This window comes from Candidatus Magnetominusculus dajiuhuensis (assembly GCF_046044395.1).
In the GTDB taxonomy this organism is placed as follows: domain Bacteria; phylum Nitrospirota; class Thermodesulfovibrionia; order Thermodesulfovibrionales; family Magnetobacteriaceae; genus Magnetominusculus; species Magnetominusculus dajiuhuensis.
Map to the genome: position 1 here is coordinate 1 of NZ_JBJUSG010000005.1, position 57671 is coordinate 57671.

51 protein-coding genes (1 of these 51 running past the window's edge) are annotated in these 57671 nt (G+C 46.8%); 27 read left to right on the top strand and 24 right to left on the bottom strand.

The window, feature by feature from the left end:
* Window positions 1-292 precede the first annotated feature (292 nt).
* Window positions 293-523: a DUF433 domain-containing protein gene (locus AB7D94_RS01310; protein ID WP_420263848.1), complete on the top strand. Its 231-nt coding sequence runs from the start codon at window positions 293-295 to the stop codon at window positions 521-523.
* Between the two features lie 275 nt (window positions 524-798).
* Here the strand turns inward: AB7D94_RS01310 and AB7D94_RS01315 are convergent, their stop codons facing one another.
* Genes AB7D94_RS01315 through AB7D94_RS01335 form a run of 5 tightly spaced genes read right to left on the bottom strand, consistent with a single transcriptional unit; the run spans window position 799 to window position 8372 of the window.
* A complete protein-coding gene (locus AB7D94_RS01315) occupies window positions 799-2463 on the bottom strand; it encodes a tetratricopeptide repeat protein (protein WP_420263849.1) in 1665 nt (554 codons plus the stop codon).
* Window positions 2460-4109, bottom strand: a complete 1650-nt coding sequence (locus AB7D94_RS01320; RefSeq protein WP_420263850.1) for a hypothetical protein — start codon at window positions 4107-4109, stop codon at window positions 2460-2462. The genes AB7D94_RS01315 and AB7D94_RS01320 overlap by 4 nt, the downstream gene beginning before the upstream one ends.
* Window positions 4106-4894, bottom strand: a complete 789-nt coding sequence (locus tag AB7D94_RS01325) for a protein phosphatase 2C domain-containing protein (protein ID WP_420263915.1) — start codon at window positions 4892-4894, stop codon at window positions 4106-4108. The genes AB7D94_RS01320 and AB7D94_RS01325 overlap by 4 nt, the downstream gene beginning before the upstream one ends.
* Window positions 4891-5727: a vWA domain-containing protein gene (locus tag AB7D94_RS01330; protein WP_420263851.1), complete on the bottom strand. Its 837-nt coding sequence runs from the start codon at window positions 5725-5727 to the stop codon at window positions 4891-4893. Before AB7D94_RS01330 ends, AB7D94_RS01325 begins: the two co-directional genes overlap by 4 nt.
* A gap of 29 nt (window positions 5728-5756) precedes the next feature.
* Window positions 5757-8372, bottom strand: a complete 2616-nt coding sequence (locus tag AB7D94_RS01335) for a VWA domain-containing protein (protein WP_420263852.1) — start codon at window positions 8370-8372, stop codon at window positions 5757-5759.
* Window positions 8373-8790: 418 nt separating this feature from the next.
* On the opposite strand from AB7D94_RS01335, the gene AB7D94_RS01340 reads away from it, so the two are divergent.
* From AB7D94_RS01340 to AB7D94_RS01375, 8 genes are all read left to right on the top strand, one after another.
* Window positions 8791-9561 (top strand): transcriptional repressor, encoded by a 771-nt coding sequence (locus AB7D94_RS01340; RefSeq protein WP_420263853.1) that lies wholly within the window; start codon window positions 8791-8793, stop codon window positions 9559-9561.
* A 4-nt stretch (window positions 9562-9565) separates the two neighbouring features.
* The gene (gene feoB, locus AB7D94_RS01345; RefSeq protein WP_420263855.1) at window positions 9566-11755 is read left to right on the top strand and encodes a ferrous iron transport protein B; all 2190 of its coding nucleotides are present in this window, start codon (window positions 9566-9568) and stop codon (window positions 11753-11755) included.
* Between the two features lie 384 nt (window positions 11756-12139).
* Window positions 12140-12826: a cobalt transporter CbiM gene (gene cbiM, locus AB7D94_RS01350; protein WP_420263856.1), complete on the top strand. Its 687-nt coding sequence runs from the start codon at window positions 12140-12142 to the stop codon at window positions 12824-12826.
* Between the two features lie 51 nt (window positions 12827-12877).
* A complete protein-coding gene (locus AB7D94_RS01355; protein ID WP_420263857.1) occupies window positions 12878-13813 on the top strand; it encodes a hypothetical protein in 936 nt (311 codons plus the stop codon).
* A gap of 54 nt (window positions 13814-13867) precedes the next feature.
* On the top strand, window positions 13868-14206 hold the full coding sequence (locus tag AB7D94_RS01360) for a cobalamin biosynthesis protein (protein ID WP_420263858.1): 339 nt from the start codon (window positions 13868-13870) through the stop codon (window positions 14204-14206).
* On the top strand, window positions 14196-15107 hold the full coding sequence (gene cbiQ / locus AB7D94_RS01365; RefSeq protein WP_420263859.1) for a cobalt ECF transporter T component CbiQ: 912 nt from the start codon (window positions 14196-14198) through the stop codon (window positions 15105-15107). Before AB7D94_RS01360 ends, cbiQ begins: the two co-directional genes overlap by 11 nt.
* A gap of 8 nt (window positions 15108-15115) precedes the next feature.
* On the top strand, window positions 15116-15925 hold the full coding sequence (locus AB7D94_RS01370) for an energy-coupling factor ABC transporter ATP-binding protein (protein ID WP_420263860.1): 810 nt from the start codon (window positions 15116-15118) through the stop codon (window positions 15923-15925).
* Window positions 15852-17327 (top strand): DUF2142 domain-containing protein, encoded by a 1476-nt coding sequence (locus AB7D94_RS01375; RefSeq protein ID WP_420263861.1) that lies wholly within the window; start codon window positions 15852-15854, stop codon window positions 17325-17327. Before AB7D94_RS01370 ends, AB7D94_RS01375 begins: the two co-directional genes overlap by 74 nt.
* Window positions 17328-17348: 21 nt before the next feature.
* Here the strand turns inward: AB7D94_RS01375 and AB7D94_RS01380 are convergent, their stop codons facing one another.
* From AB7D94_RS01380 to AB7D94_RS01395, 4 genes are all read right to left on the bottom strand, one after another.
* Window positions 17349-17525 (bottom strand): hypothetical protein, encoded by a 177-nt coding sequence (locus tag AB7D94_RS01380; protein WP_420263862.1) that lies wholly within the window; start codon window positions 17523-17525, stop codon window positions 17349-17351.
* Entirely contained in the window at window positions 17518-18000 is a 483-nt protein-coding gene (locus tag AB7D94_RS01385; RefSeq protein WP_420263864.1) for a PIN domain-containing protein, read from the bottom strand. The genes AB7D94_RS01380 and AB7D94_RS01385 overlap by 8 nt, the downstream gene beginning before the upstream one ends.
* Before the next feature lie 545 nt (window positions 18001-18545).
* Window positions 18546-19277, bottom strand: coding sequence for a hypothetical protein (locus tag AB7D94_RS01390; RefSeq protein ID WP_420263865.1), 732 nt, complete (start codon window positions 19275-19277; stop codon window positions 18546-18548).
* Window positions 19270-21306, bottom strand: coding sequence for a hypothetical protein (locus AB7D94_RS01395; RefSeq protein ID WP_420263866.1), 2037 nt, complete (start codon window positions 21304-21306; stop codon window positions 19270-19272). Before AB7D94_RS01395 ends, AB7D94_RS01390 begins: the two co-directional genes overlap by 8 nt.
* A gap of 385 nt (window positions 21307-21691) precedes the next feature.
* Here AB7D94_RS01395 and AB7D94_RS01400 point away from each other — a divergent pair, with 385 nt between their 5' ends.
* The 8 genes from AB7D94_RS01400 to gatC all read left to right on the top strand — a co-directional run bounded on the left by AB7D94_RS01400 (window position 21692) and on the right by gatC (window position 30030).
* Window positions 21692-21892, top strand: a complete 201-nt coding sequence (locus AB7D94_RS01400) for a type II toxin-antitoxin system HicB family antitoxin (protein WP_420263867.1) — start codon at window positions 21692-21694, stop codon at window positions 21890-21892.
* Complete coding sequence (locus AB7D94_RS01405; RefSeq protein WP_420263869.1) at window positions 21889-22107, top strand: type II toxin-antitoxin system HicA family toxin; 219 nt, start codon at window positions 21889-21891, stop codon at window positions 22105-22107. Before AB7D94_RS01400 ends, AB7D94_RS01405 begins: the two co-directional genes overlap by 4 nt.
* A gap of 156 nt (window positions 22108-22263) precedes the next feature.
* Window positions 22264-23007, top strand: coding sequence for a YebC/PmpR family DNA-binding transcriptional regulator (locus AB7D94_RS01410; protein WP_420263870.1), 744 nt, complete (start codon window positions 22264-22266; stop codon window positions 23005-23007).
* 173 nt (window positions 23008-23180) lie between these two features.
* Complete coding sequence (locus tag AB7D94_RS01415; protein ID WP_420263871.1) at window positions 23181-24170, top strand: S1C family serine protease; 990 nt, start codon at window positions 23181-23183, stop codon at window positions 24168-24170.
* A gap of 19 nt (window positions 24171-24189) precedes the next feature.
* On the top strand, window positions 24190-25584 hold the full coding sequence (gene glmU / locus AB7D94_RS01420) for a bifunctional UDP-N-acetylglucosamine diphosphorylase/glucosamine-1-phosphate N-acetyltransferase GlmU (RefSeq protein WP_420263873.1): 1395 nt from the start codon (window positions 24190-24192) through the stop codon (window positions 25582-25584).
* A gap of 16 nt (window positions 25585-25600) precedes the next feature.
* On the top strand, window positions 25601-27460 hold the full coding sequence (gene glmS / locus AB7D94_RS01425) for a glutamine--fructose-6-phosphate transaminase (isomerizing) (RefSeq protein WP_420263874.1): 1860 nt from the start codon (window positions 25601-25603) through the stop codon (window positions 27458-27460).
* A 170-nt stretch (window positions 27461-27630) separates the two neighbouring features.
* Window positions 27631-29736, top strand: coding sequence for a UvrD-helicase domain-containing protein (locus AB7D94_RS01430; RefSeq protein ID WP_420263875.1), 2106 nt, complete (start codon window positions 27631-27633; stop codon window positions 29734-29736).
* Window positions 29737-30030 carry an Asp-tRNA(Asn)/Glu-tRNA(Gln) amidotransferase subunit GatC gene (gatC, locus tag AB7D94_RS01435; protein ID WP_420263876.1) on the top strand — a complete coding sequence of 98 codons (294 nt, stop codon included), beginning with the start codon at window positions 29737-29739 and terminating at the stop codon, window positions 30028-30030.
* A gap of 76 nt (window positions 30031-30106) precedes the next feature.
* Here the strand turns inward: gatC and AB7D94_RS01440 are convergent, their stop codons facing one another.
* On the bottom strand, window positions 30107-30874 hold the full coding sequence (locus AB7D94_RS01440; RefSeq protein WP_420263877.1) for a hypothetical protein: 768 nt from the start codon (window positions 30872-30874) through the stop codon (window positions 30107-30109).
* A 448-nt stretch (window positions 30875-31322) separates the two neighbouring features.
* Here AB7D94_RS01440 and AB7D94_RS01445 point away from each other — a divergent pair, with 448 nt between their 5' ends.
* Together AB7D94_RS01445 and AB7D94_RS01450 are read left to right on the top strand one after the other, a co-directional pair.
* On the top strand, window positions 31323-31904 hold the full coding sequence (locus AB7D94_RS01445) for a hypothetical protein (RefSeq protein WP_420263878.1): 582 nt from the start codon (window positions 31323-31325) through the stop codon (window positions 31902-31904).
* Window positions 31901-32446, top strand: coding sequence for a hypothetical protein (locus AB7D94_RS01450; RefSeq protein WP_420263879.1), 546 nt, complete (start codon window positions 31901-31903; stop codon window positions 32444-32446). Before AB7D94_RS01445 ends, AB7D94_RS01450 begins: the two co-directional genes overlap by 4 nt.
* Before the next feature lie 15 nt (window positions 32447-32461).
* Here AB7D94_RS01450 and AB7D94_RS01455 read toward each other — a convergent pair whose 3' ends face one another.
* The 9 genes from AB7D94_RS01455 to AB7D94_RS01495 form a co-directional block, all read right to left on the bottom strand.
* Window positions 32462-33298, bottom strand: coding sequence for a TIGR02757 family protein (locus tag AB7D94_RS01455; RefSeq protein ID WP_420263880.1), 837 nt, complete (start codon window positions 33296-33298; stop codon window positions 32462-32464).
* Window positions 33279-33776, bottom strand: a complete 498-nt coding sequence (gene ruvC / locus AB7D94_RS01460) for a crossover junction endodeoxyribonuclease RuvC (RefSeq protein ID WP_420263881.1) — start codon at window positions 33774-33776, stop codon at window positions 33279-33281. The genes AB7D94_RS01455 and ruvC overlap by 20 nt, the downstream gene beginning before the upstream one ends.
* Window positions 33777-33785: 9 nt before the next feature.
* The gene (locus tag AB7D94_RS01465) at window positions 33786-34400 is read right to left on the bottom strand and encodes a D-sedoheptulose-7-phosphate isomerase (RefSeq protein ID WP_420263882.1); all 615 of its coding nucleotides are present in this window, start codon (window positions 34398-34400) and stop codon (window positions 33786-33788) included.
* 32 nt (window positions 34401-34432) lie between these two features.
* Entirely contained in the window at window positions 34433-34618 is a 186-nt protein-coding gene (locus AB7D94_RS01470; RefSeq protein WP_420263883.1) for a hypothetical protein, read from the bottom strand.
* Window positions 34619-34636: 18 nt separating this feature from the next.
* Window positions 34637-36022, bottom strand: a complete 1386-nt coding sequence (gene argH, locus AB7D94_RS01475) for an argininosuccinate lyase (RefSeq protein ID WP_420263884.1) — start codon at window positions 36020-36022, stop codon at window positions 34637-34639.
* 81 nt (window positions 36023-36103) lie between these two features.
* Window positions 36104-36487, bottom strand: coding sequence for a response regulator (locus AB7D94_RS01480; protein WP_420263885.1), 384 nt, complete (start codon window positions 36485-36487; stop codon window positions 36104-36106).
* 104 nt (window positions 36488-36591) lie between these two features.
* The gene (nadA, locus tag AB7D94_RS01485) at window positions 36592-37575 is read right to left on the bottom strand and encodes a quinolinate synthase (RefSeq protein WP_420263886.1); all 984 of its coding nucleotides are present in this window, start codon (window positions 37573-37575) and stop codon (window positions 36592-36594) included.
* Window positions 37576-37581: 6 nt separating this feature from the next.
* Window positions 37582-38478 (bottom strand): transglycosylase SLT domain-containing protein, encoded by an 897-nt coding sequence (locus AB7D94_RS01490; RefSeq protein WP_420263888.1) that lies wholly within the window; start codon window positions 38476-38478, stop codon window positions 37582-37584.
* Window positions 38479-38691: 213 nt separating this feature from the next.
* Entirely contained in the window at window positions 38692-38928 is a 237-nt protein-coding gene (locus AB7D94_RS01495) for a sulfurtransferase TusA family protein (protein ID WP_420263889.1), read from the bottom strand.
* Window positions 38929-39144: 216 nt separating this feature from the next.
* On the opposite strand from AB7D94_RS01495, the gene AB7D94_RS01500 reads away from it, so the two are divergent.
* Window positions 39145-40287 (top strand): tetratricopeptide repeat protein, encoded by a 1143-nt coding sequence (locus tag AB7D94_RS01500; RefSeq protein ID WP_420263890.1) that lies wholly within the window; start codon window positions 39145-39147, stop codon window positions 40285-40287.
* A gap of 54 nt (window positions 40288-40341) precedes the next feature.
* Here AB7D94_RS01500 and glgP read toward each other — a convergent pair whose 3' ends face one another.
* The gene (glgP, locus tag AB7D94_RS01505) at window positions 40342-42054 is read right to left on the bottom strand and encodes an alpha-glucan family phosphorylase (protein WP_420263891.1); all 1713 of its coding nucleotides are present in this window, start codon (window positions 42052-42054) and stop codon (window positions 40342-40344) included.
* Window positions 42055-42342: 288 nt separating this feature from the next.
* Here glgP and waaF point away from each other — a divergent pair, with 288 nt between their 5' ends.
* Both waaF and AB7D94_RS01515 read left to right on the top strand, forming a co-directional pair.
* A complete protein-coding gene (gene waaF / locus AB7D94_RS01510) occupies window positions 42343-43857 on the top strand; it encodes a lipopolysaccharide heptosyltransferase II (RefSeq protein WP_420263893.1) in 1515 nt (504 codons plus the stop codon).
* Between the two features lie 79 nt (window positions 43858-43936).
* The gene (locus tag AB7D94_RS01515; RefSeq protein ID WP_420263894.1) at window positions 43937-44185 is read left to right on the top strand and encodes a heavy-metal-associated domain-containing protein; all 249 of its coding nucleotides are present in this window, start codon (window positions 43937-43939) and stop codon (window positions 44183-44185) included.
* A gap of 116 nt (window positions 44186-44301) precedes the next feature.
* Here AB7D94_RS01515 and AB7D94_RS01520 read toward each other — a convergent pair whose 3' ends face one another.
* Window positions 44302-44640, bottom strand: coding sequence for an STAS domain-containing protein (locus AB7D94_RS01520; RefSeq protein WP_420263895.1), 339 nt, complete (start codon window positions 44638-44640; stop codon window positions 44302-44304).
* Between the two features lie 109 nt (window positions 44641-44749).
* On the opposite strand from AB7D94_RS01520, the gene AB7D94_RS01525 reads away from it, so the two are divergent.
* The 5 genes from AB7D94_RS01525 to AB7D94_RS01545 all read left to right on the top strand — a co-directional run bounded on the left by AB7D94_RS01525 (window position 44750) and on the right by AB7D94_RS01545 (window position 55499).
* The gene (locus tag AB7D94_RS01525) at window positions 44750-46198 is read left to right on the top strand and encodes a cyclic nucleotide-binding domain-containing protein (RefSeq protein ID WP_420263897.1); all 1449 of its coding nucleotides are present in this window, start codon (window positions 44750-44752) and stop codon (window positions 46196-46198) included.
* Between the two features lie 81 nt (window positions 46199-46279).
* Window positions 46280-50461, top strand: coding sequence for an acyl-CoA dehydratase activase (locus tag AB7D94_RS01530; RefSeq protein ID WP_420263898.1), 4182 nt, complete (start codon window positions 46280-46282; stop codon window positions 50459-50461).
* Window positions 50454-50549, top strand: a complete 96-nt coding sequence (locus AB7D94_RS01535; RefSeq protein WP_085052192.1) for an AURKAIP1/COX24 domain-containing protein — start codon at window positions 50454-50456, stop codon at window positions 50547-50549. The genes AB7D94_RS01530 and AB7D94_RS01535 overlap by 8 nt, the downstream gene beginning before the upstream one ends.
* A gap of 295 nt (window positions 50550-50844) precedes the next feature.
* Complete coding sequence (locus tag AB7D94_RS01540) at window positions 50845-54555, top strand: response regulator (protein WP_420263899.1); 3711 nt, start codon at window positions 50845-50847, stop codon at window positions 54553-54555.
* A 20-nt stretch (window positions 54556-54575) separates the two neighbouring features.
* Window positions 54576-55499 carry a GGDEF domain-containing response regulator gene (locus tag AB7D94_RS01545; RefSeq protein WP_420263900.1) on the top strand — a complete coding sequence of 308 codons (924 nt, stop codon included), beginning with the start codon at window positions 54576-54578 and terminating at the stop codon, window positions 55497-55499.
* 183 nt (window positions 55500-55682) lie between these two features.
* Here the strand turns inward: AB7D94_RS01545 and phoU are convergent, their stop codons facing one another.
* The 3 genes in view from phoU to pstC are tightly spaced (at most 34 nt apart) and all read right to left on the bottom strand, a layout consistent with a single transcriptional unit that may run on beyond the window.
* Entirely contained in the window at window positions 55683-56345 is a 663-nt protein-coding gene (gene phoU, locus AB7D94_RS01550) for a phosphate signaling complex protein PhoU (protein ID WP_420263902.1), read from the bottom strand.
* Window positions 56346-56379: 34 nt separating this feature from the next.
* Complete coding sequence (pstA, locus tag AB7D94_RS01555; RefSeq protein ID WP_420263903.1) at window positions 56380-57282, bottom strand: phosphate ABC transporter permease PstA; 903 nt, start codon at window positions 57280-57282, stop codon at window positions 56380-56382.
* Window positions 57279-57671, bottom strand: partial view of a phosphate ABC transporter permease subunit PstC gene (pstC, locus tag AB7D94_RS01560; protein ID WP_420263916.1) — the 3' portion only. The gene runs 594 nt beyond the window's last position; 393 of the gene's 987 nt are visible here — the last part of the coding sequence; its start codon lies off the right edge, out of view; its stop codon occupies window positions 57279-57281. Before pstC ends, pstA begins: the two co-directional genes overlap by 4 nt.

The window sequence follows — 57671 nt, forward strand, 5'->3', positions numbered from 1 at the left end:
GGAATGACAGAAAGGGACAAGGATGGCAACAAACTAAGCAACTACCGCTTACTTATGATGGAGAACAAAATTACCGTGCTTTTTAGTTTATGTAACTTGTTAAAAGGGCTGTCAAAATGCTATTAATACTATAAGAGGAGAGATTTCAAGTTGAAAATAAAATCTACATAGCTACTGACGGCACAATTTATGGTATTGAATTATTAAATATTAACGAACAAATTAGAAATAATGCTACATGGGTTGCAGGACAGTATAGATAATCGGCATGTCAACATGGAGGTGTTTAGAGATGTTAGGATTTGACCGTATAACCTTTGACCCCGTGATTATGGGCGGCAGGGCGTGTATTCGTGGGATGCGAATTCCCGTTTCTGTCCTCGTCGGGCAGATCGCTTACGGCGCAACGTCAGACGAAGTGCTCGCCGACTATCCAGATATTGAACCTGAAGACCTACGCCAAGCTCTTCTGTATGCCGCATGGCTGACACAGGAAGAAATACATACAGTATGCGATTTTTAGCGGACATGGGTGTTTCATGGAGGGTCGCCCAGTGGCTCAGGCATCCGCCTTTTAATTAAGAAACAGCGGCCATTTTAAAACCGCGAGGGCGCTGACCTCAAACTCCCGCTTGTCTGGAATCCTCTTTGCTTTGACAATGTGTAGAGACGGATTCCGGACAAGCCGGAATGACGGCAAGAGAAGTCGGGTGGAGACGCTTTTTTGTCGATGATTATGTTGCTGGCATCCTGAGCTTGTCGAAGGATACTCCGGTATATCAGGGTTGTCCTTATTTCTCAATTAGTCTTAGGCGGGTTGACCGTGGAACCTCCGGCAGCGCCGCCCAAAGCTACCTGCGCCTTTGCGGCATTCAGATACGAAACCGCCGCCGTGAGGTTTGGCTCAAGAACCAATGCCTTCTCGAAATAGGGGATAGCCTCGCGGGGCTCATTCAGCATTAGGAGCGCCACACCCGCGCCGATATAGGCGCTGGAGATGTCCGGGTCAAGCGCTATCGCCGTCTTGAAGTGCATAAGGGCGTCGTCTTTCCTGTTCGTCCACAACATCAGATTAGCCGCGTTTACATGTATGACGGCGCTGTTGGGATAGATGGAAATAGCCCTTTTGAAGGCGGCAAGGGCCTCAAGGTCTCTTCCTTTTTGCGTCAGCGCGCAGGCAAGATTATTATACGCCAGGCCATTATCTTTGGTTATGCTGACCACACGTGTAAACAGCGTAATAGAGTCCTTCCAGTAAGTTAACTGCTTCACTGACAAAAACGCGCATATTAAAACTACCGCAAGGCAGAGGACACCAGAGAGCCTCCTGTAATTTTTCAATATCCGCGGCACACCCATAGCCGCTATGATAAACAGCCCTATATACGGGATATATGTATACCTGTCCGCCATTGACTGAAACATCATCGCACCAAATTTCACTATACCCACAGACGGCGCCATCACCACCAAAAACCAAAACCACCCCGTGAATATATAAGGATACCGCTTCATATTCCAAACAGCGGCAACCGACACGATTCCTATCGCGCACACTGCGAATATCACATTCCAGCCGCCCATCGAGCCAATCGGGTAGATGACCGAAAGCCTCACAGGGTAAAACATCTTTATCACATACATGGCATATGAAACGGCGGCATTAGCAACACGCCCCTTAAGCGGCATCACCTCAATAGTCCTGCCCGCCATCTCAGTAAAAAAAGTAATCACGCCAGAGGCAACGGCCAACCCGATCATCGGCAATTTCTCAATGGCCAGGGAACGAGCTTTTTCCTGAATCCCCCCCCCTGCAAAACGCCCAAGCGGCCAATAGTCTAACAGCAGCAGCACAACCGGCAGCGTGACCATCACCGGCTTTGACATCAACCCCAGTACAAAACAACCCAACACGGCCATATATCGCCCCAGCCCCGGCCTCTTTGCGTAATACACATATGCCAATATTGCCAGTGTCCAGAAAAAACCGCTCAACATATCCTTTCGCTCGGCTATCCACGCCACAGACTCCACATGCATCGGGTGTACCGCAAACAGCGCCGCCACAAAGGCACTACGCCATATCGGTACCGTTAAGGCAGTAAGGGCAAAAAATAATATGACGGTACTAAAAACGTGAAACAAGAGATTAACCATGTGATGCCCGCCCGCGTTAAGGCCGAACATCCCGACATCAGCCATGTGTGAAAGCCACGAAAGCGGCTGCCAAAACCCTATCTCTGTCGTCTTAAATGCCCACAGGACGCCGTCTGCCGTTAACCCTTTGAGAACATGAGGATTTTCTGTAACATATTTGTCGTCGTCATAGTCAATAAACCCGAAATGCCCTACCGGCAAAAAGACCATAAGCGTGAGGACGACTAATAATAATACGGCCACATATGCGGGGTCGCACCTGAGAGATAACTTACTGTGAGAAGTGCTTTCTGTGCTAACTGTCATCTCTGGTTACCGCCTTTTAAATTGGAACTGCTGGCGTTATCGCCAACTGTCGGCGGTGGTTTAACCGCCTTTGCCGCCGCGGTGTTAATGGCAAGCCTTGCCGCGGCCTTATAGTCATCAGCGGCCTCAGTCACACGCCCTGCCTTCATATACGCATCGCCTCGCTTTATGTATGCGGCGGCATCATCCGGGTCAGCGGTGATAACTTTTGTATACCCGGCTATCTCTCCACTGTTGTTTATTATCTTACCTAATAACCTGTCTTTCCCCGCCTTTATAAATGCCAACACCTTGTATGGGATAGCGCGGTTGTTATCGGTCTGGTCGTAGGCGGCAAGTGCGAGGAAAAAAAGGATAAAATAGAGCAGACTCCATCTTAACTTTGCGGCAATGGATATTTTTTTGGCCGCATGGAGAGTCGGAGGCCGCTGCTGCCGCCGCTCCGGTGTCTGCTTAGCCGCTGGAATACTAAGGATACAACCGCAGTAGATACACAGCGCGGTTGACTGGTCATTTATGGCGTCACAGCGCGGGCAGACGACCTTGACCTGCAACGGCTGCACATAAGGTTGTACCTGTGTAGGCTCTGAATCTGTCATTCCCTCGGCTTGTTCTTTTAAGCCTGTCATTCCTGCGAAAGCAGGAATCCAGTCCTTGGGCTTCGGTTGCTCAACCTTCGGCTGGTCTTGCCGCTCACTCTGCCCTGAATGCGTCGAAGGCTGAGGTGGTAAATCCCCTGCCCCTTCGTTTATCTCATCAAGCAGCCCCATGAAGTCCGGCATTTTTTTGTATGGAGCCAGGCATGACGAGGCGATTGTAGCGCCCAGCGCCCTTATTTGGGTGTTGCCAGTGGCGGCAAGGCCCCTGAATAGCGGCGATTGATTTGTGTTCAGAAAATCCCTCACACAAAACAGTAAGTTATCGCCATTATAGTATTTTTGCCAGAATGTTAAATCGTACACCAACACCGTTAAGGCCGTAAAAATGACAAGGGCAGAGAATGTGTCTGTGTACTCATCATAATGGCGGGCGTTTCTTTTCGGGTGCTGATAGTTTGGATGGCCGGATTCGTGGCTGTAATTAAGCCGCGTTTCGGGGCAATAGAGGCCGTCGTAGTCAATGAGACGCAGCCCCCCCTGCGGGGTAATTAGTATATTTCCATGCTGGAGGTCTCCGTGTGCTACGCGATAAGACCGGAGCGTCTTGTACATATCAAGAAATTTGTCGGCAATGTCCACAATGCCTTGTCTGTCTTGTCTTTTCACACAGCCCCCGACGTATGTGTCGAGGGGTATGCCGTCTTGCCACGGCATTCTGACAACAGGATACACCTGTCCGTTGACGCTTATCCCTCTGGCAACGTACCGGACTTTCAGAAAATACTCGCAGTCAATCCTCATCAGGCAGTCCGCAATTTGTTCGCAGCGCTCTTGTATGTCATCAGGGGCGTTTAGAAAGCATTTAACCGCATACCGCCCACCCGGCGTGATTATCTTATAAACGGAGGCAAAATTCCCTGACCTGACACGCGGCAGTCCCATCTTGTCAGACTCCACGGTGCCGCCCCTTAGCTCATCATCAAAAAGAGACAAGCGCGGGTTTTGCAACGCCTGTTGGTATTGCTGTGGCAGAGGGTATTTCCTCACGGCAGTTTCCCCGTTGGTATGGCCATCAGTGTGGCATCGTCGTTTTTCATCTGCCTGGTCTCCCTGAGTCCTTTGATGAAAAGCCCAAACGCCGCCTCGCTTTTTATCTTACTAAGGGTCTTCCACGGAGATAAACCACTCTCGCAGCTTCTCAAAAACCACTCCGCAAGGGCGTCAGACAATAGAAACACCGTGTCGCCCTGCCTCAATTCCCCGCTTTTTGTTACGATTTGAGCATCATCACCGCCGTGCAGGCTTGATATTAAACTGGGGGTGTTGTCAAACTCAGCAGCGTGGCCAATTGGAAAGACGTCAATCAGGCCATCGTCGCCAACGATAAATACGCACACATCCCCTACGGCGGCTGCCTCCCATTTATAGGCCGTTTTTTGAAAAAACAATCGTCTCTTCGACGGCTGCACGGCAAGGGGGACAAGCCTTACACATGTGAAGGCGGCATGAGAGCCTTGGGCTGCCTTTTCCTGTGCATACCACGGCAACGTCCTCGTCAACAGAAGTTCTCTCCACCTTGCCCCTGCCTCTTCAATAGCCGCCTGCATGGCCTGTTTTAACCCTGAATTTCCAGAATTCACGCCAGAGATAAACGAATCCACCAGCATGTTGGCAAATTCCTTTGAGAATATGGATTCGGTTGCCCCGTCGGCAACGCACAGGGTATCCTTATTAAAGCCGTACGCGTCCTCATAATCGCCGGGCTGATTGCCATTTTTTTGAATGCCATAGGCCCTAAGTCCGCTGATAGGTTTATTATCGGTAGCGTTTATCTTAGATTCCCAACCCTCGTGCCAATATCTATGAACTTAATCAGAGAAACAAGGTCGGCGTTAAACCCAAAGCCCCGCGACTGTGAAAGGACGTTATAACCCTCCTTTTGCGCCGCCTGCATCATCGGCTCAGGTAACATGCTTGACATCTCAAACAGAGACCTCCCAAGCTGGTCTGGCAGTTGTGCGTCCGTGTCGGGATAGAGTATCGGGATTGCCTTTTGAGAGGATATGTGGATGTTAAAAAACAGGACATTGCCATTATTCGTGCCAAGCCTGTACAGGTCCAACGCGTAGGGAATGGGATTCCCGTCTGTTGAGTCGCCGTCTGTGATGTTTATGGCAATTGGCGGGTAACTGTCAGCGTGCTCAGCGCTCCAACGCTCAAGGATAGTCTTCGCATACGAGATAGCCTTGCACATCGGCGTGGCGTTATTGGCCACAGGCTCAAACCAGATAGGGAATTTAACAGGCCTCTCCACCGTGCCGCCCCCTTCGGCTGGAAACTGCTGCATTCGCTCCTCAATTCTCAGGGGATTGTTGCCAAGCGCCTCTACTTTGATAAGCTCCTGGCCGGCAAAAACTCCGGAGAAGGCAGGGGACACTTGGGGATTGCCATATCCTATCACGCCAACCTCAAAATAGTCGCGTATGCCGTCGTCTTTTGTGCATTTCAACACCAGATTCGCAATTAGTTTGTTTATCGTGTCCGCAACTCCGTGGCTCTTTGAAATGGAGTCACTGCCTCCAAACGGGTCGCTCATTGAACCAGATTGATCAATCAGAAATAGAAAACAACCCGGATTGCTTCGGCTTATCTCTGCGTCATACATATGTAATATCTCCTCATTTTGTCCACGGTTTACTCGCTCATTATCAACAGAAACCTCATCACCTCGCCCAGGGCGTCCCTGACAGAGGCCACCTCCTTTCTCATGCCAGAAATCTCCCTGGCATACATGGCCGCGGAGGCCTCCATTATGCCGGTTTCCATGCCGGTTATGCTGTCTTTGACGGCATAAACCGCGTCTTCCATTTGCCGCGATATGTCTGATATCCTCTGTTGCATTGTCTTTATCTCATCAACCACGGCCTTGCTCTCATCCGTTGGCTCAGTTGGCCCCTTTTTGATTTCGGCGGCCAACATCGTTATTGACGTCTCGATTTCTATTATTCTGCCTTCAATCTTTTCAAATGTCTGCCCGGGTGTAAGCCCGTGTGTCTTTTCGATGTCCATGATGGTGTTTACGAGATCAACTATGCCGTATTTCATAGCGTCGAGGGAAGCGTCCATATGGAGCGGCATGTCAGATATTTTCCCCTCTATTTTTTCCTCTATTATTTCCTCCAGGGCATTGAGTTTATTTGTGAGCGCGGTGCCGGTGTCCAACCCGGCAGAGGCATATTTTTTGACTTCCACATCCAGTTTTGTTATCAATGAGTCTATCTCATTGAGCCGGAGTTGTACTTTTTCGATAGCCGCGATGTTGTCCTTATAAATAGTCTCACTCATAGAGATGGCGGCTGTGAGGCTGTTCGCTGATTCTAACGACACGCGCTCAGAGTGCTCTATCTGCCTGGCCATAATCGCCGACAGCACCTCCTCAATGGCCGAGATTTCTGCCCTCAGACCGGCGAACTCCTGTTCAAATTTCTGTTGAGAAGCGTCGTTGAGATTACGCCGCAGTTCAACTACGCCGTGTTTCATAGCCGTAACAGCGTCATCTATCTGCCGCGATACCGTTGATATTTGTTCGCCGACGGCCTTTATCCCTGATGACAATGCGGCGGTCAGCTCCGCAGTGTTGTCCGCTATGCCGCCTTTGATAGCCGACATCTCCTCCTTAATGGCATGTAGTTCAGCAACCCCCTCTTCGTGTCGGGCATTGGCGGCCTCAGTCAGGGCCAGCCGCGTGTCTGTTATCTTGTTTTTAATTGAATTAGCGGCGTCATCTATATGCACCGAGACAGATGATATTTGTCCGCCAACGGCATTTATCTCTGATGAGAGGGCAGCGGTGAATTCCTCGTTTTTCTCTGCTATGACGCCTTTGATGGCCGACATCTCCTCCTTAATGGCATGTAGGCCAGCAACCCCCTTTTCGTGTCGGGCGGCAGCGGCCTCAGTCAGTGCCTGCCGCGTGTCTGCTATGCTGGTTTTAATTGAATTAGCGGCGTCATCTATATGTGCCGAGACCGTTGATATTTGTTCGCCAACGGCATTTATCTCTGATGAGAGGGCGGCTGAGGATTCCATGTTTTTCTCTGAGACTGTTTTTATCTCTGCGTCTATCTTTGTAAGCATGTCTGCCGTGGCGGCTATCCCGCCGTGGAGTTTTGTAATCTCCGCCGATTGACGCTCATCGAGATGGGGTGGTTTTTTGCCTTTTAAGGCCAGATAGACAAGCAAGGCCACACTGATTGCCGACAGCCCTATGAGCAAATAAATAAGCACTCGGTTAACGGGGCGCTCCACGCCAGTGCTGGCATTGCCTATGGCATAAGCGGGCGAAGAGCCAATAGGCGGCTTGCTGTCTTTAGGGACATTGTTAGTGAACTCTTTTGTTGCGTTAACATCAACACCATTATAGTTTAGCTTAACAATGGCCGTATATTTGCCGTTTGCGGCGGTGAAAGGAAACTCAAACAGGTACACTGCCTTAAGCCCCGACGCGGCGGCCTTTGCCAAATGCGCGACATCTTCGTATTTCGGAAACAGGAAGAACTCCCCGCCGCTTATCTCCGAAATTCTCTTGAGGAAGCCGATATATTCATACTTGCCAAGTGCCACTGTATATATAGGGATATGTGCCTGCCTGACGGCGGCGATAACGTCGGCCTCTTTGATGCTGCTGTGTTCGTCCTTGCTGTCGGTGATTAATAAAATAGCAGTCTTAGGCGTCGCAGATGATGCGGACAGTTTAACGCACTCAGAAACGGCCTTAAAAAGTACGGTTCTGTTTTCATTTGCCGACAGCTCATCCACTTTGTTATATATAATATTCTTGTCTTTGGTAAACCCGATAACCTTGCTGACTCCAACTCCGAAGGTTACTAGGGCGGCGTAGTCGCTTTCTTTGAGATAACCCATGAATTGGGTAATAATTTTTTTTGCTTCGACAATTGGAACGCCTTTCATGCTTCCGCTTACGTCCACAGCAATAATTACTGAGAGCGGGGCATCGGATGTCTGTTTAAATGAGAAATCGGGGATTCTTTTGTCGTCAATGTGAAGAGAAAAACTGTCTTTTTTCAATCCCCCGATGGGATTGCCATCTTTGTCAACAATGGCCACTGACGCGGAGACCTTGCCGTCGCCTGTGGTGGAGATATCAGAAATCTCTATGGAGGGCGCGTCTTGTGAGGGAGCTTGTTGGCCGAAGGCAAAGGAATAACAAAGCATGAGCGCGAAAAACACATAAAATGCGGTTTTGAATCTCTGGCTATAAACATATCTTAGCACTGATTTTACCGGCATAACAAGTGCCCCGCCCGCAGCTCAGGCATTGCCGCCAACCGTGCAAACAGCTGAAGGCCAGCCGCAACAAAGTCCAACCACGCAATCATACACACCGCCTGCCACAATAATACTTTATAGTTTTAGGTGTTTTCTTGTCAATAATTTTATACCACCCTGTATCCGATATAGAGAAGTGAAAAGAGGAGAAATCCCTCAAAATTTAAGGGTTTCGGATGATATGCCATAACACCCGAAAGGTGAAATAAAAAACCCATCCTTCGACATGCTCAGGATGATTCTTTTATAGGGTTAAGCCGCGGGGGATTCAAAAAAAAATTATTTAGGGGAATTGACAAACTAAATTTTTTTCCTTTACAATGATTGATGATGATAATCATTATCATTTATAAAGGCTTCACAAGATTGAGGATTAAATATGACTGATGATGTAAAGTCGGCATTTGCGGCGTACCTTCACAGTGAGAATCTTAAGATGACGCCTCAGCGAGAGTTGATCCTTGATATCTTTCTTTCTAATTCAAACCATATCTCATCGGAGGAGCTGTACAACATAGTCAACACTAAGGACAACTCCATTGGACAGGCAACCGTTTACAGAATGATGAAACTTTTATCTGATTCGGCAATAGCCCGTGAGTGTGAGTTTGGCGATGGAAGACTCTATTACGAACTCAACTTCGGCAAGGGGCACCATGATCATTTAGTTTGTGTAAAATGCGGCAGGAAGATAGAAGTCTATGACGAGATAATAGAGAAACAACAGGATTTATTAGCTAAAAAACATGGCTTTAAATTGATAAGCCACCGGCTGGATTTTTTCGGAATCTGCGGGGATTGTGCCATGAGTGAAAAAACAACAAGGCCTCAAGAGGAAGTTAACAGCAATAGCGGCGCAGTTGAAACAGTTTATGAGACGCTGCCGCTTTCCAAGCTGGAAAGCGGAGGAAGGGCTGTAGTCATGGAATTTATTTTAGATGGAAAACATGGATTAAGCGGCGCGATATCGAATAGAAAATTATTAACGTCGCACCGTAGCAGAATTCAGGAGTTAGGCATAAGGGCTGGCAAAATGGTAGAGATGCTTAACAACAAGGGCCGCGGGCCAGTGATGTTTAAGGTCGATGATTCACGCATAGCCTTGGGCAGGGGGCTTGCCATGAAAATAATCGTAAGGAAAGAGGGGTAGGACTTTGGAAAGCAATGAGACATCACATCTGAAAAAGCATATAACCGTGGCGGTTGCTGGAAACCCCAACGCGGGCAAATCCACCCTTATTAACGCTATATGCGGCAGCAGGCTTCATGTGGGCAATTGGTCAGGGGTAACGGTGGAGAAGAAAGAGGCCGTGTTTCAACACGGAGACATTGAAATTAAGCTCGTCGATTTGCCAGGGATATACAGCCTTACACCTTTTTCACAGGATGAGGTAATAGCCAGGGGCTTTCTCCTGCATGATAAGCCGGACTGTATCATCAATGTTGTCGATGCGACAAACCTCGAGAGGAATCTGAATCTTACCATTCAGCTGATGGAGCTTGAAATTCCCATCGTAATGGCGCTTAATATCTTTGATGAGGCAGAGAAAAAAGGATATAAAATAGATTTCAAAAAAATCGGTGAAATGCTCGGCATCATTGTCGTGCCCACGGTGGCTAAAAAGAAAACAGGCGTTGCAGAACTTTTAGACGCCGCAGTGAAGGCTTCTTTTAATGGCGGCAGCAGAATGCCCAGGCAGATCGTTTATGACGAGGACATTGAATCGGCAGTGAGCGTTATCCACAATGAAATACAGCAGAGTTGTCCACAGGTTCAATATCCACTCAGATGGCTTTCGTATAAAGTGTTGGAGGAAGACCCTGTAATAAGCAAGGAGTTTGGGGCTGTTATAAACGCCGGCATAATTGGCAGGGCAACCAGCCACCTCAGAAAAGCGCATGACGACGATATAGGGACAATCATAGCAGATGCAAGGTATGCCGCTTCCACAGGGCTGTCGCATGAGGTGTTATCCAGGCCGGTTTTGCCCAAAATAGAACTTACTGAAAAGCTTGATAAATTTCTGCTTAACAAGTACCTTGGTATTCCCATATTTCTTGTATTTATATGGTTTATTTTCAAGTTGACTTTTGATATATCGAAGCCCTTCTCCGACTGGATAAACGGGGCTTTCACCGGCCCTGTAACAACATGGTTAAAGGCGCTGTTTGTGGTTATGAGCGCACCTGGCTGGATGGTTTCTTTGCTTACCGATGGTGTTGTAGGCGGGGTTGGCCTTGTGCTTACATTTTTCCCTATGATATTTACGATGATGTTTTTTATCACTTTTTTAGAGGGGAGCGGTTATATGGCAAGGGCTGCCTTTGTAATGGACGGCCTTATGCACACAATGGGTCTGCATGGAAAGTCATTTATCCCTATGTTGTTGGGCTTTGGTTGTAATGTGCCGGCAATTTACGCAACCAGGACACTTGAATCCGGTTCAGACAAAATTCTCACTGCCCTGCTTATCCCCCTGATGTCCTGCAGCGCAAGGCTTCCTGTTTACATACTATTTGTCAGCGTGTTTTTTCCCTCACACTCCGGCACAGTGTTGTGGTCTTTGTATGTTCTTGGTATTATCCTTGCCGTATTAGTAGGAATTATTTTTAAAAATTCGTTGTTTAAAGGGGAGGCTACCATGTTTATCATGGAGCTGCCGCCCTATCGAATCCCCTCGTTTAGTAATCTCATGATTCATAGCTGGGAAAAGGGAAAGCATTTTATAGCGAAGGCGGGAACATATATTCTTGCCATGTCAATACTTATATGGTTTCTCTTTAGTCTGCCATGGGGAGTTGAAAACAAAAGGGATTCTTATCTGGGACAGGCCGCAAAGGCAATCGCACCTGTTTTTGAACCGCTTGGGTTTGGAAATTGGGAGGCCGCATCTTCTCTCATAACCGGTGTCGTTGCTAAAGAGATCGTGGTTTCCACAATGGGTGAGATATACTCTGGCAAGAAGAAGGACGATGAAGATAAAAAGGCACTATCCGCAGCCGATGATCTGAGGGAGCTGATTATTTCATTTATTAAGGCGTGCAGGGACTCGGCAGGCAATGTGTTTTCCTCATTTATGATAACCAGCATTGGCGGCGATGAAAAAGAATCCTCGCCGCCGCTTATTTCGTCAATACACAAGGCATTTAGTCCTCTTAGCGCCTACGCATTTATGGTATTTGTATTGCTCTACATGCCGTGTATGGTTACGGCGGCGGCTTTTAAGCATGAATTCGGCTCATGGAAATGGTTTGGTGTCGCTGTCTGTTACGAACTGGCTCTTGCCTGGACAGCTGCCTTTGTAATCTATCAGGTTGGGTCACTATTAAGGATAGGACTGTAGAGATATGGATATGGCCGATTATTTTTGGGTAACCGTTATAGTGTCGGGCGCGGTCTATATTTTATACAGGTCTGTATTTAAAAAGAAAGGAGGCTGCCACGGATGCAGCGCCGGCACATGTTCGAGTAAGCCCGATGCTAAGAAATAAACGACATGCTGAATTATTGAATGGACAATTGCAAATATTCAAATCGCTTTGTTATACTAACATTAAGATTTAGAGGGCCGCGAAGGCCTGATTAAAGCCACGAAGGCAGAAGGGCAGCCGTCTTACGGTGAGCCCGCCATGTTGAACCATGTTGAACAACATGATTGCCTTTGCGGCTTTTTTTTTAACGATGTTGCATAGGTTGTATATTAAACATATTTAATATTGGGAGAAAGATGCACATACCGGACGGTTACTTAAGCCCTCAGACATACATACCAATGTTTGCGGTTACGGGGACGTTTTGGACTGCCGCGTTACGAAAATTAAAAAGGGGGCTTTCGGTGAAGGAGATTCCCTATCTGACGATGGCCTCGGTGTTTTCCTTTCTTATAATGATGTTTAATATTCCGGTTCCCGGTGGAACCACGGCTCATGCCATCGGTGCGGCAATCGTTGCCGTGCTGCTTGGGCCTTGGACGGCCGTTGTGGCGGTGTCGGTGGTTTTAATCATTCAGGCGCTTGTGTTTGGCGATGGCGGGATTACCGCAATCGGGGCAAATTGTTTCAACATGGCGGTTGTTATGCCGTTTGTTTCCTATTGGGTATTTAAGCTCATAAGGGGAAAGTCCGCAAGTGTGGCGAGGCTGTCCGCCGCGGCCTTTTTATCCGGTTATGCGGGGCTTCTGGCCTCAGCGCTGGCAACGGCAGTTGAGCTGGGGATTCAGCCCATAGTCGCTGCTGCCCCCGACGGCAAACCCCTATACGCGCCATACCCCCTGTCGATTACGATACCGGCGATGGTGATAGGCCACATGTTTTTAGTCTGTATTGTCGAGGGCATGGTGACAATGTTATTATTTAGATATTTCCACAAACACGACCCGAAACTCATCTACGCCTTTAAGAAGGCAGTGCCTTAGGCATAGCCTGGAAGGAACCATAAGTTTATATAATAAATGGAGGAATATTAAATGAAAAACCTAACACGGACGTTGGATACGATTTTAGTATTGATAGCACTGTTAATTATCATGGCCGGTGTTCCTGCCTATGCGGAAGAAGAAGCCGATATGTCTCAAGCACAGCAAGCCAGGGAGGAGGCCGCCCCTATTCCTCTGGAGGGCACTGCAGGCCCCGATAATGTCACAGCTACCGCGGTGTTGAGCCTTTTTAACAAGTATGTCAGCAGGGGATACGTGTATAGCTCCCACAGCATGGTTATTCAGCCGGCCGTAACGTTTGCTTATAAGGGATTTGCAGCAAACTTCTGGGGCAATATAGATACACATGAGACTACAACTCAGAGTTCTGTCCCTGAAAATCCCAACAGGGTTGCTTTTAACGAAGTGGATATAAAACTTAGCTATACACGCTCATGGGGTGTTTTCAGCCTGACCGGCGGGTATATTTATTATGCAACCCAATATTCCAAACAGACTCAGGAGGCGTATATAGCAGGGGCATTAGATATTATTACAAAGCCTGTGCTTACGGTGTACAGGGATTTCGACGGCTACCCGGGGACGTATTTTAACCTGGCCTTCAGCCACTCGATTCCTGTGCCGGCTGTGAAGGATATGACGGTTGACCTAGGCGCCGGCGTTGGTTATATGGCCGGCAGTTCCAACTACTGGCGCACGTATGAGACATATTCGTGTCCACCGGACGCTACAGACTGCGCTACGGGCGGCTACACGGGCAAAAAATACAGTGCCTTTCACGACGGAATGTTAATGGTAGGGCTAACGATTCCCGTAGTGCAAGGTATGACCATACAACCGATGGCGATGTACACATTCCCCCTTTCGAGTGATGCAAATAGAAAGGTTGACGACGTATCGTATAATCCAAGCGGTTGGGTCGGCCAGAATTTCACATATGGACTTACTCTGACGTATAATTTCTAAGGCCGCTTATCTGATTATATGGGGCGAAGATTTGTTAGATTAAGGAGGGCGCACATGACTCAGAAAAAACTGTGGATAGGGCTGGCGGTTATGGCACTTCTGGTGCCGCTTGGAATTATCGTACCGGAGAAGCTTGGCGCTGCGGGCGCATGGGGGGAGTGGAGTGCCGGGACGCTCAACCAAATGCTCGGCTATCTCCCCGAAGGGCTGCAGCACTATACTGACCTTTGGAAGGCCCCCATAGGCGATTACACGGTTGTCCCGGCCAGCGCGAATGTGTTCGTCAAGTCTCTTTCGTACATCGTGTCGGGCCTGATCGGGGCTGCCCTTGCCGGTCTTGGCATCTTTATAATATCCAGGTTCGCTGCCCGACCTGAAAAAAATGAAAAATAAGATACCATCTTTTTTATTGCATCCCCAGCCGCACCCAAAGGCCGGAGGCGGCAGCGTCAAGGTCTCATTCATAGACAAGGGAGTAGGGCATATCTCTGCATTTTATGAAACAGTCTTTTTGCAATGGGAATTGTCGCAAAGGGACGGCCTGTTTCAGAGGTTAAACGCACGGACAAAGGTGCTGTTTCTGGTGTTGTATCTTTTTATCGTCAGCGTGAAAAAAGATGTGCCCACTGAGGTGTTGACAGCGGTGTTTATTTTGCCGTTCGTCGTCATGTCGAGGGTTGGGATTTTGGCGTTTTACCGGAGGGTTATTACAGCCGGGTTTTTCTTTGGGTTTATCGCCGGAGTTCCCGCCGTATTAAATGTCATCACGCCGGGGGAGCCGGTTTATACAATTCTGGAACTGCGGCGGCAGTACGATTTTTGGATATACCACGTGCCGCAGACTATCACGGTGACTCGTGAGGGAACTCTGGCGGCGCTGATGCTGACGGCGAGGGTGGCCAATTCGGTTTCGATTACGCTTTTGGTCGTCTGTACGACGCCGTTTTCGGAGGTGGTGAAGGCGTTAAAGGTCTTCAGGGTGCCTGAGTATTTCCTGATGATACTGACCCTGTCACAAAAGTACGCGTTCATATTTTTAAAGATGCTGCGAGATATGCACACGGCAAAAAAGGCTCGCCTCACAGGCGCTGCGGACGCCGCTCACTGGATAGCCGGAAGGGCCGCATATATATTCAAAAAGACGCAGCTCCGGTGTGAGGATGTGTATAAGGCGATGGCCGGGCGCGGCTTCACCGGAGAGGTAAAATTAGCTAAACTAGAAAAGACAAAAACCGTGGACATCATTGCAGGGGCTATGTTTTTAACGCTGTGGATGTTATTATTAATCCTGTAGGGGATTTGATGGAGACGATACTTGCCCTGAAAGGGGCGACATATAAGTATTATGAAAAAATAACCGCCCTCAACTGCGTAAGCCTGTCAATTGGAAGGGGGCAGCGAGTTGCGGTAATCGGGGCAAATGGGAGCGGGAAGTCGTCCCTGCTGCAAGTGCTTGCGGGGTTGATGTTTCCCCAAAGCGGCGAGGTATTTTTTGAGGGCGCGCCGTTTACTGAAAAATCGTTTAAGGATGTGGAGTTTCTGAGGCATTTCAGGACGGCGGTCGGGTATGTCTTTCAGCACTCGGACGTGCAGTTGTTCTGCCCTACGGTGTATGATGAGCTGGTGTTCGGGCCGCTTCAGATAGGGATGGACGAGGGGGAGGCATCCGGGCGCGCTATGGAGATTATGGGGATGCTTGATATAGAGGCCCTGCGGGACAGGCCGCCCTATATGCTCTCTGGCGGTGAGAAAAAGAAGGCGGCAATCGGTTCAGTACTCACAATGAACCCAGAGGTTATATTGTTAGATGAGCCAACAACCGGGCTTGACCCCCGAACGCAGGCCTTTCTGGTTGAACTGCTCTTTACCCTCAGCGACGCGGGTAAGACCATTGTCGTATCCACGCATGACCTTGCCCTCGTTGAGGAGTTGCAGGGTGAGACTGTGGTGCTTTCTGAGGGGCACACGATTGAGCGGGCAGGTGCCGCGGACGATATCCTCTCTGACGAAGAGATGCTCCTGAGGGTAAACCTGATTCATGAACATTTCCACAGGCACAAAGGGCCGGACGGCACAATCACACACGTCCACCGCCACGCCCACGGGGATTAATGGTACAATGAATGACAAGAATACGGCGGTCAGCAAGGGGGGGATTTCCCCTGAATGGGTTTTCTTATTAGTAAGCGTAGTGTTTGGGTATATATTTGTATTTGTAACGCCGCCGTTTCAGGCCCCCGATGAGTATCATCATATGTTTCGTGCCTATCACGTATCAATGGGCGGGTTAGTTTCGTCGAAGGCGGGCGGCATCTCCGGGGCGCAGCTTCCCGTAAATCTTGGAAATACGGTGATAAACGTTTCTACAAATCTTTCCCAGCATCCAAATAACAAACAAAAACTCTCAGACCTCGGCAAGGTCATGCACATCCCGCTTGAGCCGGAGAAGACCGTGTTTTATTTCTTCCCAAACACGGCAAGATACGCCCCCGTCATGTACGCCCCGCAGGCGTTGGGAATATTCGTGGGAAGGCTATTGCACATTGCCCCTATTTTCATAATGTACTTAGGGCGGATAACGAACCTGATTGTCTGGATAGCGCTTATCTACATAGCGATAGTCGCAACACCGGTATATAAGTGGCTCTTTGTGCTGTTGGCCCTGACGCCGATGTCGCTGTTTTTGGGGGCGTCGCTGTCTGCAGATGCCTTTACCAACGCGGTTGCGTTTGTATTTGCCGCGTTGATATTTAAGGCGGCCTTTGGGGGCGGTGCTGAGGTGTCAACGAGGGAACTCGCGCTTATTTTTTTGGCGGCGGTGATGCTTTCCCTGTCGAAACAGGTCTACGTGCCGGTGCTGTTAATTTTTCTGATGATACCTGTTAGCAAGTTTGGCTCATTAAAAAGATATGTGGCCATTGTGGCCTCATTTTTTGTTGTGAACGCCGCGATGGCCTGTTCGTGGTTTTTCATGTCGGGGGATTTACTCGTCCCGCTCAGGGAAAAACTGGACATATCGCCGCAGAGGCAGTTATATTCCATAACACACCATCCTCTGGACTTCATCATTGCAATGAAAAACACGCTTTTTAAATATTCGTCTGACGTTCTGACAGACTTCATAGGGAAACTTGGCTGGCTTGATACGGAGCTTCCCGCGTATATTCACGTAACTTTTTGGGGGCTTCTGATTTTCACAGCCCTTTGCGAAAACAGCAGCGACATCGCGGTAAAAATAAAAGACAAGGCGATAGCGGCGGTGGCCTTCGTGAGTACGACTTTCCTTATAGTCCTCTCACAGTATCTGACGTGGACGGAGGTTGATAAAAATATAATAGATGGCCTGACGGGGAGGTATTTTATACCCGTGGCCACCGCGCTGTTTCTCTTATTTTACAACAATAAATTTCACATAAACACGAAAAGGCCGCTCTTTGGCATATTGATATTAAGCTATCTGGCAGTTATAATGATTTCCACGATAGCGGCCATGATAACGCGATATTATTTGTGAGGAGCCGGATGCAATAGAGTGTTACCAGTCCCGCGCAGGCAGTTCCTTTTTTTTCATTCTATCCAAAAGTCTTTTTTTGATAGGTTCTGCTTCTGTCCGAATTACTTCGATTTGCATTTTAAACGATAAATTTTTCATTCTCTCGTAATTATTTTCTCTGATAATGTGGAGACGCCTCATCGTTTTCGCCTCATTCATCGTTATCCTCCTGAATCCAGCTCTGGGGGGTTAATATTTCCAATTCTTTAAACCCAAGCATTCTGTTTATTCCATTTACACCACGAATGGTCTTTAGTTTTACCATATGCTTGAAATTCCAACTGATAAGGGCATCGGCTTCGTTGTAAGTGGCAAGAGCTATATGAAGCGCATCGTCTTGATATTTTTGAGGAATAATCCCTTCGGCGATATATTTCTGAACCAGTGAGTAAATGTCCTCAGCGACAGAAACGATTTCCATTACAATCTCAGTTAACTTCTCTTCCAATTCCTGAGATGAAGGTACTTTGGAGCGAGAGATTTCAGCTAAGAGAATATCGGAAACGACAATGTCATACAAACCAAGCTTCAGGATATCCCAAAATCGTACCGTTACCTCCATTTTTTCAGGAGAGTCATCCGCGAATAAGAATGAAGGCACGGATGTATCAAGATACAGTTTGATTTTTTTCAAAGTCATTCCTCTTAAATTATTTTACCATTTTTAGCCCAAGAGTTTCCCGCTGTGATACCTGAAAAGGCAGCTATTGACTTGCCCTGGCATTATATTCATTATATATCAGCTAGCCCGTGAATATATAGGGGAGGGACAAATGGCTAATCATCGGTTTGGTTTTGTTAAGATAAACGCTGTAGTGTTTGTTATCATGCCTAAGAGCCTAACGGTATAAGGTATTGCACATTGCTGCCGATGATTAAATCGGCTAGTGCTAAAATGATTCGTTTCGATGAGCTGACTGCCCCCTTATTCATGGCTCGATGATATGCTGAATCAAGCAAAGACACGGCCACTAAAGCCGATTTAACCGAAGAGACAAGCAAGTTGCGGTTGAGACTGCCAACGTCAAGGCCGATATAATCAAGTGGATGTTTCTCTTCTGGATAAGCCAAACGGCTGTTATGGTTGCACTGTTTAAATTCTTTGCTACGTAATCCCCTATGAATCCACAGTGTCAAGATTGAATTCAGTATAGTGTCCCCGGAATACCCCTCAGTATATTATAAACCATGTTTAGTTAGTGTATCTTCTAATTCATTCGCAGTACTATGCTGTTTTTTGTAGGACAGTATGCTCTCGCGTATCTCAAAAAAAATGTCCCTATATTTTTTTAAAATAATATCTGTATATGTAGAAGATTGCGGATCTGTCAACCAATCAGGAAGATTAAAGTCTCTTTTATTAGATTTAATATTTTCTCGTATTATTCTAATCAAACAGCTCAATATTTCATTAAAATACTTTTCTTTTATTTTATTGCTATGCCAATTTGTTAGTAACAGCCTTAGCCAATATATTCCAAATCCAGTGACTGTGGCAAATACTATACTTATAATATTGATTAGTATTTTATCAGCTCTGGAATCTGTTACCTTTATTTCTTCTGTTTTAGCTGTTACTATAGTATTATTGTCATCAGTTAATAAAAGGATTGCTCTATAATTACCCTCTTTCGATACTACGATGTCCTTTGACCGCATAACAGCTACATTGCCCAGAGTTCCTTCCTCATTTTCATTAATAGTTCCATTGGAATTAAGACAAAATTTCCATCTGGAATATTCTGATGATTTTACGGGCAGGAACAACATTATTTTGATAGCCTCATTTCTCACCACTGATGAATTTAATGATAATATACTAAAATATTTATTATCCGCACTATACGAATCAACAGGCATCATTCGTATTAATATTAGAAATATTATCATAGCATATATTTTTTTAATCATATATATCTTCGATATATTGCCTTATTTCATTTTTGCCGTATTCCATTAATATTTCCATTTCCTTAATTATTTGCTCTAATGCGTTTACCCTATCTTCTCCGTTTGTGCTAGCTCTTGACTTTTGTTTTAGAGCTTTTATACATGCCGTTATAGCACTATCCCATGGTCTACACAAATGATTTGGAGAAATAAAATTTTTTTTAAATAATGGAATCATGCCATTATCCTTGTAAGAGCTTAAATTATGAATCAATATGCGATGACAACTAAGCAGAAATGCTAATACATATTGCTCCTTTCGTGCATTCTTACGTATATCTTCGGAAATACTGTTTTCATCATGGTATTTATTTTTCTGCTGATAACTCACCATAGCCATTTCATAAATATATCCATATTCTGATAATAGGCACTCAAAGTAAACGTCAACTGAAGGAGATATTTCAATACTAGAATTGACCGCAATTATTATTTTCTCCCAATTGCCTTCATCACCAAGATTCCTGGATCCACTAATAGTTTCTTCCAATAACCTTGCCCAAAGCAATACTTTAACTGATTTATCTATAATATCCTCATCATAAAATGGTTTAAGATCATTTTTAAGTGTCATGTATAAGACAGGTCTTTTATGTGTCGTAAGATATTGAAGAATCCTTAAATAAATAAAATAATTATTAATGATTTTATCAGTATCCATACATAAGTCAGAAGGCGCACCAAATAAATTAAAAAACAAAGGCGAATCAGGATTGTCGCCTACTCCATCAATACTTGTGTTTCCAACAAAGTGATTAAATTGACCACGTATTAACATTCTTATGTATGTGAAAGGTGACGTAGTCAATGATACCTGTTCATCGTCCTTAAAAGCCCATAATCTAAAAAAGTTGTCCGATAAAATAAAATGAGCCCACATTTTTATAAATCTTCTGACATTCCAGTTTACCAAACGGCTATGCCAAGTATTTGCGACCATGTCATAAGGCCAACGGCCCCAAGATGTGCACAATTCTATTCTTTGCTTGATATGATCAGCCAGATCTTTCGCAGAATTAAATTTAAAACTTCTAATTTCGATTGATGATGTCGATAGCTCATATTCTGAAGCGGCTTCATCAAACGCCTTAGAAAGTGTTTTTTTAGCTATTTGCAAAACATCTGGCTCTCGATATTTTATATCCTGAAAATTCTTTTCATAAAAAGACCAACACTTTAACGTCTCAGGTCGTAAAGTAATGACAACATGAAAACTAACAGCCCAGCTATATGACCTTGCTTTTTCAATAATCGCTTCATGCGTCGAAAGCCCGCCCCTTATAAATTGTTCTTGTATATCAAGGGCTTCCTTGTCAACATTATCAATGAGTAACCACACAGATTTCCCAAATACTGTATTTATGGTTCTTATTACACATGTAAGCAAATGATTATAGCCAATATCGGGAAACAATTTTATAAATTCCTCTGACTGGTTAATAAATCCTTGTTCATAGTTATAGTTAGTCTCACATTGACAAGCATCTTTAATTTTAGCAATATTAGACGATAGTGTTTTACGAAAATCAGTATTAGAAGATAGTTTATGTACAAAATCAGTAGACATTTTCTTATGAATATAATACATAGCATAAGGATTATTTTTTAAGTGGTATGATGATTCTGAATTATTGATATTTATCTTAGAACTACGAAAATATCTGTCATCCTGATCTTGCCACCACTCTAAAAATGTAGTTTTACCAATTCCAACATCACCTTTTAATACAACGCAAGAAGGCTTTTTATAGTTCAATGAATCTCTCTTAATAAAAAATTTTATAAAGCTGTGATTCTTGTTCATATCCCCATGATAACCTATCTGTTCTGCATAAAATTCTTGATTAGTGCTGACATAATCTGAAACAGTTGTTAAATAATCCTCCAAAAATGGATTATACTTATCATCTAGCAACTCTGCTTTTCTAATTTGCTCCCTTTTTGTCAATAAAATAAATTGGTCTATATTTTTATCACTATCCGCACTCATCTATCTAACCTCCATAGTTAATCAGTAACCTTGCCCACCACAATGCTATATTGTAGCAACATGAAACTAAGTGTACCATGCATGGTTTTATTTGTCAACATAAATATTATTTTATTTTAACTATATCTTTTAAATACAGGTATATGTCGTATTTATGTTACCGAAAAGTAACAACGTTACACAAAGGTAACATTATTTGTAATCATATCTCAATAACCGTGCCGGTTTTTACGGTTTGCAGGCTGGAAATGTTTCCGCGCTCTGCGAACTGCCATTGTTTCATACTGCGTCTGTCGTTTATATTCATGCGGAGTCAGCGGCGGCAATAAAACAAACGGACTTGTATGTATCGACAAACCTGCATGATTGAGAGTAGAATATTCTTATGAGACAAGTAATAATATACCCCGGCGACGACGGCTACTGGATAGCTGAATGTCCGTCATTGCCCGGATGTGTCACTCAGGGAAAAACCAAAGAAGAAGTTATAGCAAATGTTAAAGAAGCCATAGGGCTTTATGTTGAGGTGCTAATGGAAAGAGAACATAATGTGCCTGAAGACACCCTTGAAGTCCTTATGGTATGAAACTTCCGTGTATTTCCGGCCATCAATGTATAAAGGCTCTTGAGAAAATTGGGTTCCGCGAAATAAGGCAGCGGGGGAGCCATGTTGTTTTATACAGAGATAATCCGCAAGCTCAGCTTGTCGTTCCTATCCACGACACATTAGACAGAGGTACACTGAGGGCGATAATTCGACATTCACACCTTATGGTCGCCGAATTTATTGAGCTGCTTTAGGTTGCCACCCACCATTGTGGACAGCACCTGACGTTTGGTTTTCGGGCAGCGTCTCCAATAAAATTCCATGGCTTATTTGCATAAGCCGCCAATATTTGATATAATATAGCCGTGAAAGTAATATCTGCTCAATAAAAACGACATCGGGGGATTTTAATGTCAGGCCATTCAAAATGGGCAAGTATCAAAAGGAAAAAGGCTGTCACAGACTCAAAAAGGGGTAAGGTATTCTCCAGATTGGTTAAAGAGATCTCCGTCGCGGCAAGGATGGGCGGGTCAGACCCCGAAGGCAATCCCCGTCTGCGTACCGCTATTGACAAGGCCAAAGAAGTCAACATGCCCCTTGATAACATCAAAAGGGCTGTCCAAAAAGGCGCCGGTGAGCTTGGCGGCGCGATGTACGAAGAGATAATCTACGAAGGCTACGGTCCGGGCGGAATTGCAATTCTTATCGAGGCTATGACCGACAACAAAAACAGGACTGTGGCAGAGATACGATACGCCCTCACCAAACAAGGGGGAACCCTGGGTGAGTCCGGCTGTGTCGCCTGGATGTTCTCCAAAAAAGGCTGTCTCCTAATAGACAAAAAGGCCGTCACCGAAGACGCGCTCATGTCAGAGGCCCTTGAGGCTGGCGTGGATGATCTGAAAAATGACCCCGACGACGACATGTTCGAACTCATAACCACCGCCGAGGATATGCCCGCCGTTAAGGCACATTTAGAGAAAGCGGCAATCCCTGTCTCCTCCGCGGAGATTACAATGATTCCCGGCAGTTATATTACAGTTGATAACCCCACGGCGCAGAAGATGATGAGGATTATTGACGCCCTCGACGAACTGGAAGACGTCCAGAATGTCCACGTCAATTTCGAGATGCCCGACGAGGAGCTGTCATAGTAAATTCAATGAGGGAATACCCACCACGCCGAGAGACGATATGTCGGCCTTCATTTGTGGTGCCGCCGAAAGGCCGTTATTTACTGGCGAGTGGGGGCTGTTTACTATTTATATCCCTATTATTAGTTGGATTATTACTTATCGGCATTGCCCCCGCCTTCGCCGCAGGCAGGATGACCCCCGAAGAGGAGACCTCAATCTCCATTTACAAACAGGCAAGCCCCTCTGTTGTCAACATAACCACTACGACAATGGTGCAGGATTTTTTCTCTGTGTACCCTCAAAAAGGCTCCGGCTCCGGGACGATTATAACCCCCGACGGCTTCGTGCTGACTAATTACCATGTCGTTGAGGACGCCACCGAGATAGGCGTAACAATGATTGACGGGACAAAATACCCCGCGAAGTTCATAGGGGCTGACCAGGACAACGACATTGCCGTGATAAAAATAATAACTGACAGCAATACCGCCTTTAAGGCCCTCGAAATGGGTGCGTCTGATTCCCTGCAAGTCGGGCAGCATGTCTATGCCATAGGAAACCCGTTTGGGCTGAACTCCACAATGACAAGGGGCATTGTAAGCGCCCTTGGCCGCCCACTGACCACAGGGTCAGGCAAGGTAATTGACAACGTCATTCAAACAGACGCGGCCATTAATCCCGGCAACTCCGGCGGCCCATTAATCGAAACCAGCGGCAGGATGATAGGAATAACAACCGCCATCTTCACCCCCACAGGCGGCAACGTGGGTATCGGGTTTGCCATCCCGATAAGCGTTGCCCGCGCGCTCGTCCCTGATTTAATTAAACACGGCAAGATAAGAAGGCCGTGGATTGGAATTGTCGGCGTTCCTCTTTGGGAAAAGCTCTCAAAGGCGCTTGGCCTTCCCGTAAGCACGGGGGTACTGGTCTCTCAGGTTGTCCAGGACAGCCCCGCCCACAAGGCCGGCATTAAGGGGGGCAATAAGCCCGTGGAAATCAGCGGCACGGTCATCTACCTCGGCGGAGATATAATCGTCGAGGCCGGTGGCGTGAAGATTCACTCCCTGCAGGATTTAACTAAGGCACTCAAAGATAAAAAACCACGGGATGTCATCCCAATTAAACTCATACGCGGCTCACAGATGATTGTCGTAAACTGTGTCGTGGAGCTGAAATCTTAGCGTACTGGAGGACAAGCCTATGAAAACCTGTGCCGTTGTCCTTGCCGCCGGACTTGGCAAGAGGATGAAATCAGCAACGCCCAAGGTTGTCCATAATTTAATGGGTAAACCTATTGCCACATACTCAATAGAGGCGGTTAAGGCCGTCGCAGGGATATCGAAAGTTGTCCTTGTCATAGGAAGGCACTCAGAGGAAAGCCTCAAAGGCATATTTAAGGCAGACCCGATGGTGTCATTTGCTTTTCAGACCAGCCTGCTTGGCACGGCGGATGCCCTTAAATCAGGGCTTGGCGGCCTTAATGGCGAGCAATTTGACTATACGCTGGTAATGACAGCAGACGCGCCCCTTATCAGGGGGGAAACCCTGCAGGGCCTGATTGACAGACACATCCAGGGCGGCAATGCCGTCACGGTGCTGAGTTTCGTATCAAAAGACCCATCGTCTTACGGCAGAATAATCAGAAATCCCGATGGTACTATCAAATCTATCATAGAAAATCCTGACGCCACCCAGGAGCAAAGAAAAATAAACGAGGTTAACAGCGGCATCTATGTATTCAGTAAAGACGCCCTGCCGCTTTTAGACAAGATTCAAATTAACGAAAAAAAGGGTGAGTTCTACCTCACTGACATCGTCTCAATCGCCAGTGAAAATGGCCTGAAAGTCGAGGCTCAAAAGATGTTTGACGAGGACGAGTTCATAGGGATAAACTCACGTGCGGAGCTGCTGCAGGCCCTAAACGCCATGAAGCGTAGGATTAACCGGCACTGGATGGACGAGGGCGTTACGCTGATGGACGAAAACACCACGCTCATCTGCCCTGATGTGTCAATTGGGCGCGATACGATTATATATCCAAACGTAATCATAGAAGGAAAGACCGTGATAGGCGAGGGCTGTGTAATATATCCAAACGTGAGAATCGTGGATTCCACTATTGAGCGCGACGTTGTGGTGAAGGACTCAACGCTGATAGAAAACTCAAAGATAGATACTGGGGCGGCCGTCGGGCCGTTTGCCCATCTAAGGCCAGGGGCGGCAATAGGAAAGAAGGCCAAAGTAGGGAATTTCGTTGAGATAAAAAACTCCACGCTTGGCTACAACACAAAGGCCTCACACCTGTCCTATATAGGGGACGCCGCCGTCGGTGACAACGTAAATATCGGCGCCGGTACAATAACATGCAACTACGACGGTGTAAATAAATTCAAAACGGTAATAGAAGACAACGTATTCATAGGGAGCGATTCGCAGTTGGTCGCCCCCGTGACAATAGGCAAGGGTGCCTTCGTAGGGGCAGGCTCAACGATAACGCAGGATGTCCCCGATAACGCGCTGGCGATAAGCCGCGTAAGGCAGCGCGCAATTTTGGACTGGGTTAAGGCAAAGTTCACCACAGATAAACATAAATAGTGAGGGCGGAGGGACCATGTGTGGAATAATAGGATACATAGGACATAATAATTCGATAGAGATAACCCTTGAAGGACTAAGGAAACTCGAATACCGGGGGTATGACTCCGCCGGTGTTGCGTTCATCAGGGAAGACAATGGCCTGATGGAGATAGTCCGCTGTAAAGGGAAGATAAAAGAACTGATGGACAAACCCGCCCTGCAAAGCGTAAAAAGCAATGTCGCAATAGGTCATACCAGGTGGGCAACCCACGGCGGCCCGTCAGAAATCAACGCCCACCCACACAGGGTGGACGGCATAGCCATCGTACATAACGGGATAATAGAAAATTATATCGAACTCAAAAGGGCGCTCATAAAAGAAGGGGCAGTGTTTAACTCCGAAACAGATACCGAGGTCATGTGCCACCTGATAGCGTCGTTTTACAAAAAGGGCAGCTCATTCGAAGAGTCAGTATTGGAGGCAATAAAACTCCTGCACGGCTCATACGCGGTAAACGTGATATGTGAAAAAGAACAGGGCAAGATAATATGCGCCAAAAAGGACAGCCCGCTTGTCATTGGCCTGGGCGACGGGGAGTTTTTTAGCGCCTCAGACGTGCCGGCCTTTTTGAGCCACACACGCGACGTCATCTTCATGGAGGACGGCGAGATGGCAGTCCTTACAAGAGAAGGCGTGATAATACACGATGCGGCGGGTTCGTTAGTACACAGAGAACCGGTAAAGATAACCTGGAGCCCATCAATGGCGGAAAAGGGCGGCTACCGGCATTTTATGCTCAAGGAGATATTTGAACAGCCCCGCGCCATCGCGGATACAATAACAGGCCGCGCCAATCTCAGCACTGGAACTGTTAATTTGTACGAATTTGGACTTAGCGAAGATGAGATAAGGTCAACAAAGAAGATATTCATAGTCGCCTGCGGCACATCATGGCACGCCGCCCTGTGCGGCAAGTACATGATAGAGGAATTGGCGGGGATACCTGTGGAGGTTGACATCGCCTCAGAGTTTCGCTACCGTAGGCCGATAATAGGCGTAGGCGATTTATTTATCGCCATAACGCAATCAGGCGAGACAGCGGACACACTTGCCGCCCTCAAAGAGGCAAAGAGGCGTGGCGCTAAGACCCTGGCCATATGTAACGTGGTAGGCAGCACCGCCTCAAGGGAATCCGATTACGTGTTTTATACACATTCCGGGCCTGAAATCGGCGTGGCCTCCACGAAGGCGTTTGTAACCCAACTGGTGTCGCTGTATTTGTTGTCCATCGCACTGGATATAAAGTCTGTGGCAAGTGTGGGGCGGCAGTTGTCCGCACAGTTGTTTAAAGAAGGCCCGTCGGACTTAGATGAGCTTCTTCATATCCCCGCCCTGTTAGAGACCGTCCTCATAGCCGACGCCGAGATAGAGAAAATAGCGCGGCAGTTGTCCAAATCCACCGGCTTTCTGTTTTTAGGCCGTGGAATTCTCTTTCCTATTGCCCTTGAAGGGGCGCTGAAACTAAAGGAAATCTCCTACATACACGCCGAGGGCTACCCTGCCGGTGAGATGAAACACGGCCCGATTGCCCTTATAGACGAGGGCCTGCCGGTTGTCATTCTCCTATCGAAAGATACACTGTACGAAAAGGTCATATCGAATATCCAGGAGGTAAAATCAAGGGGCGGCAAGACGGTGGTTATCTCAAACGAGGACGACGACGGGGTCAGGGAGTTGTCTGATTACTTTTTATTAGTGCCGCGCTCAAATAGATTCCTCGACGCGATTGTCATGGCGCTGCCGCTGCAGCTCCTGGCATACCACATAGCGGTAATAAGAGGCTGCGACGTTGACCAGCCGAGAAACCTGGCCAAGAGCGTAACTGTGGAATAAAATAATATAACTAAAATATGGTGAAATTTGTTATTATAAGAGTTCCGGGAGTTGGGAGGAATGACAGAGGATTTTGCGTTAGACAAGTTGAGTGGGCAGTAAGGGCTTAATGGTGCAGCAGAAATAAAACTAAATCAAGGTGAAATTTGTTATCATAGGAGTTAGAGGAAATGACAAAGAATCTTGCGTTAGATAAGTTAAGCGAGCAACAAGAGGCAGCCATAGATTATATGGACGGCCCGGTGCTTGTCTTAGCGGGGGCAGGGTGTGGAAAGACTCAGCTCATAACCCACAAATATGCCCACCTTTACAACAAAGACAAGAAAAAGTACGGTTCCATGCTTGCGGTAACGCTCACAAATAAGGCAGCCGATGAGATGAGAGACCGGATTGCCTGCGAGATAGGCGGCGACCCCGGCAACAATCTCAAGGGTGCATGGGTAGGGACATTTTACTCACAGTGCAATCGCATACTGCTAAAGGAGAAGGCCTCCATTGGGATTACGGAGGATTATGTAATATATGACACTGAGGACCAGTGCAGGCTGATTCGCCATATTCTCAACGATATGAAACTCTACGAGGCCCTGTACAAGGGCATTTCCAGCAAGATACGATACTTCAAATCCTCACTCCTGACCCCCGACGAGCTGCTCAGTACGTATAGCAATTTCGATTTCGACGAAAAACTCCTGAAGGTCTATGTCCGCTATCAGGACGAGATGAGAAAGACAAACGCCCTTGACTACGACGATTTAATCTCATACACAATAAGGTTATTTGAAGAACATCCGGAGATTTTAGGCACGTATCGCGAGATATTTTCCTACATACTGGTTGATGAATTTCAGGATACCACCTATGCCCAGTACCAGTTCCTTAAACTGCTTGCCGGTGACAACATCTTCGTGGCTGGCGACGATGACCAGACTATTTATAAGTCCCGTGAGTTTGAGGCGGGGAATATATTGACAAAGTATGAGACTGATTTTGCAAATACGAAGCTCCTGAGGCTTGAGCAGTCATTCAGGTGTACGCAAAACATACTGCAAGTCTCCGGCAGTGTCATATCAAAAAACACATACAGAAAACCTAAACTCCTGTGGACAGACAAAAAAGCCGGCGAGAAGGTGTGCCACTACTGGTTCATGTCCGAGGAGGATGAGGCTAAGTATATAGCGAAAAACATAAAGGACCTCTATCTGAAGGGGAATTATTCGTACAGCGACATCGCTATTCTCTACAGGGTGAACCTCCAGTCGAGGGTAATTGAGGAGGCACTAAAAAACGAGAGGATACCGTTTAAGATAATAGGCAGCACTGCGGTTTACCACAAAAGGGAGACCAAGGATTTAATCTCATACTTACGGATGATATGGAACAAGGACGACAACGTCAGCCTTAGGTGGATTATAAACCAACCCAACAGGGGAATTACCGCCAACTCACTGAATAAGATAGAAAACGAGGCAAAAAAAGAGGGCATAAGCCTGTACAAGGCCATCGTAAAGCTCTGCACAGGGAAGGGATTTTCCTCCGCGATAAAGGAAAAACTCGCTAATTTCCTGTCGCTGCTCGACGTGCTTTCCGAAAAAAAGGATATTACCCTTTCCCAAGGGATAAAGCTGGTTTCTACTCACACCAGCTTTATAGAGGCCCTTGACGAAGGCTCATTAAACGACATCTCAGAGATAATGTTCCGCTCAGGAAATCTGCCATTAGGCGAATTTCTCGCAAACGTATCTCTCACCACCGCCAACGACGACGTCAGGAGCAGCAGCGCCGTATCCCTGATGACCCTGTATAACGTCAAGGGGATGGAATTCCCCGTTGTGTTTATAAGCGGTCTTGAAGACGGCCTTATTCCATATTTTAAGGCAACAGAGACTAATGAAGAGCTGGACGAAGAGAGACGGCTTTTTTATCTCGGAATGACCCGCGCCAAGGACATCTTATTTATGACCGGTGCAAGGAAGCGGCGGTTATACGCCAAGTTTCAGAATCAGGAACCCTCGCGTTTCCTGAAGGACATCCCCAAGGACTGCTGCCTGTGGATAGAGAAAAACGCCATCCCGGCAAACGCGTCCTCCAAGGTGCCGCTGCCCCCTGTGGAATTCCCATATAACACGGGATGCCGCGTAAAACACCCCAAATGGGGAATCGGCGTTATCAGGGATTGTTACGGCGAGAAAAACGACATCAAGGTAACAGTGAATTTCCCCGAAATAGGGGTGAAGCGGCTGGCGCTGAAGTATGCGAATCTGGAGAAAATATAGATGGCGGATAAGATAACAGAAAGGGATGTAACGCACATAGCCGCACTATCGCGCCTAAAGTTGAGCGCTGAGGAAACCGGTATGCTTGGCAGGCAGTTAAATGATATCCTGTTGTACATTGAAAAACTCAACGAGCTGGACACCACAGGCATTGAGCCGACATCACACATACTTCCTCTGAAAAACATCTACCGTGAAGACCACACAGAGACACCGCTTGACAGAGGCGCCGCCCTCTCAAATGCCCCCGACAAGACCGAACGCTTCTATAAGGTAGCCCGAATTATTGAGTAACGGGCCAAAGATTAACAACAAAGATTAAAGACGAAGGGGGGTAACCCCCCTTCACCCGTATTTCGCACCGGGCTGTTTAAAACCTCGTAACTTTGATACCGACAAAGGACATTTGTCTGACATAATCCTCAAAGGGGAGTTCTTTTACATAGCTTGGCGTTTGTGCGTTTTTCCTGCCGCTAGCGTGAATGAGATAGACCTTGCCGCCTTCTTTTTTTATAATCCCCAGGTGGGCAACGATTTCACCAACGACGCGTTTCTCAACGGCCTTGATAAAATAGATGATGTCGCCACTGTTTAGTTTGTCTATTGAATCAATAATGGCGTCTTTTGGGAGAATCTCCGTGGACTCAATCCCCCGCGCACCCTTTATCTTGACCGCAGTGCCGATTTCTGCGGTAATGTCCTTCCCCCATTTGCCGCTTAAGATCATGTCCTCGGCATATTCAAACCTATCATCATAGTTTGTTACCTTGCCTGCCTCATCAAGTGTGCCGAGGCCCTTGAAGCGCAACCTCAGGGCAGCGTTTACCGCCCCATCAGGGGTGACTCCGCTGGATAGTTCCACCGCCCTGAACGTGTGGTACATGCAGTCAACCGCGCCGTCATATACAATGACCTTGTTACGCACATACGCGCCAAGCGGGTCTGTGTCATAGGGGGTGCCAACAAACTGCTCCGCCCAAAAGGCAATCCTCTGCCCTAATGGCAGCCCCGAAATACTCTCCTGTGTCTTTGATATGTTGTCCGGCGTCCCAACAAACGCCCCGGCTGAGGCCGCCGCCATAAGAAAGAGGATGAGAAATAACAATATCCTTCGCATGTCATATAATATCAAACGCATATCATATAATATCAAAAAACGGGGGAATACGGCAATCTGCTGTCATTAAAAAATAGCTAACGTCGCTACAAAATAATTCAAGCTCAGCGTTGTCATAACGCAACAGCGTTGTTACATATGAGTAACAGGCTTATTACATATGAGTAACATTAAGATGTTACATTGTTGTAACACTATATAATATATTATTTAATTGATTATTTTTGTTGACAAAAAAATAATATTATGTATAATACAAACATAGATTGTCAGCATGGCTGGAAGAGTTGGTTGAAGACAGTGTGTGCGTAGAGGAAGGATAGGGGAATGGAAGGTACAAACCAGGCAGCGGGTACGGTATTTTGCAAATAAATTCTAAAGGGGGTTGGCCTTGCCCATAATACCAGTCGTGTACTGGAGGCGAAATCCTCATTCAAACGGTAGCTGGTCTCTGCGCGGGGGAGCCAGAGTGAATACGCCCTCCAGCAATTTTGAATTATTGGACTTTTATCGCAACGAGATAAAGCATGAGTTCAACTTATTAGGGCTGAGAATGGGCTGGTATTTGCTAGGTCAATCTTTTTTGATTTCTGCTTTTGCTGTTTGTCTTGATCCCAAGTATTCTACACCGCCTACTTCCGAAACTTGGTTTTTGTATGTGATAGCCGCCCTCGGCTTCGTTACCTCTGCGATGATTATTCCGTCCCTTGAGGGGGCACATGTCACTGCGAATAGATATATAAATAAAAAACGCCGCCTTTTAAGCCAACACCACGATGAATTGAAAGAGCGCAAAATTGAGCGTGATGATTTTTTTGATGATTATTTTATCAGAGATGATGTTATTCATGAATATAGTTTGCTTTTCTCGCGCGCCATTCCTTGTGTTTTCTTAATATTATGGCCAGAAATTGGTATTTACAAATGCTGTAAATTTTCAACGTGTAAGTGGACACTGATGATCGTCGTTGGTTTCGGGTTGTTTGCAGCCTTCATGGTGTTTCTATACAAGTGGAGTGCGATAGTAATCAAAAATAAGGAGGCATTATGACTGAAGAGCGTAGAGATAATATTGACCTTTTTAAGTATTATGGAGAACAGAAGAAGGTTGAACATGAATTATTAACACATAGAATGAGCTGGTATATGTTAAGTCAATCCTTTCTAATTATCTCTTTTACCACTTGTCTTGGGCACACAGTTCCTCCTGTAAATTATTTTTTATACATAATTCCCATACTCGGTTTCTCAACCACCCTACTTATTTGGCCAGCTATTTATGGTGCGATAACAACCATAAACATGTGGCATGATAAGAAATACAAATTCATAAAGCAGTTGATATTGGATTGCAAAACTGGTTGCAAAATGGGTTGCAGAAGGTGGTGCAGAACAGGAAGGTGCCCTGAAATAGGAGCCCATACAATCGATCGCCATTATCTTTCAATCTCACCCACAGCCGTAGAAAGACGGGATGATATTCATCTAAATAGTCTTCTATTTGCGAAATATCATCCTCTGATTTTCTTGATATTATGGTTAGGGGTTCTTATTATGGATGGCTACGGCCTCTTTGACAAAGGCTGGCTTTAATAATCTGACGCCCCATCAGCCGGTATAAATAGCACATGACTTACAGATGTTGTCATCACGCATGGCACCACACGCCCCTGATATGCCGTGGTGGCACAGGGCGAAGTCGTATTTGAGCGGGTCGTCAGGGTCGAGGCGCCTCAGGGCCTCTGTTATCTGCACGGCCGTCTTCCAGTCGTTACCCTTTCGATTTGTCAGGCCAAGGCACCGTGAGATCCTTGCAATATGCGTATCAAGGGGGATGATGAGCGAGTTTTTGGGGATTTCTGTCCATATGCCAAGGTCAATGTCGGCGTCTCTGACCATCCAGCGCAGAAACATATTAAATCGCTTACACGCCCCACCCTTATATGGCGATGGAAAGAGCTGGCGCAACCCCGGTGGTTTGACGTTACTGCCATAGACTGCCGATGTGTTTGTTGAGAGCATACCATCAGAAAATTCCCCCAGCCCCTCATATATTGAGCCATGAAATGATCGCATGAAGGCGTTTTTTATTGAGCCGTGTGTGACTATCGCCCTGTGCAGGATGTAAATAAAGGCGATTATGTCCTCGTTTTTGTTAAACCTGTACGAAATCCCCGAAAAGAGCCACGCCTGGCGCTTTATGTCAAACTCCCGCAGAAAATCCGCCGGACTTGACCCCATCATAGAGAGGATTTTCCCTATTACCGGCTTAAACAGTTCTACTTTACCGTAGGCAAGGCAGGCCGCTATAAGACCAGCCGCCTCTATATCTTGCCGGTAGGTACATCGGCGCGGGAACTCAATAGGGTCATTATTAACCCTTTCGCCGAAATCGAATGTTGAATAAAACCCGTCAAGGAGGGTTTTAAGGTTTCCCGATGCCATAGAGTTCCGTCATGTTAAGGTGTGTAAGGGCGAGGGCGAGCGCGTCTGAGCTGTCTGGTGACAGCGCGATGTCTATATGTAAAATCGCCTTTATCATGGCCATTACCTGCGATTTCTCCGCCCTGCCGTAGCCCGTTAACGCCTTTTTCACCTCAAGCGGGCTGTATTCAAACACGGGGATGCCAACAACCGACGCCGAAAGCAGCGCCACCCCACGCGCATGTCCGAGGCTTAGGGCGGCCTTAATGTTGCTTGCAAAGAATATCTTCTCAACCACGGCCTCATCGGGGCTATATGTGTCTATCGCCTCCCTCAGCCCCTCGTATACGCGTTTTAATCTCTTTGGGAGCGGCTGCCCCTTAGGGACGGCTATCTCTCCTGATGCCACATAGACGATTGACTTGCCCTCTTTTCTCAGCACTCCGTAGCCGCACACGATACTGCCCGGGTCAATGCCGATTGCCGTCTTAATGGACATGCTGTTTATTTACGATTTAGCCGCGCTTACGGCCTGCTTTGTCTTCTTTGCGGGAAACTCAAACAGTATCGTCTCCACAAGTTCACATATCACATGCCCAATCGTTATATGAGTTTCCTGGATGCGCGCGGCGTCCTCCGATGGCACAATAAAGGCAATTGTGGATTTCTCCGCGAATTTTATCCCCTTAGCCCCTGTGAAGGCAATCACCGTGAGTTTCTTTTTTTTTGCCGCGTCAACGGCCTTCAATACATTTTTTGAGCCGCCGCTTGTGCTTATCGCAATAACAACATCCCCTGTGTCGGCGATGCTCTTTACCTGACGGGCGAATATGTCGGAAAAGTCGTAGTCATTGGCAATTGAGGTCAGCACGGCCATATCTGTGTTGAGGGCAATGGCGGGAAGGCCGGGGCGCTCACGCTTGAATCTGTTTATGAATTCGGCGGCGATATGAGAGGCGTCGCTTGAGGAGCCACCGTTGCCAAACAGCAGGAGTTTCCTGCCCTTACTGAAGGCGTCGGCGATAGTCCTGGCTGCCTCGGCTACCTTTTCGGAGTTTTCGTTAAAAAACCTCTCCTTTACGGCAATACTCTCTCTTACTATTTTTAAGATTGTCTCATTCATATTGTTTATCACCCCCTATTTCTCCCCTTGCGTTATTGGGGTCTCAAACGGCTGGTGTCCTCTTCGTACGGGCTTAACTCCCCCTGCGGTTTTTGCGGTGGGGCTTCCTTCTTTTCGGCACCACTGGTCTCCTTAAGCGTGGGCGGCCCTTTATGTCCGCATGATATTAATACAAACGACAACAGCGCCGCGATGGCAATTATGATTATTTTTTTCATCCCTTTTTCATTCCTCTATCATTCCTCTGTCCAGTTCTTATCAACTTTCTCACGAATCCTTATTAACTGCTCTTCAACCTCTCCAGTCCCGCCGTATGATTTCCTGCCCTTCACCGATGCCTCAACGGTCAGGCGTGAGTATATATCATTATCAATCAAATCTGAGAATGTCTTAAATTCTTCAATCGTCAATTCATGGAGATCCATAGACTTATCAACACAATATTTGACGATGTTGCCAGTGACTTCATGCGCCTCTCTGAACGGCATTTTTTTTGTTACCAGATATTCGGCCAAATCGGTTGCCAGAGAAAACCCCTCGGCGGCGGTTTTTCGCATACGTTCTTTGTTGAATTTAATGTGTTTAAACATTTCGTTTATAACAATTAGGACGTTTTTTACTGTTTTAATAACGTCAAAAAGCGGCTCTTTGTCTTCCTGCATATCCCTGTTGTAAGCCAGCGGAAGGGCCTTCATCGTCGTAAGTATGGAAACCAATGCGCCATAAACCCTGCCGGTCTTACCCCTGATGAGTTCGGCAACATCGGGGTTTTTCTTTTGCGGCATAATGGATGAGCCTGTTGTATAGGCATCAGATATTTCGATAAAAGAGAATTCCTTCGTACTCCACAAAACCAATTCCTCGGCCATTCTGCTCATGTGCATCATCAGAATCGAAGAATTGGATATGAATTCGATAACAAAGTCCCTGTCTGAAACGGCATCAATGCTGTTGTCTGAGATGCGCTTAAACTTGAGCTGCTTTGCCACGCTCTCCCTATTTATATTTAATGTAGTTCCGGCAAGGGCACATGCCCCAAGTGGAAGCGTGTCTATTCTTTTGTAGGCGTCTTTGTATCTCTCCTTGTCTCTTTCAAACATCTCCACATATGCAAGGAGATGATGGGCAAGCGTAACTGGCTGTGCCCTTTGCATATGTGTATAGCCGGGCATTATCGTATTTATGTTGGCTTGTGAAATCCCTATTAAGGTTTTTTGAAATATTTTTATTAGTTTTATAACATCATCTGTTGCGTCTCTGAGATAGAGTCTTATGTCGAGAGCTACTTGGTCGTTTCTTGATCGCGCAGTGTGGAGTTTTTTCCCAGTTTCAGGACAGAAATTAATAAGTTCGGCCTCTATATGCATGTGGATGTCTTCAACGGCATTGTCGAACTTGAATTCATCCCACGTGAGCTCAACTCCGATTGCGCCAAGGTTGGTAATTATTTCGTCTGCCTCTTCTTTTGCTATAATACCCTGTTCTGAAAGCATCATTGCGTGTGCTATAGATCCCCTGATGTCCTCATCCCACAACCGTTTATCGAACGAAATGGACTCAGTAAAGTCCTGGACGCTCTTTGCCGTTTCTTCTGTGAATCTGCCAGACCATAGTTTGCTCATACTGTTAAGGATAAAATTTTGCCCGCCAATTGGTCAACATGAATTTAACAAAGTGTCATAGCAAAGACGAAATGTCCTGAGTCAGGCCAAAAATTTAGTCAGGAGGTTTAACAATTGTTCTGGTTTGAACGGCTTTATGATCCAGCCGGTGGCCCCTGCCAGCTTCCCCTCGTGCCTTCTGGAGACATGAGCCTCTGTGGTCAGCATAATTATTGGGATAAAGCGGTACGCGTGTATTTGCCGTGCCTGTATAACAAACTCAAGGCCGTTCATGTTCGGCATGTTGATGTCAACGAACATCATATCAACCTTTTTGTCCTTTGACTTGACTAATTCGTCTAATTTAGCAAGGGCATCGCCGCCGTCAACCGCCTCCAGTACCTCGTAACCGGCATTGGCCAGCGTCAGGCCGACAAGCTGTCTTACACTGGCTGAATCGTCAACTATTAGAATAAGTCTCTTCATTTCTGTCAGTATATTATACACTAAGGCGATTTAAAAAAGCTGAACTATTTTTTTGTGTTAATATTCTGCGTGTCTGATTGTGTGCATGGGGGCGGTCTGCGCCGCTACAGCGAAAGCATTCTATTGAGGGCCTTCCATGCCAACTCCCGTGTTTTACTGCTTACTTTCACTACGTGTTTCATTTCTTTCAGGGAGGCATAGACGGATTCGAGGGTGGTTTTTTTCATATTTGGGCACACCATGTCTGTTCTAAGGGGATAAAACACCTTGTCAGGGTTTTCTTTTCTCAGCCTGTAAAGCAGTCCCATCTCCGTCCCTACGATAAATTCCACCGAAGACGACTTCGCCACGAATTTCAGCATCCCCGACGTGCTTGCCACGTTGTCCGCCATTTCCAGTATGTTGAGCCTACACTCGGGGTGAGCCATAAGGATGGCGTTGGGATGGGCCTTTCTGGCCTTTTCGACGTCCGACGGCCTTATCCTGTCGTGCACATGGCAGTAGCCGTCCCATGATATTATCTCTTTTTTCGTGTTCTTTGCCGCCCATGCGGACAAATTCTTATCCGGTACACAGATTACCCGCTCATCAGGGAGGGATTCAATGACCTCCACGACGTTTGCCGATGTGCAGCATATATCACTTTCCGCCTTCACCTCGGCGGTTGTGTTGACGTAGGCCACAACAGGCACGCCGGGATAGTCCCTTTTAATATCTGCAAGCGTATATTTAACCGGATATACATACCGCGGTGGCTCCTTGTATCCGGGGAACGCCTCATACAGCTCTCTCTCCATGCCGACACTAATCATATCCGCCATCGGGCAGAAGGCATCATAGGCCGTCAGCAGCACCACCTTGTCAGGCGACAGTATTGAGGCGCTTTCGGCCATAAAGTTAACGCCGCAAAACACAATTACATCACAGTCTGTTGACGCGGCCTTTCTTGACAACTCAAGGGAATCACCCGTCATGTCGGCAATCTCCTGTACCTCGTCCCGCTGGTAGTTATGGGCAATAATCAGCGCGTTTCTCTGCTCTTTAAGTCTTTGTATCTTTTCCTTCAGATTTTCAGGGGATTCGCTCATGGCCTGCTAAAACCTTCCCGACAACGGCTTATTAACATACTGGGGTGTGTTCGTATAGAGCACAGTGCCGTCTGGCATGGCCACCCTGAATATGTGTGAGTCGAGGCTCTGGCTGGCACCCTGGCTATATGAACGGGGGCAATATGGCTGATAGTTGCCGCCATTGTAAGTGCTCAGCACCTTAGCCACATATTCCTGAGTCTCCGCATAGGGGGGGATTGTCCCGTAGCGGTCAACGGCATTCGGGCCGGCGTTGTAACCGGCGAGGGCTAAGGATACGTTACCGTTAAATTTAGCCAACAAGTATTTCAAATATCTGGCACCGCCGTCTATATTCTGAGTAGGGTCATAGGGGTTGTTGACAGACAGCAGACTTGCCGTGCCCGGCATCAATTGCATCAGCCCCATAGCGCCCTTGGGAGACAGGGCGTCGCTATTCCAGTTTGACTCGGCCTTTATTACCGCCTTCAGGAGGCTTGGGTCAATGTTGTGTTGCGCCGCCTTGAGGTGTACGATTTCCTCGTAGTCCTTAAGGTTTGCGGCCTGTTGTTTTACGTCGTTACTGCCGGTAGGCGCTGGCACTGCCGACTGGACAGCTTGCTTTGGTTTGTCGGCGCTTGTGGGCGCGGCGGCCAGTTTATCCAAACTGCCGGTTACCACCACCTTTGCTGGTGGCTTAGTGTCGGAGTGCTCCGTTTGTTTCGGGGGGGACTTGAATAACCTCACATATTTAGGACTTTTAGCCACATCAGTGTAATAGACAACCCCATTGGCGTCGATAAACTTGTATATATCGGCGTCGGCCGCGGCACACAATGCCATGCACCCCGCAGCCGACAGGACAGCTATAATCACCCTCTTAAATATTCTAAGCATATCCTGCGGCACAATTTCTGCCGTCAATTAAGTCCGCCGCCCAAAAGGCCTGCACACGGCGCAACTCCACCCCCTTTAACTTTCCATGTTAACCGGCAACCCATTAACCGGTTGTATGTCATAATGCCGTGACGCGCTAACCCGGCCTACAGCGTAAACCGACCGGACAGCACCACCTACACCATAGGTATTCCATCGGCAAAAACAAGCATAATGTTTAGGCAGTAACTGCCGTATTTCTTATGCCTTTTTAATAAAAAAAGATATAACGTTTCCGTTTTCTTTCGTTTCAAGGAGTTCATGGCCTAATCTGCTCAAAAGGGCCGGAATATCCGACTTTGAACCGGCATCGGTTGATTGAACCTCAAGTACCTTCCCTGACGCCAGGGCATCAATGGCCTTTTTTGTCTTTAATACCGGCATGGGGCAATTCAACCCCTTAGTGTCAAGAATCTCATCGGGCTTTATATCTGCCATTACAACCTCCGTAACACGCGTTATATGTATTGGCCAATGGCCATTTTCTTACAGCCGCCGAAACTGCGGCTCATCTAACCAGTGGTATTTTACTTCAATATCATAAAATTGTCAACATCCCCCAAAAATGACGTTGCAACGGTGAATTTAGTTATGGTATTATGTATCGTTGTTATATGTATAGCTATTATAATAGGGATATGGAGGCGCTGAGAGATGGGTATACTGAGGACGCTGACCGCGGCGGAGACCTACATTATTGCCGGTGTTTTGTTAGGATTGGCAGGGATATTAACCGCGTACTGGCTGCACAGCTCAAAGAAAAATAAGGAAAAAGGGATAATTATGTCTAAGATTGAAAATGCTGAAAAGGTTCGGGAGATTAATCCGAATGAGGCTTTGGATATATATGAAGAGATATTAGACACCCTGTCCGCAGACAAATATCCCCGATTGTACGCCCGAATACATCATGGAGAAGGGTTATGTTATTACTCCTTATCTTTAGTAAAAGATAAAGAAGATAATCTGAAACTCTCAATAATCTCCTTTGAGAAAGCGCTGAAAATCAGAACGATTGAGGAATATCCTGTGGAATACGCGGCAACTCAAAACAACCTGGGAAATACCTATGCTATCCTCGCGCAAATACGCGATAAAGAGATGAATTTAACCCTTGCTATTAAGGCATACCTTGAGGCTCTCATCATCAGAACGGCTGACAAATTTCCCGCTGAGCACGCCACAACTCAGAACAGCCTCGGAAACGCCTATCAGAGCCTGTCAGAGGTGCGCGACAGAGAGGATAAATTGAGCCTTGCCATTGCGGCATACGAGGATGCCCTTGTAATCAGAACTGAGGAAGAATTTCCAGCCGACTACGCGACGACTCAAAATAATCTTGGAAACGCATACACCGGCCTATCGCAGGTATGCGATAAAGAGGCGAACTTAGACCTTGCAATTGAGGCATACGGGGAGGCACTGAAGGTAAGAACTGTTGAGAAATATCCCATAGATTACGCCAGGACTCAAAACAGCCTTGGCGTCGCATACAGGAAACTGTCGCAGATTCGGGATAAGGAGTACAATTTAACCCGTGCTATTGAGGCATATGGGGAGGCGCTGAAAATCAGAACCGCCGACAAACTCCCTATTGACTACGCGGCGACACAAAATAATCTCGGCGCCGCATACAGAAACCTGTCAAAGGTAAGGGACAAAGAAGAAATGTTAACCCGTGCAATTGAGGCATATGAAGAGGCACTGAAAATCTGGACAGCCGACAAATTCCCTGCCGATTACGCGCGAACCCAAAGCAACCTCCTGATTGCTCAGAAAAACCTGGATATACCTTAATACCTCCGGCGCGCCCCCGTGCTGTGAGGCTGCGCCGGAGATTCCGCTGTGTAGCTATCTGATATAGGCCTCTGTGACGTATCTTCTCATCATCCTGTGGGTGTTGAAGTAGTAGGCGTTTTTGCCTATCGTGTTTTTCATGATGAATATCCACTTCTTCTTGTCGTTGTAGTAGGTCGGGATGATGACATTCTCAAGCTTGTCGTAGAGGTCGTCGGCATCAATTTTATTCATACTCTCGTCGGGTTCAATCTCTGTCGGGGCAGGACCGATTGACCACCCGGTGTAGCCTTCAATATGCCCTTCTATCCACCAGCCGTCAAGGACGCTGAAATTGGGAACGCCGTTATGGGTGGATTTCATTCCACTTGTGCCGGAGGCCTCCAGTGGCCTAAGCGGGTTGTTCAACCACACATCCACCCCTGTTGAGAGCATAAGGCCGATGTCCATTTTATAGTTTTTGATGAAGGCGAGCTTCAGTTTCCCCTTCAACTCTTTGGCATAGCTAAAGATATTTTGGATGAGTTTCTTGCCCCCCTCGTCCTTAGGGTGCGCCTTGCCGGCAAAGACAAACTGTACTCTGCCTCCGGCGACTTTTACGAGGCGGTCAATGTCTGAGAATAACAGGTTTGCGCGCTTGTAGGTCGCGAATCTTCTGGCAAAACCTATTGTGAGCGTGTTGACGTCCATGTCCGCGTTACAGTTGTTGTTCACGTAGTTTATTAAATCTCTCTTGGCGTCCTGGTGGGCATTCCAGATTGCCTCGTCTGGAACAGTCTCCACACGCACAAATATTTCCGGTTCATTTGCCCAGCCGGGGATGTATTTGTCATACAGGCGCTTAAAATGCTCATTTGTCCATGTGTAGGAGTGCACGCCGTTAGTAATGGCGTTTATTCTGTAACCGGGGAACATGTTTTGAGAGACCTCGCCGTGTTTTTTGGCCACGCCATTAACGTAGTTGCTGAGATTCAGGGCAAGTAGTGTCATGTTGAGATTCTCATCGCCGGCAAGCCAACGAATCACCTTCTCAGGGAAGTAGTCGCCCAACACCCTGTGGTATATGTCATAGGTGAACTTGTCATGCCCGGCCTCAACGGGGGTATGCGTGGTGAAAACACATATCTCTTTTACAGAGTCGAAGTCCCATATAAGGGATTCGTCCCATACGGACTCAATGTCTTTCTTGCGTTCATGCAACAGCTCAAGCGTCAGAAACGACGCGTGACCCTCGTTCATGTGATATTTTTTGACCGTAAAGCCGAGTTCCTTAAGCATTCTAACGCCGGCTATCCCTAAGATTGCCTCCTGCTTGATCCTGTATGAGGTGTCTCCACCATATAAGTGGTGCGTCAGCTCCCTGTCTTCAGGGCTGTTTTCAGGCAGGTCAGTGTCCAGGAAGAATACGGGCAGCGATCCACCCCTTAAACTTTCCACGATATACGTCCACGCCGCAACATAAATCGTGCGGCCCTCCAGTTTGATAGTGACCTTAGCCGGAGCAAGCGTCATGTATCTCGCGGGGTCCCATACGACATCCCTTGACAACTGGTATCCGGTCTCATCGAAATCCTGTGTGAAATAACCCTTCCTGTGCATAAGGGTGACAGCGATAAACGGCAGACTCAAATCGGCGGCAGACTTAATCGTATCACCCGCTAAAATCCCAAGGCCCCCGCTATACGTCGGTATATCGTCCTTCAGGCCTATCTCCATAGAAAAATACGCAATCTTTGGTTCGTCCAGATACTTACTCAAAAATGACATTGCTCCTCCTCAGGAAATATTTTATTCTATGTAATCAGCATTAAACATTCATAACTCATCGTGAACTGCAATCATACTAAAAAATTTCAAAAAAAAACAAGTACCCGTCAAGTCCTAAAAAAGGATTAAGGATTAACGACGAAGGGGAGGTAACCTCCCCTTCACCCCGTATTTTTGCCAAGCTTTATCTATTAAGTTTGGGCTGCCGCCGTTGGCGGCATGAGTGCTCCAGCATAAGACTATCGTTTCCCCTGCATATTTAGAAAACAAACTGTTATTATATCTAACATGGCAGAAAATACAAAGGTACTCGTCAGGGGTGTAAATTGGATAGGGGACGCCGTGATGTCCGCCCCTGCGCTTTGGGCAGTCAAAGGGGCGTATCCAGATGCGGACATAACGCTGCTTGCCAATCCCACGGTTGCCTCGCTTTTTGAAAAAGACCCGCATATTGGGGCGATAATAAAATACGAGGATGTGTACAGGACACTATCTGGCAGGTTGCGGCTCTCACGCAGACTGAAAATGGAGAATTTCTCCACGGCCATTCTGCTTCAAAACGCCTTTGACGCGGCTTTTATAGCGTGGCTTGCCCGGATTGGGCATCGTGTCGGCTACAACAGAGACTCCAGAGGAATCCTGTTGACAAAGGCAGTTGATGTAACCCGTGAGACCCTTCAGCTTCACCACTGCCACTACTACCTGAACATGCTCATATCTGTCGGCCTCAACGCCCCATACCGGCTGCCGTGGATTTATCTTGCCGGGCAAGAGAGGCAGTCAGCCCTTGAGGCGCTGTCGCATCTCAGGCGCCCCGTCATAGGTATAAACCCCGGCGCGGCCTTCGGCTCGGCAAAGCGCTGGCCACCGGAGCGGTTTGCCATGTTAATCGGGAGGATTATTAAGGAAAAAGGCGGCAGCGCCGTTTTGTTTGGCTCAGAAAAGCTTATAGACCCGGACATCTTAGCGCCGACAGCCGCAGGGACATTTTTAGATCTCACCGGTAAGACTGGCGTCAGGCAGTTGTGTGCCACCATTGCCAACTGCGATCTATTGATAACAAACGACTCCGGGCCTATGCACATAGCCTACGCGGTTGGAACGCCTGTGCTTGCCATATTTGGCTCTACCTCGCCGGAGCTGACCGGCCCGCCAGAGATTCCGGCACACCCGGAGTTTTCATACAGGCATCGGGTTATTAGGAAACCCGTCAGGTGTGCCCCATGTTTTAAACGTACGTGTGAACATTTAACCTGCATGAACGCAATATCCGCCGCAGATGTGTTCGACGAAATAGACGCCCTATGGGCGCGGAGGAAGGCAGTGTTTTTTGACAGGGACGGCACACTTTGTGAGGACGCGGACTATCTGAACAGTTTTGACGCCTTTCGCCCGTACGATGGCCTTGAGAGGATTAAGGTACTGAAGGACAAGGGTTACATGTTAATCGGAATATCAAACCAATCTGGTATAGGCAGGGGGATAGTCAATGAGGAATTTGTAAAGGCCCTCCATCAGGTGTTCATTGACAAATATGGATTTGACGATTTCTACTACTGCAAGCACGTCCCGGCAGACAACTGCGCGTGCAGGAAACCTTCGCCGGGGATGCTCCTGAGGGCAAGGGCAGACCACGGCATTGACTTAAAAAATTCAATATTTGTGGGCGATAAAAACGCTGACATGGAGACGGCTTTGGCCGTGGGGGCAAGGCCAATCTTTTTCAGGACGAAAAAACACACACTTTCAATCACGGGGATAAGACAAATCAGCACCTTAGAAGAACTACAAGCAATAGTCTAAGTATAATCCTAAGTATAATACTTAGGATTATACTTAGGATTATACTTAGTATAACTATCACACAGGAGGTCAAAGTTCTATGTCTGAAATAAAGACAGCGTCTGAAATAAAGTTAACGTCTGAAATAAAGATAACCATTGGGGGAATGAGCTGTGGACATTGTATAGGGAGGGTAAAAAAGGCGATAGACGCCCTCACAGGGGTGGAGGGGTCAACCGTGGAGGTTGGCAGTGCTGTTGTGAGGATAAATAACGCTAAGACAACTCAAAAGGCCGTCGAAGAGGCAGTTAAAGGTGCAGGATATGAGGTGAAGACACCGGAACACTGAAGCCGCCAACGAGCGGCAGCCCAAACGCGATAGACAGAGCGTGGAGAGATTTACGGGGTGAAGGGGGGGTTACCCCCCCTTCGTCGTTAATCCTTTATTCTTACTGATACTTCTTACTAATGCTGCAAGCTCTTCACAGCCTCATCCATAGTGTTATAAATCTTTAAAATAGTATCCAGTCCGGACATCTTCAGCACCTTAAACACCGCTTCTGAGGGTTCTGCAAAGGCAAGTTTGCCGCTGGTCTTTTTCATCTCTTTGGCGGCTGTGAGAAAAACCCTCAACCCGGCGCTGCTCACATACTCAAGCCCCTTTAGTGACACGACAATCTTGTCGGGGTTCTGGCTTAAAATATCCCTCATCTTTTCGTCGAGCGCGGAGGCGTTTGACGCATCCAAACGGCCATTTGAATGAATCACATACAGCCCATCAATATTATCTATTTTTACGTCCATACCATACTACCCCCTGTACTTATATACTTTAACTATTTGCTATAATACCACATAGCTGCGGCAAATACAAACTCAATGGCTGCACATAATGCGGGAGGTGTGGTACTAAATGGACAAAAATAAATTCAGCTATCTGATGAGACGCCTGTACGGGGAGATAAAATCAGGAGATGTGGATGAGGCATATGAGACGTTTATGCTTATTCTGGAGTTGGTTTTCATAGACAAGAACAGTGTCCCAAGGTTTTTTCAGGAATTACTGGATAAGGACACGCTGTGTATGTTTGACGACATATCTTTGGTCAAATACAATCATAAAGACACAATATGCAAAGAGGGAGACCGTGACTCACAGATGTTTATAATAGTAAGCGGCACGGTGCGCATATCTAAAAAGCCTGCAAAATCAAAAGGTCCGTTAGTCCCTCTGCCGCCTGTTTTGATAAATCACCTGATAACCACACTTCTAACCGGGGGCGCAAAGACGCTGTCTAATCTTTCGATTGGCGATTTCTTTGGAGAGGCGGCCTTATTCTCATCAAAGCCTATGTCGGTCAGCGCTATTGCTGAGACCGATGTGGAACTGTTGGTGGTAAACGGCAAGTCACTTCAAAAGGCAATGACCGTCAAACCAAATCTACGCTCATTGCTCAGGGAGTATTACGTTTCAAGGCTTGATTCCATGGTGGAATTCCTCAACAGTGAACAAGGCAAGCTTCAGTCATGCGCGTTTGGCGCACTGATAGGGACGGTAATGCCCGACAGGAGCAACAACTACACGGACACCTCAATGATGATAGGGGCTGAATCGGAGGAGGGGGAGGCGGCTTTTTCACTTAGTCCGAAATCACTATTAGAGACCGGCCTTAAGAAAGTTATCAACCTCTACGCGGCAAATCGAAAGGCAGAGGCGGCGCTGTTATACCTTAGTATGTCCCGCGTTTTTATTAAGGAAATTGTTGTCGTTGCCGCTCATGAGGTTGTCCTCAGGGCAATGAACAATGACATGGTCAAAAATATTAAGCCGCTTTATAATGTGCTGGATAAATTTCAGCGCTTAGTGCCGTTGCCAGCCGCCGAGCCGCCCACTGAGGCGCACGATATACCAGATAGTTGCATGAATTTCCTCGCTTTATTTAACGATCTACTCAGAAGGAATCTTGACAAGGCAGTGCAGAAGCAATTTAAACAGGGGCAGACGATTGTGGCATATGGGGAAAACTCTGACGCCATATATGTAGTGAAAACCGGCTCTGTCAAGGTGTATCCGCATGGCATATCGCCTGAGTCGGGCGCTCATAGTGGCATTACCACAATCGGCAGTGGAGGAGTGTTTGGCGATTTTGATTTTTTCAATAAAAAACCGCGCACTGCCACAGTCATAGCCGACGACAACACATCGCTTTACGAAATAAACAGGGCGCTTGCCGGTAAAATTGTGAAAGAATATCCCGAAGTCCTCGAATTCTTTAAAAAGACATATCAGGCCGAAATCAATAACCTGATCAGAGAGGCCGACGCCATTAAGGCATACTATGAAAACGACCTGATTCCTTAGGGAAGAAAAACATGCGTATTAATTTACAGCGCGAATATAATATAATAAGAGTCTATGCGGGTAACTCCGATCGGAGGCAGAATGAAGTATATTGGGCTTGACGCTGGCTCTGTCAGTGTTAAGATTGTCGTTATGGACGAAGACGGCAACGTCATTGACAGCGTGTATGAAAGACACAAGGGCCATTCCATAGTTGTCGCGTATAAGAACCTCGCCTCAATGAATTTGGATGGGTTGCCTGTTGCCGTGACCGGCACAGCCGGAAAGACGATTGCCGCAATATTGGGCGTAAGACATACAAACGAGCTGGCGGCGCAGTCTTATGCCGCCAAGAGGCTCTTCCCATCTACCAACACGATAATCGAAATGGGCGGTGAGGATTCGAAGTTCATTATCCTTGATGAAAGTGGCATAAGGGATTTTTCGATGAACTCTGTCTGTGCCGCCGGTACGGGTTCTTTTTTAGACCAGCAGGCCGAGAGGCTGAGGCTCTCGATAGAGGAGTTTGGCGAGATGGCGGTGAAGACACTGCACCCGCCGCGCATCGCCGGCAGGTGCAGCGTGTTTGCAAAGAGCGATATGATACACCTGCAGCAGATAGCCACGCCGGTAGAGGACATCGTGGCGGGGCTGTGTTTTGCCGTTGCGAGGAATTTTAAAGGCACAATTGTCAAGGGCAGGACCGTCGTGCCGGATGTGATGTTTCAGGGGGGAGTGGCCCTCAACAAGGGTATGGTAAGGGCATTCAGAGAGGTGTTTCAGCTTTCTTCTATCATAGTCCCTGAAAAATGCGAGTTTATGGTTGCCATTGGCGCTGTCTTAAAGGACATGAAAAGTGGTGAGCCGCAGAGACTTGATATTGCCCTCATTGATAAATATATCAGGTCGGCCAAATATGCCGAGGCAGGCCGCCCGCCGTTGATAACAGAAGGCGATGGCTTTATGGAAAGGCATGTAAGAACGGGTCATACAGTCAAATCCATAGAGCCGCTCACCGCCGGGGTTTCGTGTTTTTCTGAGGAGAACATGAGGGTTACGGCATACATGGGCGTGGATATCGGCTCAATAAGCACGAACCTTGCGGTCATAGACAAAGAAGGCAATCTGCTGGCGCGGCGATATTTGATGACTGCCGGAAGGCCAATAGAGGCGGTAATGCAGGGCCTTTCCGAGATAGAAAAGGAGATTGGAGGGCGTGTTGAAATTGCTGGGGTAGGCACCACCGGCTCAGGCAGATATATGATAGCGGATTTCATTGGTGCTGACATTGTGAAAAACGAAATCACAGCCCAGGCCACCGCGGCAATTTACATTGACGATAGCGTAGATACGATTTTCGAGATAGGCGGGCAGGACTCCAAGTACATTTCCATTGAAGACGGCGTCATCACGGACTTTGAGATGAACAAGGCGTGTGCCGCCGGTACGGGTTCTTTTTTAGAAGAGCAGGCGGAGAAACTCAATATATCCATAAAGGAGGAGTTTGCCAGCGAGTCGTTCTCCTCATGCCAGCCGTGCAATCTCGGTGAGCGATGTACGGTGTTTATGGAAAACTCACTGATGGCCAATATCCAGCGCGGGGCACAGAGGAATGATTTGCTTGCCGGCCTGTCGTACTCAATTGTGGAAAACTATATAAACAGGGTAGTTGCGGGCAAAAAGATTGGTAATAAGATTTTTTTTCAGGGCGGCACGGCACATAACAAGGCCGTCGTTGCGGCATTTGAGAAGTTCACCGGCCAGACGATAACCGTCCCCCCGAATCACGACGTTACGGGGGCAATCGGAATGGCCATGATTGCCAGAGATGTTAAGTCCGGCGGTACGCCATCGGCGTTTAAGGGATTTTCGATAACGCAACGGCCTTATTCGGTCTCCTCGTTCGAGTGTAAGAGCTGCTCCAACGTGTGCGAGATTAACCGCGTTACGATAGAGGGCGAAAAGAGAAAGCTCTTTTACGGCGGCAGGTGCGAGAAATATGACATAAAAGAGAAGTCAGACCTTGAGGACTTCTTCGCCTTCAGAGAGGAACTCCTCTGGAAGGGCTATGAGCCGCCACCTGTTCAGTCGTCAAACGGCAAGGGCAAACCAGTCATTGGCATCCCGTATATCTTCCTGTTTCACGAATTCCTGCCCTTTTGGACTACGCTTCTTGGCAAGCTGGGCTTTGGGGTGGTGGTATCGCCAAAGACGAACCGGCAGGTGGTAAACCTTGGTGTTGAAACGGTGCTGTCTGAGTCATGTTTCCCTGTGAAGGTTGCCCACGGGCATGTCAAATGGCTGCTTGAACAGGGCATTGACCATATATTTCTGCCGTCTTTTATCAATATAAGCGCCCCCGGGGAGGACTTCTCTAAAGGCTCACCGTGTCCATATACCCAGACCATGCCGTATCTGTCACGGGCGGCCTTTAAAAATATGCACCTGTATAAGCCTGTAATAGACTTCGCGCGCGGCGATAGATTTCTTATCAAACAGTTGAAGAAGTCCTTCAGGAGCTTTTCTCTGCCCACAAAGACAATAGTAAAGGCGATAAAAGACGCGAAAAACGCGCAGGAAGAGTTCTATATAGAGATGCAGGAACGCGGTAGCCAGGTACTCCTTGGGCTTGCCGAAAAGACGATTGTTATCATAGGCAGGCCATACAATTCATTTGACAGCGGCGTAAACCTCCAGATACCGAAAAAACTGGCCTCATTGAATGTCCTGTCCATCCCGATGGACATGCTGCCCCTTACAAAGGTTGACATAAGCGACCGCTGGCAGGAGATGTATTGGCGAAGCGGGCAACGCATTATAAAGGCGGCGAGGTTTATCAAGGACAACCCGTATCTGTATCCTATATACATAGGGAATTTTAACTGCGGGCCGGATTCCTTTATATTAAAATATTTTAAGGACGAACTTGGCGATAAGCCGTTTTTACATCTTGAAATAGATGAACACAGCGCCGACGCCGGTGCCATTACGCGCTGCGAGGCATTTTTAGACAGCATAGAGCACAGAAAGACAAGGCCGTCGAAACCGCCGGAGATGCTTGTAAGGCCGATTATGCGGCCATCGAAGGACAACATAATCTATATACCGCGCATGTCCGACCATGCCTTTGCCATTGCGGGGGCGTTTGAGTATTCGGGGATAGCCTCTGAGGTATTGCCACCGAGCGACGCCGAATCCATAGCCCTGGGACGAAAACACGTCTCAGGCAAGGAGTGCTACCCCTGCGCCGTCACAACCGGAGACATGCTCAGGAAGGTATTCTCTGAGGGGTTTGACGCCACACACTCGGCATTTTTCATGCCATCGGGCACCGGTCCCTGCCGATTCGGGCAGTATAACGTATTTCAGCGACTGCTCTTAGATAATATCGGCCTGAAAGATGTCCAGTTGTTCTCACCGGTGCAGGATTCGACTTTTTACGAGGACTTGGGGATAGCGGGCAGGGATTTTATAACCCGCACATGGAAGGGAATCGTCGCCATTGAGCTGCTCACGAAGTGTCTGCACGAAACGCGTCCCTATGAAACTGAAAAAGGACGCACTCAGGCAGTCTATGACAAGTTCCTGATGCAGATATATGACTCCGTAAGGGCCGATAAACGTAAGCTGACAAACGTTTTAAAAGACGTGCGGGAGGAGTTTGGGGCTATCGCCGTTGACCGGACGCTCAGCAGGCCGACAATAGGCGTGGTGGGGGAGATATTTGTCAGGTCAAATAAGTTTTCCAATGAAAATCTTGTTGAGAGGATAGAGGCCCTTGGTGGAGAGGTCTGGCTCGCGCCTGTTGAGGAGTGGATATATTATGTGAATTATTTTGGACTGAAACATGCCTTGATAAAAAGGGATTATTCTGCTACTATAGATATCATCATAAAAAGGTTGTATAAAAAGAACATAGAGAGGCAGTATCACAAGTATTTTAAGGGTTTTTTAAAGACGCTGCACGAGCCGGACACGCGCCAGATAATCAGGAAGGCGCGTCCATACGTGGATGAGTCATTTGAGGGTGAGACGATACTAAGCATAGGAAAGTCGGTTGATTTGGCAGAGCGCGGCGTAGGAGGCATAGTGAACACGATGCCCTTTGGCTGTATGCCGGGAACGATAGTGTCCGCGCTGATGAGGGCGTTAAGCAGGGACTACGCCATCCCCTCTATCAGCATCCCCTATGATGGAACGGAGTCTAACACATCAGTGATGCAGCTTGAGACTTTTATGGAACAAATAAAAAATAATCATAACGGGAGGCGGCATAGTGGGTAACGTAAAAAAATGGAGAAAGAAGAAGATGTCCAAGCACAAGCACAAAAAGCTACGCAGGAAGATGAAGTTTCAGCGCAGGAGAAAATAGCCGCGTGTTTTAATTATCGTTAGATGCAAGAGGGCACAGAAGGGCTTGTTACCTGTGCCAATTGCAAGAGGAATGAATGGCAACAGAATGCCATAGCCTTTGTCTGCCATTCCCGTGAAAACGGGAATCCAGAGTGTTGTCAGAGCGTTGTATGTGCATGGAGTTGCAGTATTTTGCAATTGGCTCACTATATAACCTGTCTTGATGGGTATATCTTAGATCCGATGGCCTTTATGTTGGGGGAGCTACACTTTAACTGGATCAAAAGCCGGTGCCGGGCGGGTGGTGTGCAAGCGTGAAGCTATATCCAAAAACTACTATTATTTTGTTGTCCACGGCATTATTGCCTATTATTGTAATAAGCGTTGCCGCTTATTACATCGCCGCGGTAGTATTAAAACAACATATCGTTGACAGTCTTGAATCCACTGCAATAGTTCAGAAAAATAGAATCGAAAACAACCTGCAGAGAAATGTCGAGAGAATGGACCTCATTACGAGCAGACCTCCGATGCGTGCAGCGCTTGAGAATTATTTAAGAACCGGAGATAAAGAACAACGGGAAATAGTCACCACTGTTCTATCCAATGCAAAGGCAGTCGTAAAAGACATACAAAACATACACATATTGAATTTAGAAGGAAAGGTGGCCGTCTCAACGAATGATTCATTACTTAGTGTGGACTTTTCCAAAGAAGATTTTTTTATCAGGGGAAAGAGCGGTTACTCGATGGATGTTTTTTCCCTTAATAAAGATAAAGTTGTCAATTACCTATCGTGTCCCTTAGTGCACGAAGAGAGACTATTAGGGATATTGGTTGTGGAAACCAGATTTGACCCGATTATAAAAATCACAAATGATTATGCCGAATTGGAAAAGACAGGCGAAACTGCCCTTGCAAAGATTGATAAAAATGGGGACGCCCTTTTTATTGTCCCCCTGAGATTCGATAAAAATGCGGCGTTAAAAAGGACTGTCAGTATGAGTAACATAAATACTCCGATTGTTCAGTCATTGATGAAAGGAGATAAGATCATTGACGATGCAATCGACTACAGAGGGATGGAGGTGCTGTGTGTAACGAGGCATATCGGACAGACCAACTGGGGATTAGCAGTAAAAATAGACAGAGATGAAGCGTTTTCTCCGCTTTTAAAACTGCGCAATCTCTTCGTAGGAGTTGCTGCTATTACGGTTATACTCATACTGATAATCTCTTTTTACAGCGCCCGTTCGATCACCATGCCTATTATGAATCTTACAACCACTGCAAGGAGAATAAAGGAAGGTGACACATCTGCAAGGGCGGACGTTAGCTCGTGCGATGAAATAGGTTTCTTATCGGAGACGTTCAACGAAATGACTGCTAACCTGTTAGAATCCAGAAAAAAACTTGAACACGATATTGATGAACAATACAAGTTGTTTTTCGAGAATGCTGTGGAGACGATTTTGCTCATTGAAGCCGAAGGACAACATATTGGTGCAATAATTAAGGCAAATAAGTCGGCTTCGGAAATGTATGGTTATACGATTGAAGAGCTTCAGGAGATGTCCGTCTACGACATGAACCCTGCCGATAAAGCCGACCCCGTCAGAGAAAGCATAGATAGAGTTATCTCTGGAGAACAATTAAAAGGTGAGACGATAAACATAAGGAAAGATGGCAGTAGTTTCCCTGTCGAGTTTACGGCAGTCTTGCTGGAAATTAAAAACAAGAAATACATTATTGGATTTTCAAAAGATATTTCGGAGCGTAAAAATATGGAGGCAGCACAGATTACAGCCCGCAAAGAAGCCGAAAAAGCCAACAAGGCAAAGAGTGAGTTTATCGCCAACATAAGTCATGAGATACGGACTCCAATGAATGCAATCATCGGGTTATCCTCCCTCGCCCTGAAAACCGATTTAACGGCAAAGCAACGGGATTACATTAGTAAGTTGCTGCTGTCAGCAAAGTCATTGTTGGGGATAATAAATGATGTCCTTGATATTTCCAAGATAGAATCCAATAAACTCGAAATAGAGGCGATAGATTTCAATCTTGATGATATTTTAAACGATATCGCAGCCATTCACACGTTGAAGGCGGAAGAAAAGGGAATCGAACTCATCTATTCACTCAGTGACGATATACCAAAACAATTGACAGGCGATCCTTTACGGTTGGGACAGGTAATTACGAATTTGCTAAACAACGCTATCAAATTCACTGAAAAAGGAGAGATAATCCTGTCAGTAAGGGCGTTGCATGTGACTGAGACAGAGATCATCTTAGAGTTTTCGATAAGCGATACGGGCATAGGAATCAAGCCTGAACAATTAACGTCCTTATTCAGACCTTTTACCCAGTTAGACGCCTCTACTACAAGAATCTATGGCGGAACCGGACTTGGATTGACAATATGTAAAAATCTGGTAAAACAAATGCACGGTGACATAACCGTAACGAGTGAGTACGGTAAAGGAACCAAATTTACTTTTACCGTGCTATTGGGCTGCCAGAGGCCATGTGGGGCAGACCGTTACGCATTTCCCCCCGATTTTCATAAACTAAAGGCATTGGTTGTTGATGATAATGAAACATCGAGGACTATATTGAAGTCGATTTTAGAGTCCTTCTCCTTTAGCGTAACCACCGTAGATTCCGGAGAGTCGGCGGTCAATGAGATAAAACTGGTATCGGGCGCGCCGCAAGATTGCCAATACAGGTTGACTTTAATGGATTATAAAATGCCGGGGATGGACGGCATTGAGACTATAAAACGTATTCAGAACAACGCTGGCCTTATTAACGTCCCTACTATAATTATGGTTACTGCACATGACAGCGATGACCTAAGGCAATCGGCCAAAGAACTTGGGGTTGATGTGTGCCTTAGTAAACCCGTTCATCCCTCACTTTTATTTAACGCCATACTTGAAGTGTTTGGGCAATGTAAACCCTTATCTGCAAAAAAACTTGCGACGGAATTACATACGGTGGAAGACATCAAAGGTGCAAAGGTTTTAGTCGTTGAGGACCATCCGATAAACAGGCAGGTTGCCAGGGAATTACTCGAACTATCTGGAGTTAAGGTTGAATTTGCCAACAATGGCCGAGTTGCCGTATCAAAAATAGTGGAACAAGGAAATGTTTACGACGTTGTTTTAATGGACATACAGATGCCGGAGATGGACGGATTTCAGGCGACGACTGCGATTAGGAAAAAATACTCCCAAGATGAACTTCCTATTATAGCAATGACGGCACATGCGATGAAGGAAGAGATAGAGAAATGTTTTAATGCAGGGATGAATGACTATATATCAAAACCGATAGAGATAGAGGCATTTTACGATAAGCTCAGTAAGTTGCTAAAGACTAAACTTGACGTGCGCGAAACACCATCGGCTGACGAGGTATATTTCCCGCATGAATTTAAAGGTATTGACGTAAAGGCATTGTTGAGGAGGCTCAATTATAATACAAAACTACTTGAAAATATTATGATAGAATTTAGGAGCACCTCTGAAAGTATGAGAGATAAGATAGTGGAGGCAATCACCGCAAAGGAATACGACAAAGCAAAACACCTGCTTCACGGCTTTAAGGGAATGGCCGCTAACCTGTCAGCCATTGATATCTGTAACGAAATAATAACAATAGAAAATGCCTTGTCTGATGAAACTCCGGTAACTCTGGACAGATTCGGGGCAGAGCTAAGGCGCCTCTACAACTCGATAGACGTATGGGAGAATCTAAAGAAAAACAAGGCCGTCCAGATAGGCGGCGATGCACCTTTAGACGTAAATTTCTTAAAAGACATATATTTTAAGCTTAGTGCGCTTCTCAATGAAAACGCCTTGCATACGATATCGTATTATGAAAGTATAAAGGGCACTATAGAGAGTGTATCGGGGACAGAGATGGCCGGGGAGCTGCAGGAAAACATAACAAATCTAAACTATGCCGAGGCTCTTTCCGTGTTGAGACAAGTCTTCGGCAACTATAATTTTACTTGATCGAATAGGGGGGAATAACAGTGGGTTCGGATAAACAGAAGATTTTAATAGTTGACGATATGCCGATGAATATAAAAATATTGAATGAGCTGTTACAGGAGGATTATCTGACATATTATGCAACCGGAGGAAGGCAGGCCATAGAAATGACATCGGTAATTGTCCCTGACTTAATTCTATTGGACATTATTATGCCGGAGGTAAATGGATATGAAGTATGCCGGACAATCAGGGGCAATGAAAGCCTTGCAGGTATTCCCGTAATATTCATAACGGCCATGGATGACGATATAGATGAATCATATGGATTAAACATAGGCGCCGTGGATTATATAACCAAGCCCTTTAACCCGTCAATAGTGAAATTACGCGTGAGGAATCACCTTGAGTTAAAAAAGCAAAGGGACTCTCTGTCTAAATTGGCTGCAATGGACGGCTTAACTGGCATATCAAACAGGAGAACTTTCGACGATTCATATCGAAAGGAGTGGAGCAGGGCGGTGAGAATGAAATCTGCGTTGTCTATGATAATTATAGACATAGATTATTTCAAGCTTTACAATGACAACTATGGACATATACAGGGAGATATATGCCTCAAAAAGGTAGCAGAGACACTGCGAGAATGCCTGCAACGGCCGGCAGATTTGCTGGCGCGATACGGCGGGGAGGAGTTTGTCTGTCTGCTTCCCGAAACAGATAGCAACGGTATCGTACAAATAGGCAATCACATGAGAGGCTCTATAGAGACGTTGGAGATACCACACGAACGTTCACTTGTTTCCAATTACGTTACCATAAGCTTAGGTGGTTCCGAGGCAAGGCCTGACCCTGACATTTTACCTGAAATATTTTTAACCCACGTTGACAGCCTTCTCTACCGGTCAAAAAAAGAGGGGAGAAATCAATTGAAATACGATGTTTTTTCGGCAAATCACACTTAGTAACTATATTTTTTCGAGTCTGTCATTCCAGCCTACGAGCAGGAATGACAAAATTATTCATATGGTTGCAACTTAGTATAAGCTGGAGTACCGAAGCCGCCAACGGGCGGCAGCCTAAATCCAACAGATAAAACACATGCAAGAATACGAGGGGGATTATCCCCCTTCGTCTTTGATCCTTACTTAGGATGAGTTGTTTTTCATGTGTTTGATTATCTGGCCCTCTACCATGTAGATGACCATTTCGGCTATGTTTGTGGCATGGTCGCCGATTCGCTCTATGTATCTTGAGATGGAACTGATTTTTGAAGCTGGAATTATTGATGCCGCGTCCTTTGTCATCAGCTCAACTAATTCGTTCAGCAGCCTTTCGTTTAACTCATCAAGCAGTTGGTCCCTTGTAATAACGTCCATGGCAAGCCCCTTATCGCTGCTCAAAAAAGACGCCACCGCGTCTGTCAACATGCCGAGGGCTATTTCCTTCATCTGTGGAATTCTGACAATCGCAAAACCCGGGATCTCCTCTGGCAGTTCAAGGACACGATTTGCTATGCTTACGGCATTGTCTGCCATTCGCTCAAGGTCTGTGGTGATTTTCATCGCCGTTGTTATAAATCTAAGGTCCCTTGCAACTGGCTGGCGCAGGGCTATCAACACTATGCACGCCTCGTCTATCCGCACATCCATAGCGTTTACGTAGTGGTCATTGCGCGACACCATCTGCGCAAGCGCCCTGTCCATTGTCATAAGCGACTTTATGGCGCTGTCTATTGCAGCCTCTACCAGAGAGGCCATTTTCATAATATCTTCCCTCAGCCTCAAAAGCTCGTTATCTTTTAGCGGCATTTATATCTCCTGATAATTATTTTGCGCCGTCTTATTACCATGCCTTTTTCCTCCTCTCTCTGGAGCGGATGATTATACCAACAAGGTTCATCCCCAGCACCAGCACAATAAGCGTCAGCGCCGTGCCATATTGAATTGGCCTCGTCTTTTCTATATTTGTACCCGCCGTTGCCAGTACGTATATGTGATACGGGAGGGCCATGACCGGCTCAAACAGTGACCGGGGAAGCCCTGACGTAAAAAATGCGGCGGCCGTAAACATTATAGGGGCGGTCTCCCCTGAGACCTTCGCAGTGCCAATCATAGCGCCAGTTAAAATTCCCGGCAGAGACAACGGCAGGACGACCTTTATTATGGTATGCAGCTTCGTTGCCCCACACGCCAGTGAGGCCTCCCGAAAACTCTGCGGCACGGCCTTAATAGCCTCCTCAGACGTGGATATTATGTAGGGCAGCACCATTATGGCAAGCGTCAGCGAACCCGCGATTAAACTCATCCCACACTTTAAAACTATGACAAACACCGCCAACCCGAAAAGCCCATAGACCACAGACGGCACCCCCGCCAGCGTGTATATGGACATGTTCACGAGCTTTAGCACGATGCCTGGCTTTGAGTATTCCGTCAAGAAAACGGCCGTCATTATCCCGATGGGAAGCACCACTACCATACATAAGAATGTCAGAAGCGCGCTGCCTAAAATAGCGGGGAATATACCACCAGCGGTCATGGCGTCAGTCGGGTTTTTTGTTATGAAATCCCAACTCAGCACGCCCACGCCGTTATAGACCACGAAGGCGAGGACGAGAAATAATACGACAGCGCCGGAGTACCCCAGCGCGCTTATTATGGAAAGAATCAGGTTGCCCTTGATAGAGGCGCTTGTCTTGCGCTGAGGCACATAATGCCTCTTAATATCCCCTGATTTATCTTTCACAGTTTTTCTCCCAATTTCACCTTTCTGAAACGCTTTGATACGAAATCAGAGATGAGGCTCAGGATAAAGTTAAACACAAATAACAACACCCCAACTCCAAACAGCGCGTGGTAGTGCAGGCTCCTGTAAGGGGCCTCGGCCATCTCCGCGGCTATGGCCGCCGGCATTGGCCTAACGGCGTCAAATATCCAGTTGGGGACTATCGCCGCCCCCCCCGCCGCCATCAACACTATCATCGTCTCCCCCACTATTGTAGCAAATCCCAGTATGATTGCAACACTGATTCCCGAAAGGGACGATGGTATTACGACATGCCTTATCGTATCCCACTTCGTTGCGCCGATTGAGTATGACGCCTCTCTGAATGTCCTCGGCACAGAGGCAATGGA

Excerpts from the sequence above, each read along its gene's own strand:
- AB7D94_RS01530 (WP_420263898.1), top strand. The coding sequence starts at position 46,280 with ATGAAGTATATTGGGCTTGACGCTGGCTCTGTCAGTGTTAAGATTGTC.
- argH (WP_420263884.1), bottom strand. The coding sequence starts at position 36,022 with ATGAGCAAACTATGGTCTGGCAGATTCACAGAAGAAACGGCAAAGAGC.
- AB7D94_RS01335 (WP_420263852.1), bottom strand. The coding sequence starts at position 8,372 with ATGCCGGTAAAATCAGTGCTAAGATATGTTTATAGCCAGAGATTCAAA.
- AB7D94_RS01380 (WP_420263862.1), bottom strand. The coding sequence starts at position 17,525 with ATGAATGAGGCGAAAACGATGAGGCGTCTCCACATTATCAGAGAAAAT.
- AB7D94_RS01340 (WP_420263853.1), top strand. The coding sequence starts at position 8,791 with ATGACTGATGATGTAAAGTCGGCATTTGCGGCGTACCTTCACAGTGAG.
- AB7D94_RS01440 (WP_420263877.1), bottom strand. The coding sequence starts at position 30,874 with ATGCGTTTGATATTATATGACATGCGAAGGATATTGTTATTTCTCATC.
- glmS (WP_420263874.1), top strand. The coding sequence starts at position 25,601 with ATGTGTGGAATAATAGGATACATAGGACATAATAATTCGATAGAGATA.
- AB7D94_RS01525 (WP_420263897.1), top strand. The coding sequence starts at position 44,750 with ATGGACAAAAATAAATTCAGCTATCTGATGAGACGCCTGTACGGGGAG.
- AB7D94_RS01360 (WP_420263858.1), top strand. The coding sequence starts at position 13,868 with ATGACTCAGAAAAAACTGTGGATAGGGCTGGCGGTTATGGCACTTCTG.
- ruvC (WP_420263881.1), bottom strand. The coding sequence starts at position 33,776 with ATGTCCATTAAGACGGCAATCGGCATTGACCCGGGCAGTATCGTGTGC.
- glmU (WP_420263873.1), top strand. The coding sequence starts at position 24,190 with ATGAAAACCTGTGCCGTTGTCCTTGCCGCCGGACTTGGCAAGAGGATG.
- AB7D94_RS01470 (WP_420263883.1), bottom strand. The coding sequence starts at position 34,618 with ATGAAAAAAATAATCATAATTGCCATCGCGGCGCTGTTGTCGTTTGTA.
- AB7D94_RS01520 (WP_420263895.1), bottom strand. The coding sequence starts at position 44,640 with ATGGACGTAAAAATAGATAATATTGATGGGCTGTATGTGATTCATTCA.
- phoU (WP_420263902.1), bottom strand. The coding sequence starts at position 56,345 with ATGCCGCTAAAAGATAACGAGCTTTTGAGGCTGAGGGAAGATATTATG.
- AB7D94_RS01395 (WP_420263866.1), bottom strand. The coding sequence starts at position 21,306 with ATGAGTGCGGATAGTGATAAAAATATAGACCAATTTATTTTATTGACA.
- AB7D94_RS01430 (WP_420263875.1), top strand. The coding sequence starts at position 27,631 with ATGACAAAGAATCTTGCGTTAGATAAGTTAAGCGAGCAACAAGAGGCA.
- AB7D94_RS01370 (WP_420263860.1), top strand. The coding sequence starts at position 15,116 with ATGGAGACGATACTTGCCCTGAAAGGGGCGACATATAAGTATTATGAA.
- AB7D94_RS01390 (WP_420263865.1), bottom strand. The coding sequence starts at position 19,277 with ATGATTAAAAAAATATATGCTATGATAATATTTCTAATATTAATACGA.
- AB7D94_RS01465 (WP_420263882.1), bottom strand. The coding sequence starts at position 34,400 with ATGAATGAGACAATCTTAAAAATAGTAAGAGAGAGTATTGCCGTAAAG.
- AB7D94_RS01410 (WP_420263870.1), top strand. The coding sequence starts at position 22,264 with ATGTCAGGCCATTCAAAATGGGCAAGTATCAAAAGGAAAAAGGCTGTC.
- glgP (WP_420263891.1), bottom strand. The coding sequence starts at position 42,054 with ATGTCATTTTTGAGTAAGTATCTGGACGAACCAAAGATTGCGTATTTT.
- AB7D94_RS01495 (WP_420263889.1), bottom strand. The coding sequence starts at position 38,928 with ATGGCAGATATAAAGCCCGATGAGATTCTTGACACTAAGGGGTTGAAT.
- AB7D94_RS01450 (WP_420263879.1), top strand. The coding sequence starts at position 31,901 with ATGACTGAAGAGCGTAGAGATAATATTGACCTTTTTAAGTATTATGGA.
- nadA (WP_420263886.1), bottom strand. The coding sequence starts at position 37,575 with ATGAGCGAATCCCCTGAAAATCTGAAGGAAAAGATACAAAGACTTAAA.
- AB7D94_RS01375 (WP_420263861.1), top strand. The coding sequence starts at position 15,852 with ATGAACATTTCCACAGGCACAAAGGGCCGGACGGCACAATCACACACG.
- gatC (WP_420263876.1), top strand. The coding sequence starts at position 29,737 with ATGGCGGATAAGATAACAGAAAGGGATGTAACGCACATAGCCGCACTA.
- AB7D94_RS01315 (WP_420263849.1), bottom strand. The coding sequence starts at position 2,463 with ATGACAGTTAGCACAGAAAGCACTTCTCACAGTAAGTTATCTCTCAGG.
- AB7D94_RS01330 (WP_420263851.1), bottom strand. The coding sequence starts at position 5,727 with ATGTATGACGCAGAGATAAGCCGAAGCAATCCGGGTTGTTTTCTATTT.
- AB7D94_RS01455 (WP_420263880.1), bottom strand. The coding sequence starts at position 33,298 with ATGGCATCGGGAAACCTTAAAACCCTCCTTGACGGGTTTTATTCAACA.
- AB7D94_RS01480 (WP_420263885.1), bottom strand. The coding sequence starts at position 36,487 with ATGAAGAGACTTATTCTAATAGTTGACGATTCAGCCAGTGTAAGACAG.
- cbiQ (WP_420263859.1), top strand. The coding sequence starts at position 14,196 with ATGAAAAATAAGATACCATCTTTTTTATTGCATCCCCAGCCGCACCCA.
- waaF (WP_420263893.1), top strand. The coding sequence starts at position 42,343 with ATGGCAGAAAATACAAAGGTACTCGTCAGGGGTGTAAATTGGATAGGG.
- AB7D94_RS01500 (WP_420263890.1), top strand. The coding sequence starts at position 39,145 with ATGGGTATACTGAGGACGCTGACCGCGGCGGAGACCTACATTATTGCC.
- AB7D94_RS01310 (WP_420263848.1), top strand. The coding sequence starts at position 293 with ATGTTAGGATTTGACCGTATAACCTTTGACCCCGTGATTATGGGCGGC.
- AB7D94_RS01515 (WP_420263894.1), top strand. The coding sequence starts at position 43,937 with ATGTCTGAAATAAAGACAGCGTCTGAAATAAAGTTAACGTCTGAAATA.
- AB7D94_RS01355 (WP_420263857.1), top strand. The coding sequence starts at position 12,878 with ATGAAAAACCTAACACGGACGTTGGATACGATTTTAGTATTGATAGCA.
- cbiM (WP_420263856.1), top strand. The coding sequence starts at position 12,140 with ATGCACATACCGGACGGTTACTTAAGCCCTCAGACATACATACCAATG.
- AB7D94_RS01400 (WP_420263867.1), top strand. The coding sequence starts at position 21,692 with ATGAGACAAGTAATAATATACCCCGGCGACGACGGCTACTGGATAGCT.
- AB7D94_RS01405 (WP_420263869.1), top strand. The coding sequence starts at position 21,889 with ATGAAACTTCCGTGTATTTCCGGCCATCAATGTATAAAGGCTCTTGAG.
- AB7D94_RS01415 (WP_420263871.1), top strand. The coding sequence starts at position 23,181 with ATGACCCCCGAAGAGGAGACCTCAATCTCCATTTACAAACAGGCAAGC.